A 57,671-nucleotide genomic window follows, 5' to 3' on the forward strand; every position below is an offset into this window, starting at 1 on the left:
GCCTCCGTGGCCTCCGTGGCCTCCGTGGCCTCCGTGGCCTCCGTGGCCTCCGTGGCCTCCGTGGCCTCCGTGGCCTCCGTGGCCTCCGTGGCGGCTTCGGCCGGTCAGCCGACGGCGGCGCCGAACCACCGAGGCAGCCGGTCGAGCAGATCCCGCTGATCGTCACCGACCCACGCCACGTGGCCGTCCGGCCGCAACAGCACGGCGGGCACGTCCAGGTCCTCGCTGACATCGGCGACGTGGTCGACCCGATCCGCCCATCCCGCAACCGAAAGCCGGCCGGTCTGGTCGAGCAGCAGTCCTCGGCCGCCGTGCATCAGCTCGTAGAGGCGCCCCCGCTTCAGCCCCACGTCCCGTAGCCGCCGGCCGAGCAGTTCATGGCCCTCGCCGAAGTCGTAGCGGACCCCGACCGCGGTGAGCTTCTCGATCAGGTACCGGTTCACCTCCTCGAAGTCCATCAGTTCCGACAGCAGCCGGCGCACCGACCGAGGGCCCGGCTCGGGAGACAGCAGCTCCATCTGTGCCCGGGTGTTGTTCAGCACGTCGGCGGCCACCGGACGCCGTTCGGCGTGGTAGCTGTCCAGCAGCCCCTCCGGTGCCCAGCCGTTCACCTCGGCGGCCAGTTTCCAGCCGAGATTGAACGCGTCCTGGATACCGAGGTTGAGCCCCTGCCCGCCGGTCGGCGGATGGGTGTGCGCGGCGTCGCCGGCCAGCAGCACCCGGCCGGTACGGTAGCGCTCGGCCAGCCGGGTGGCGTCGCCGAAGCGGGACAGCCAGCGCGGCGAGTGCACGCCGAAGTCGGTGCCGGCGAACACCCGCAACTGTCGCTTGAACTCCTCGAGGGTCGGCGGGACCGAGCGGTCCTCGGCCAGCCCCTCGGCGGGCACGACGACGCGGTACACCCCGCCCCCGAAGGGCCCGAGGCCGAACCGCTTGTGGGTCTTGCGGACTTCGGCCACCACGGTGGCCACCGTCTCCGGTGGCACGGCCACCTCCATCTCGCCCAGCAACGTCTCGACCCTGGTGGGCTCGCCGGGGAAGCCGACGCCGAGCAGCTTCCGCACCGTGCTGCGGCCACCGTCGCAGCCGACGAGGTAGCGCGAGCGCAGCCGCGTGCCGTCGGCCAGCTCAGCGGTCACCCCGTGGTCGTCCTGGCTCAGCCCGACCAGTTCGCAGCCGCGCCGGATCTCGGCGCCGAGCTCGGTGGCGCGCTCGGCCAGCAGGCGATCGGTGGTGGTCTGCGGGATGCCGAGGACGTAGTAATGCGCGGTGTCCAGCCGGTCGGGCGCGGGCTTGTCGATGCCGGCGAAGAAACCGCCGACCGGGTGCTGCCGGCCGTGCTCCAGGAACCGCCCCAGCAGACCGCGCTGGTCCATCACCTCGATGCTGCGCACGTGCAGGCCGAGCGCACGGACATACCCGGTCGGCTCCGCCTCCTTCTCCAGCACGAGCACGTGCACGCCCTGCAGCCGCAACTCACTGGCCAGCATCAAGCCGGTCGGTCCGCCCCCGGCAACGATCACGTCGAACATGAACCGCCCATTCACTGAGGTCGCATTTCGTCCGGCCGCTCCATGCGGTCCGGCGGCGCACACCCGCGAGGACACGTACTGCACGCATCCCAGATTTCCGCAGGTTGTGGCTTCTGCCGGAGATTCTGCGGCACGACCTGGGTCTTGCCGCAAGGCCCCCTCCGCGCTATACGTTGAGAGTGGAGGGGGATTCTTCCTGCCTTTCGCGTCCCATGCGGACGAACAAGCTCCTCCAGAAACGGTGACCGCACGGCGATGCCGGCGGCCCAGGAGAGCCCCCGGGACCCTTTCGCGTGTCGCAACTGCCGCAGTAGAGGTCGTCCGAGGCGTCAGACCCGAACATCTACGTGTCGGATCGCTCAGTGCGGTGAAGCAAGAATGCCCTCAAGGGCCGACCCCTCCACCGGGCCGGAGTGTCACGGTGCCGACCGGCGTGGCACGCGGTGGGAACGCCATCCCACCGCGTGCCGCGCGCACGAGGGCAACTGTGCGTGGGTCAGAAGAGCTGCCGCTGGGCGATCTCTGTCTCGGAGACCACACCGTCATACAGGCGGACCTCGTCGATGTCGCCGGAGAAGTACCACCCCGGCTCCGAGCCCGTCTGCCCCCGGCCCACGTTGACCGGCCCGGTGGCGTCGATCATGTCCGGTGCATCGATCGGCGGGCACCCGGCGATCGGCCCGACCCCGGGGACGGCCTCCGAGCAGTTGCCATCCACATACAGGCGGGCAGTGTGACTTGCCGCGTCGTAGACCGCGGTCAGGTGTGCCCACGACCACGGGTCAACGGGGTCGGACGACCAGACCACGACTCTCTCGTCGGAATCGCCTCCGGACGTCACCAGGGCCCAGCGCGCGATCGGCGCCGGGTCGTCCGGACTCATCCGCTCTTCGATGCTGAAACCGGTGTTCGCCTCTCCGAACTGGCTCACCACGACCATCCGGTCGTCCGGTGTCTCCGGCACCACGGCGGGCTTGACCCAGGCCATGACCGAGTACGAGCCGCGGGTGGAGACGACGCCGCTCGGTGTGTCGGCGTACCCGCCGGACTGTGCGTCGACGAGCAGGTCGGATGCACCCATCCGGCCACCCAGGCCGCCGTCCGCGAACGACGGCTGCCAGGTCGCACCCGACCGCAGGGTCATGTCGGGAGCCCCCGGTACGGCGTTCGCCGCGATCGAGCCGCTTCCTCCGTCGAACGGCCAGTAGGAGCTCAGCATGGCCTCGCCACCGCCCGTCCCGCCGTCTACCGCCACGCTGAACCTGTAGGTGACCCGCGAGCTCCAACGACCGGCCGCGTTCCTGTTGCGCACCCCTAGTCTCTGGGTCCCATCGCTCGTGGGAGCCCATGCGATGGTCAGCGACTCGCCCGGCGCGACGCTCTCGGTCACCGGCGCCTGGCCCTCGAAGGTGTACTCGTAGGAGACCACGTCCGGGCTGCCCGCACTGAAGGTGAAGGCCCCCGGCTTGCCCACACCGCCGTGGGCCTGCCCGTCGGCCGGATAGTCGGCCGACGAGACCACCGGGGGCAGCGGCGCCCCCGAGCTGATCTTCAGGTAGCACCAGCCGGACCAGTCCGACGTCGCGTTCTCATCCGAAGAACGTGCCCGCCAGGCGATCGTCTGCCCGTCGGCGAACGCCCCGGAGGGAACCGTCGCGGAGAACGGCAGCCCGGAGGAGACCCCCGAATTGGTGATGGGCGCGATGTCCCGGCCGCCCTTGCGGGACTGGCCGTCCCACCATTCGATGGTCCCCCCGACCCGGTTGTCGGGGTCGCGCAGAACCGCGGTCAGCGTGGGCGTGGCCGTGGCCGACAGCGCGGGAGCGGAGGCGTCGGTCGCACAGGCTCCGCCCGGATCGGATGACAGGTCGGCGGCCGAAGGCGCCGCAGGCGGGTTCTGGTAGGTGACGATCAGCCGGGGTTCGCGGGCGTCCGCGCCCGAGTACTTGTTGGCCGAGTAGAACTTCGCCCACGAGTCGGGGTCGCTCTCATCGGCCGCCGCCAACCGGAGCCCGTTGTCGGGCGCGCCCGCCGCCCATGCGGAGACGATGGAGTCGATGTCCCAGCTCATGTAGTCGGCGGGGCAGGCCGCGGAGTGCCCGTGCCGTTCCCGGTTGGTCACCGCGTCCGCGGAGGTGACCGGGGGCTGGGTGGACCAGGTCAGCGTGGCCGGGTCCCACTCGCCGGTCACCCGGCTGACCTCCAGGCCCGCACCCTCGGTGCAACTGGACGCCCGCCAGGAGTACAGCCACAGGTCGGCGTCCAGGATCCGCGTGCCCACGAGCGATGAGGAGGCGAACTTCAGGTACGACCGTGCCGTGCACCCGTCCGGGCATCGGCGGGACTCGGCCTTGTGCCCGGCCTTGAGCACGTCCGACCCCTGCCGGGTCACGGAGGAGTCGCTGTCCGTCCAGACGTCGGTGGCCGCGTAGAGCGACGTCGTCGGGTCGATCGTCACGGGATAACGGCGATCCGGCGACGTCAGGAAGCCCATGTCCGGGCGCAGCACCAGCGCCTGTCCTCCGGCGGTGTCCTCCACCGCGGCGTCCACCCGCACGGTGTCGGAGTCGCCGTCCGCGTCGCTCGAGGAGTCCCACATCTGGGGAGCGGGCGCGGAGGCCACCAGCCTGCCCGCGGGGTCCCGCAGTTGGAGCGAGCCCGTGCGCGCGTCCAGCGTCAGCCGCACGCCGCCCTCGCTCACGATCGGCAGCCGGATCTCCACCGGCCGCGCCGGCCGGTCCCGAAGGACCACGGTGTGCGCGAACCCGGTCTTCAGCGCCGTCACGGCCAGGTCCGCCGGCTGGCCCGAAGGCAGGCGCACCCCGCGGTATGTCGCGGTGTCGCCGCGTACCACCGGTTCGGGCAGCGTCGCCGGCCACGACAGTCCGTACGCGCTCGCGCCGGATCGCAGGAGTGCGAACGGCGCGGAACCACCGGAGCCGAGCGTGAGGTCGGCGGCCGTGGCGCGGGGACGCAGGGCTCCGCCGGACTTCACCAGCGTGGTGTCGATGTCCACCCAGCCGCCGGGCCGTCGGACGCGCGTCGGTCCGCTGGTCACCTCCAGCCGGAACGAGCCGTCCGGCAACGCCACCGTCCGGGACGAGGACGTCGTCGCGCCGTCGACGGCGACCTCGGTGCCGGAGGAGCGCGCCAGCGTCGACGCGGACGCCTCGTCCATCGCGGACAGCGGGCGGCCCTTCGACGGCCCGCCGGACGTCGCGGAGGCGGGCACCGGAACGACCGCGACCGCCGCCGAGGTCATGACGAGGGTGAACGCCGCCAGAGTCGCGGCGGCCCTCCGGACGGCCGGGCGACGCCCGGAGAGCAGATGATCTCGATGTGATGCCGAATCGGGGGGACTAGGCCGTAGCCAGGATGAACGCACACAAACCCCGTTACAAGATCAGGAGCGACAAAACGCACCGATCGTATGGAACGTGACTAACGGCCGTAAAGCCACTTTTCATGACCTCACGAGTAAGCCTGTAACGGATCGAGCGGATCGGGCGATAGTCACGATCACTCGGTGGGTGAGCGTACGGTTAACGCCCTGCCCGGCATCAGGACGGCACCCGCTCTCGGCACCCGAGCAGCCCCTGCGACCGCCCCCCGGGGCGCGATGTGACGATGATCACACAGTGAACGGTCGGCGACCCTGGAGACATCCTCGGGTGTCGGCGCGATGGCCGGGCGGCCACGCGGGCGCGTCAGTCGTAGAAGCCCAGGCGGCGCAGCTGCTTGGGATCGCGCTGCCACTCCTTGGCGACCTTGATGCGCAGGTCGAGATAGACGCGGCTGCCGAGCAGCGCCTCGATCTGCTGCCGCGCGCGGGTGCCGACGTCCTTCAGCCGGGCGCCGCCCGGCCCGATCACGATCGCCTTCTGAGACGGCCGCTCCACGTACATGAACGCATAGATGTCCAGGAGGTCGTCGCGGCCCTCACGCGGCCCCATCTCCTCCACCACGACAGCGATGGAGTGCGGCAGCTCGTCGCGGACGCCCTCGAGCGCCGCCTCCCTGATGAGCTCGGCGACCAGGATCTGCTCCGGCTCGTCGGTCAGCTCGCCTCCGGCGTACAGCGGCGGCGACTCGGGCAGGCGGGCGACGAGCTGGTCGGCGAGCACGTCGAGCTGCTCTCCGCTCTCGGCCGACACCGGGACGATCTCCGCGAACTCGGCCAGCTCCGACACCGCGAGCAGCTGACGGGCGACCTGCTCCCGCGAGGCGAGGTCGCACTTGGTCACGACCGCGACCACCGGAGTCTTCTTCACGGCGGCCAGCTTCTCGGTGATGAACCTGTCACCCTTGCCGATCGGCTCGTTGGCGGGCACGCAGAAGCCGATCACGTCGACCTCGGTCAGCGTGGACAACACGAGGCTGTCCAGCCGCTCGCCGAGAAGCGTGCGGGGCCGGTGGAAACCGGGGGTGTCCACGATCACGAGCTGCGCCTCGGGGCGGTGCACGATGCCGCGGATGGCCCGCCGGGTCGTCTGCGGCTTCGACGAGGTGATGGCGACCTTCGTGCCCACGAGCGCGTTCATCAGGGTCGACTTGCCGACGTTCGGCCTGCCGACGAAGCAGGCGAACCCTGCGTGGAAGTCATTGCTCGCGTCAGACATGCCGGCCCTTCAGGGAGCCGTCGGGCGCGGCCAGGAGGAGCGTGCCGTTGCGGAGGTCCTGCATGACCGACAGGTCCTGCTCCCCCGGGCCGTCCGCCTCGGTGACCAGCGCTGTCGCCTCGAGGGCCTTCGCTCCGCTCGACACGGCCATCGCCACCGCGACCTGGACCGCCGTCAGCTGGAGCGAGGGCAAATCGACCCCGCTCGCGGCATATGTCCGCCCCGTCTCGTCGCGCACCGCGGCTCCCTCGGCGGAGCCGTTACGGGCGCGGATCGAACGCGCCAGTGTGATGATCTTTGCGTCCTCAGGGTCCAGCGTCTCTGTCACGGGTCAAGGCTACCGACCTCTCGGACCAGCGACCGGACCAGTTCTTCGGTACGGAGGGCGTCGGGCGGCGCCAGGCCCGCGTGGACGAGGGCGACGAGGGTGTGGTTGACGTTCGCGACGACCAGATGCATCTCGTACGGATATCCCCCGACGCGGCCGGTCAGCCGGCGGGCCTCGACGTCGTCGCCGACGTCCTCGATCGGGAACTCGGAGACCACCAGCCGGTCTCGCTGTCCCGCGCCGCCGCTCTGGGCGGTGACGCACTCGCCCATGGCCTCGCGCAACTCCTCGAGGTGGTCCGCGGCCTGATCTCCCAGGTAGACCGCCAGGCCGACTCCGGCCAGCTCCCCTATGCCGTCGCCCTGATAGGTGACCGCGGCCGTGCCGCCGAGGCCATCCTGGGGCGGCTTGCCCGCCACCGCGTCGAAGAGCACGCGGCACGCCCGCTTCTTGGGCCGGAAGGGCGGCTGCCACCGGTCTCTGGCCCGATCGGAGAAGCCGGCCGGCAGGTCGTCCATGGTGGCGAGCGCGGCGCGCATCCGGGCGGTCTCGGCTGTGGATCTCGCGCGTGCGTGGATCACGTCCTCGGTGCCGCACGCTCCCGTCATAGCGATCAGCCCGCATACGAGGGCCGTGTGGATGATCCGCATACCGTCGTCTCCTCCGCCGACCCGTTCCTTCCCTTGGACGGAAATCGACAACCACAAGGAGTGACGAGCGACGACGAGCAGTGGTGAATGGGGCGCTCCCACCCGTTCCGGCCGGGTGAGAGCCCCCACGACCCCCGAGTGAGGGTGCCGGTGCGCCGCGAACCCCTTCCGGCGCGCCGGGCCCCCCCTTCGGCGTCCCGAACCCCTCCCGGACGCCTTGCAAGCACTGTGGCCCAGTCGGCTTGCAGAACGCTTAACGGACGCTTGCCGCCGATGCCACATGCGGCACGAATCCGACAGCCGGTCGCTATTCCCGCTCGGCCGAGGCCCTGACGACGTCGTCGTTCTCGGGGGCGGGCTTGACCGGCCGGACGACGACGGTGCTGATGCGGTTGCGGCGCCCGGCCAGGGTCTCCGCCGTCAGCCGGAGACCGCCGACCGTGGCCTCGGAGCCCGCGATGGGCACGCGTCCCAGCGCGTGCGCCAGCAGGCCGCCCACGGTGTCGACGTCCTCGACCTCGATCTCGGTGTCGAACAGCTCGGCCAGCTCGTCGATCGGCAGCCGCGCCGTCACCCGTACGGCGCCGCCGTCGAGCCATTCGACCCGGGGCGCCTCCTGGTCGTACTCGTCGGCGATCTCACCCACGATCTCCTCGAGCACGTCCTCGATCGTGACCAGGCCGGCGGTGCCGCCGTACTCGTCGATCACGATCGCCAGGTGGATCTGGCGCGCCTGCATCTCGCGCAGCAGTTCGTCGATCGGCTTGCTGTCGGGGACGTAGGTGGCCGGGCGCATGAACCCGTCGACCCGGGCGCCCGTGTCGCCGTTGTCCTGTATCCGCCTGACGATGTCCTTGAGATACGCGATGCCGACGACGTCGTCCTCGTTCTCCCCGACCACGGGGATGCGGGAGAAGCCGCTGCGCAGGGCCAGCGACAGCGCCTGGCTCAGCGTCTTGCCGCGCTCGATGAAGATGATGTCGGTGCGCGGCACCATGACCTCGCGGACGAGCGTGTCGCCCAGCTCGAACACCGAGTGGATCATTTCCCGCTCGTCGGGCTCGATCACCCTGCGCTGTTCGGCGAGGTCGACGAGATCACGCAGTTCGGCCTCGGAGGTGAACGGGCCCTCCCGGAACCCCCGGCCCGGCGTGAGGGCGTTGCCCAGCAGGATCAGCAGCTTCGGCAGCGGCCCGAAGATCCGTGTCAGCCCGTACACGATCGGGGCGCCGGCCAGCGCGACCGGCTCGGCGTGCTGCCGGCCGAGGGTACGCGGGGAGACGCCGACGATGACGTAGCTCACCACGATCATGATGGCGGCCGCCACCGCGTACGCCTGTCCCTGGTCGCCGAGCCAGTCGACGGTCAGCAGGGTGGCGATGACGGTGGCCACCAGCTCGCAGCTCAGCCGCAGCAGGAGCAGCAGGTTGAGGTAGCGCGGCGGGTCGGCGACGATCGCCTGGAGGCGCACGGCGCCCCGGCGGCCGTCCTTGACGAACTCCTCGGCGCGCACCCTGGAGATGCGCGTGAGGGCCGTCTCCGCACTCGCCAGCAGGCCGCCGACCACGATCAGGATGACGGCCGAGATCAGCCAGCCGTTGTTCACGGCTTCCGCCGCACCTCCCGCCACGCCTCGAGCAGTTCGCCCTGCAGGCCGAACATCTCGGCGTGCTCCTCTGGTTCCGCATGGTCATAGCCCAGCAGGTGGAGGATGCCGTGGGTGCAGAGCAGCTCCAGCTCGTCCTGGGCGCCGTGCCCGGCCTCGGCGGCCTGCTTGGCGGCAACCTGGGGGCAGAGCACCACGTCGCCGAGCAGCGCCGGGTCGGTGGCGGCGTCGTCCTCGCGGCCGCCGCCGGAGTTGGGCCGCAGCTCGTCCATGGGGAAGGCCAGGACGTCGGTCGGCCCCGGCTCCCCCATCCACTGCTCGTGCAGGACGGCCATCGCCGCCTCGTCGATGATCAGGATCGACAGCTCGGCGAGGGGGTGGATGCCCATGCGCCCGAGCACGTGCCCGGCCAACTCGACGAGCGCCGACTCGTCGACCTCGACGCCGGACTCGTTGGCCACCTCGATGCTCACCGGATCTCCTTCACGCGCGCGCTCGTCACCGTCTGCCTCTGGATCGCTTGGCGATCTCGCGGGGCTCGGACGCGATCGCCGCGTCATAACGCCCGTAGGCGTCCACGATGTCGCTGACCAGCCGGTGGCGTACCACGTCGGCGCTGGTCAACCTGCTGAAATGAATGTCCTCGATGCCCTCGAGGATGCTCTGCACGACCTTGAGGCCGCTCTCCTGGCCACCGGGCAGGTCGATCTGGGTCACGTCACCCGTGACGACGATCTTCGAGTTGAAGCCCAGCCGGGTCAGGAACATCTTCATCTGCTCGGGCGAGGTGTTCTGCGCCTCGTCGAGGATGATGAAGGCGTCGTTGAGGGTGCGCCCGCGCATGTAGGCCAGCGGCGCGACCTCGATCGTGCCCGCGGCCATCAGGCGCGGGATCGAGTCGGGGTCGAGCATGTCGTGCAGGGCGTCGTAGAGCGGCCTCAGGTACGGGTCGATCTTCTCGTAAAGCGTGCCCGGCAGGAATCCCAGCCGCTCCCCCGCCTCCACGGCGGGCCGGGTCAGGATGATCCGGTTGACGTGCTTGTTCTGCAGGGCTTTGACGGCCTTGGCCATCGCCAGGTAGGTCTTGCCGGTGCCGGCGGGACCGATGCCGAAGACGACCGTGTGCTTGTCGATCGCGTCGACGTACCGCTTCTGGTTGACCGTCTTGGGGCGGATGGTCCGGCCCCGCGACGAGAGGATGTCCAGGGAGAGCACCTCGGCGGGGCGGTCGGTGGTCATCCGCAGCATGGCGATGCTGCGCTCCACCGAGTCGGTAGTCAGCACCGCGCCCGAGGTGACCAGCTCGACCAGCTCCTCGAACAGGCGCACGACGACGCCGCTCTCCTCGGGGCTGCCCGTGACTGTGATCTCGTTGCCGCGCACGTGGATGTCGGCGCGGAAGGCCTTCTCAATGACCCGCAGCAGCTCGTCGCGCGAGCCGAGGAGGCTGACCATCGGCTGCCCATCGGGGATGACCACCTTGGCCTGGGTTTTATGGAATTCCTGTGATTCGGACATGGGCGGCCCTACGGCCTGCTCGCCTCCCTCGTTTCCTACCGTCATGCTAGCCGCTCACCCCGGTGGCCATTGGAGACTCCTGCCCCCGAGAACGTGCGCGTGGACGTGGAAGACGGTCTGCCCGGCGCCCGGGCCGGTGTTGAGGACCACGCGATAGCCGGATTCGGCCACGCCTTCCTGCACGGCCACGGCGTGACATGCCTTGAGGAGATCGTCGGCCAAGCCGTCGTCGGCCTCCGCCAGCGCCGCCGCGTTCTCGTGGTGGGCCTTGGAGATCACCAGGACGTGGGTGGGCGCCTGGGGGTTGATGTCGCGGAACGCGAGCGCCCGCTCGGTTTCCAGGACGATTTCCGCGGGAATCTCCTTGGCCGCTATGTTGCAGAACAGGCAGTCGGTCACGAGCGACAGAGTAGCCGTTGCCAATCAGTGATGCCGTGGAAAGATCCCCGTAGATAGTCTGTGTGTGCGACACTGCACCGAAAAAACACCCCTAGTGTCGGGCGAGGACACCACTGGGTCATGCCCCCTAATGATTCGGAAGAACGTAAACTTCCCGGGAGTGACGAGCGTCCTACTGACGTGACCACCGAAACCCTCGTGGCCGACAGGTCCCTGGGGGCGGTGCCCGTCGGGTGGGATGCCGACATGGCCGTGACGGCGCTTTACAGCGCTCACTATCGGTCATTGGTGCGTCTCGCGGTGTTGCTGGTCCGTGATGTGGCCAGCGCGGAAGAAGTCGTGCAGGACGCCTTCGTCGCCATTCACGGCGCGTGGCGACGGCTTCGCGACACCGACAAGGCACTCGCCTACCTCCGCCAGTCGGTCGTCAACCGCTCACGGTCCGTGCTGCGCCATCGCGCCGTCGTCGAGAGATACGCTCCCAAGGGCCTTCCCGACGCGCCGAGCGCGGAGAACGGCGCGATCGGCGAGCTGGAGCGCACGGCGGTGATCGAGGCACTCCGCGGCCTGCCCACCCGGCAGCGGGAGGCTCTCGTCCTGCGCTATTACGGCGACCTGTCCGAGGCTGAGATCGCCAACGCGATGGGGATCAGCAAGGGCGCGGTGAAAAGTCACACGGCCCGCGGCATGGCCGCACTACGGATGGCACTGGAGCAGTTCTCATGACCTTCCCCGACGACGACTTCGAGGAGTTGCTCCGCGCTTCCATGCGCGCGGAGGCGGACTCCGTCGTGCCGTCTCCCGAGGGGCTGAACATCATCCGCGGCCGGATCGAGAAGCGCGGCCTGCGGGGGACGTTTTGGTGGCGGGCAGGAGTCACCGTAGCCGGAGCCGTCCTGGTGGCCGGCACGGTCGTCATGCTGGTCCCCGACCTGCGGACCCAGGTGAGCCAGAGCACGGGCATCTCGGTCGCGGGAGCGGACGGTACCGAGCTTCCCGACACCTCCTCGACGGGACGGCCCCCCGCGGGAACGGTTCCCACCCCCGTGATCACCCCCAGCGTGACGCCGCACTCTCAGCTGTCGCCGACGCCCTCGCACAAGCCGAGCACGAGCGTGCGACCGACCCCGCCCAGGACGACACCCTGCGCCACTCGCGGAGCGGGCCAGACCCCGGCCTCCCCCTCGTGCCCCCCGGAGCAGAAGACCCCCTCGCCCCCGGTGACCACGCCCGCGACGACGTCTCCGTCCCCGACTCCCACGCCTACGCCCACGCCCACGCCTACTCCCACGCCCACGGAGACGGCCACGACCAACTCGGTGGCCGACGACACCGCGCCGGCCTCCTGACCTCAGCGGCCTGAGGGCGTCACCAGCGCCCGCAACGCGACAGCAGCACCGCCGCGGCGGCCACCCCTGCCGTCGAGGTCCGCAACACCGTCGGCCCCAGCAGGGCCGGTACGGCTCCCGCCTGCGTGAACCGGGCGAGTTCCTCGCCGGTGACGCCGCCCTCGGGTCCCACCACGATCACAACATCGCCCTCGGTGGGGAGCGTGAGGCCGGACAGCGGGGTCTCGGCCTCCTCGTGCAGGACGATCCCGAGCGCCGCCTGTGAGATCAGTTCCGCGACCTGGCCGGTGGTGGCCTGCTCCGTCACCTCGGGGAGATGGAACCGGCGGGCCTGCTTGCCGGCCTCGCGTGCGGTGTTACGCCAGCGGGCCGTCCCCTTGGCGGCGCGGTCGCCCTTCCACTGGGTCACGCACCGGGCCGCCGACCAGGGCACGACGACGTCCACGCCGACCTCGGTCATCATCTCGACGGCCAGCTCGCCCCGGTCGCCCTTCGGCAGGCCCTGGACCACGACCAGCCGGGGCGCGGGCGCCTCGACGCGATGGCGCCCGACCACCTCGGCGGCGAGCGAGTCCTTGCCCGCGTCGAGCACCACGCACTCGGCGACGAACCCGGCGCCGTCGGTGAGGTCGATCCGCTCGCCCGCGCGCATCCGGCGGACGGCGGCCGCGTGCCGTCCCTCCGGGCCGCCGAGCACGACGCGGTCCGCCTCGAGGTCGGCCCGGTCGGCCAGGAACACGGGAACGCTCATGCGCCGCTCACCACAGGGCTCAGCGGCCGTTGAAGGCGTCTCGCAGCCGCGAGAAGAAGCCCTGCTGCCCGGGCGTGAACTTGCCCGGGGGCCGCTCCTCGCCCCGCAGCTTCGACAGCTCCCTGAGCAACTCCTCCTGCTGGGGGTCGAGCTTGGTCGGGGTCTCCACCGTGACGTGGATCAGCAGGTCGCCGCGCCCCGTCTCGTTGAGCCGCTGGACGCCTCTGCCGTACAGGGGGATGACCTGGCCCGCCTGCGTGCCGGGGCGCACGTCGATCTCCTGGGCACCGTCGAGGGTCTCGACGGTGAGGGACGTTCCGAGCGCAGCGGCCGTCATGGGGATCTGGACGGTGCAGTGGAGGTCGTCGCCGCGCCGCTCGAAGATCTGGTGCGGGCGCTCGACGATCTCCAGGAAGAGGTCGCCGGCGGGGCCGCCTCCGGGGCCGACCTCGCCCTCGCCCGCGAGCTGGATGTGGGTGCCGTCCTCGACACCGGCGGGGATGCGCACCTTGATGGTCCGTCGGGTGCGTACGCGGCCCTCGCCGGAGCACTCCATGCACGGGTGGCGGATCACGCTTCCGAAGCCGCCGCACTGCGGGCAGGGACGCGAGGTCATGACCTGGCCGAGGAACGACCGGGTGACCTGGGAGACCTCACCGCGTCCGTGACACATGTCGCAGGTGTCCGGGTGGGTGCCCGCCGCCGCGCCGGAACCCTGGCAGACCTCGCACAACACGGCCGTGTCGACGACCAGCTCACGCGTGGTGCCGAACCCCGACTCCGCGAGGTCGAGCTCGACCCGGATCGTCGCGTTGCGCCCCCTTCTGGCCCGGGATCGCGGCCCTCGCGAGCCTCCCGAGCCCCCGAAGAAGGCGTCCATGATGTCGCTGAACGGGAACCCCGCGCCGAAGCCGCCCGCCCCTGCGCCGGCGCCGCTGCTGAACGGGTCGCCGCCCAGGTCGTACATCTGGCGCTTGCTCGCGTCGGAGAGCACCTCGTACGCCTGGGTGACCTCCTTGAAGCGTTCCTGGGTCTCGGGGTCGGGGTTCACATCAGGGTGCAGCGCCCGGGCGAGACGGCGGTACGCCTTCTTGATCTCTTCCTGGCTGGCGTCACGGCGTACCCCGAGGGTCGCGTAGTAGTCCTGGGCCACTTATGACCCCGCCAGGATCTGGCCCACGTAGCGCGCCACGGCGCGTACCGCACCCATCGTCACGGGATAGTCCATTCGAGTCGGGCCCAGCACTCCGAGCCGGGCCAGTTCCTTGTCGCCCGAACCGTATCCCGCGGCCACGATAGAGGTGCCGCGAAGTCCGGTGTACGGGTTCTCCGAGCCGATCCGCACGGTCAGCTCGGACAGTCCGCCTGTCTCGCCGAGGAGGCGCATCAGGACGACCTGCTCCTCCAGCGCCTCCAGCACGTCGCGAAGGCCGACGCTGAAGTCGGCCGCCGCGAGGTTGGCGGTACCGGCGAAGACGAGTTTCTCCTCGTGCCGCTCGACGAGCGTCTCGAGGAGCACGGACAGGATGGTCGCCGCCACCGGCCTGTCCTCCTGCGGGAGCCGTTCCGGCAGCTCCGCGACGGTCTCCGGGACGTTGGACAGGCCACAGCCGTCGAGGCACGTGTTGAGCACGGCCCGCAGGTTCGCGATCCGGTCCTCCGCCACGTCCTCGATCAAATCGATCACGCGCTGCTCGACCCTGCCAGTGTTGGTGATCAGCACGAGCATGACCCGTCGCTCACCGACGGGCACGATCTCCACGTGCCGGACCGTCGACCTGGTCAGCGACGGATACTGCACCACCGCGACCTGGCGGGTGAGCTGGGCGAGCAGGCGCACGGTCCGCATGACGATCTCGTCGAGGTCGACCGCTCCCGCGAGGAACGTCTCGATCGCGCGGCGTTCGGCTCCCGAGAGCGGTTTCACCTGGGAGAGACGGTCGACGAACAGGCGGTACCCCTTGTCCGTCGGCACCCTGCCCGCGCTCGTGTGGGGCTGGTGGATGTACCCCTGCTCCTCGAGCGCGGCCATGTCGTTGCGGATCGTCGCAGGTGAGACACCGAGATTGTGCCTGTCGGCAAGGGCCTTCGAGCCCACCGGCTCGTTGGTGGACACGTAGTCCTCGACGATGGCACGCAGCACGGCCAGCTTGCGGTCGTCGAGCAATGTGTCACCTCCCTGTGCAGGGAACACAGGCTCTGGCACTCTGTGTTCCCGAGTGCCAAGTGTACGGCTACGGCTCCCGGGGTGCGATAACACAGACGATGCGATGGACAAACCGCCAGGTGATCGTCCCTATGCCATATAAGAGGAATACCCCCTTCCGGGCGGGTCCGAGCCCGATCTCCGAATCCCGACCCGGGCACCGCGCTCCGGTGGCCGGCGACGTCACGCCGCGCGCGCCCGCCGTTTGCTAGCGTTCCCGGCATGTACGGGCAGGACGTGCTTTCCGGAGACTGGCGGCGCCCCCGGCGGGGGCAGATCCCCAAGGTTCCGGCCGAACCGGACCTCGTCGTCGAGGACGCGGAAGGCCGCTTCTGCGGCGCCGTCGTGGCCTGCGACAAGGAGGCCGTGACCCTGGAGGACCGATTCGGGCGGCGGCGCGTCTTCCCCCTCGTTCCCGCCGGGTTCCTCCTGGACGGCAAGCCGGTGACGCTGGTGCGGCCCACCGCCGCACCTCAGGGCGCCAGGCGGAGCGCCTCCGGCTCCATCGCGGTGGAGGGCCTGCGTGCCCGGGTGGCCAGGGAGAGCAGGATCTACGTCGAGGGCGTGCACGACGCCTCCCTTGTGGAGAAGATCTGGGGCCACGACCTTCGCGTGGAAGGCGTGGTGGTCGAGTTCCTCGAAGGCGTCGACGATCTGCCGGCCATCGTGGCGGAGTTCGCCCCCGAGCCGGGCAGGCGCCTGGGGGTGCTGGTCGACCATCTCGTGCCCGGCTCCAAGGAGAGCAGGATCGCGGCCCAGGTGACCGGTGACCACGTGCTCATCGTGGGACACCCGTACGTGGACATCTGGCAGGCGGTCAAGCCGACGGCCCTCGGCATCAAGGAGTGGCCGGACGTGCCTCGCGGGATCCCGTGGAAGGAAGGCGTGATCGCCGCCCTGGGCTGGCGGATGGACCCGCAGGAGGCCTGGCGGCACATCCTCGGACGGGTCGAGACCTTCACCGACCTCGAGCCCCAACTCCTCGGACGCGTCGAAGAGCTGATCGACTTCGTCACCGCCCCCGCCTGACCCGCACAGACCTTCGGCGTGATCATGCACGAAATGGCTACGGCGTCAGGTCCCGGACCAGGGCGTCGGCGAGCAGCCGTCCACGCAGGGTGAGCACGGCCCGCCCCCGCTTGAACGGCTCCACCTCGAGCAGGCCGTCTCCCAGAGCCCTGGCGCACGCCGTACGGGCCTGCGGGGGCAGATCGGACAGCGGGAACCCGGACACGAGGCGGAGCTCCAGCATGATCCGCTCGACGGCCCGGTCTTCCGCGGTCAGCTCCTCCCTGGCGTGTCCGGGAGAGGCCCCCGAGACCAGGCGGGACGCGTACGCCGCCGGATGTTTGACGTTCCACCAGCGGGTGCCCCCGACGTGGCTGTGCGCTCCAGGGCCGACGCCCCACCAGTCACCGCCGGTCCAGTAGAGCAGGTTGTGGCGGCAGCGAGCCTCTTCATCGGCCGCCCAGTTGGAGACCTCGTACCACTCCAGGCCCGCGGCCGAGAGCATCTCCTCCGCGATGAGGTAGCGGTCGGCGGCCACGTCGTCGTCCGGCATCGGCAGCTCGCCGCGGCGGATGCGGGCGGCCAGGCGGGTGCCGTCCTCGACGATCAGCGAGTAGGCCGAGACGTGGTCGGGCTCGGCCGCCAGGGCGGCGGCCAGCGAGTCACGCCAGTCGTCGTCGGTCTCCCCCGGCGTGCTGTAGATCAGGTCCAGGTTGACGTGGTCGAACCCGGCCTTCCTCGCCTCCCGTACGGCCTGCTCGGGCCGGCCCCGGGTGTGCCTGCGGTCGAGCACCCTGAGCACGTGCTCGCTGGCGCTCTGCATGCCGAAGCTCATCCGGGTGAAGCCGCCCGCCCGGAGCTCCTCCAGGTAGGCCTGGTCGACCGACTCGGGGTTGGCCTCGGTGGTCACCTCGGCGCCGGGCGCCAGGCCGAACTCGTCGTCGATCGCCGAGAGCAACCGTACGAGATCGGCCGCGGGCAGCAGGGTCGGCGTGCCCCCGCCGAAGAACACGGTCTCCACCGGCAGGTCGGCGTCCCCGAGCACGCGCCGGGCGAGCCGTACCTCTTCGATCGCCGTAGCGGCGTAGTCGCGCTGCGACGCCCCCTGGCCCAGCTCGGCGGCGGTGTAGGTGTTGAAGTCGCAGTAGCCGCACCGCGTGGCACAGAACGGGACATGCACGTAGAAGCCGAACGGGCGTGAACCGAGCCCGTCGAGGGCCGACTGCGGCAGGTCGCCGGACGCGGGAACGGGATCGCCGTCGGGAAGAGCGGAAGGCACACCCCCAGTCTGCCGCCAGTCTCACCGTGCCGACGACGCCGCACGACCGAGTACGACGATGCCGCACCACGGTGCGGGTGACGCCGTCCCGTCGACAAGGCCGCCGCGAAGCCATTGACGGCCCGATCACCCCGGTCTACGATCGCGGCAATTTACAAGAAAGTTTCCTAATAGTTGTGCCTAACGACAGCAGGAGACACAACGTGCGCCGATTCCTGAAGCACCTCCTCGTCGCGACGGTCGCCGTCGGCCTCACGGCCGTCGCCGTGCCGCCCGCGGCCCAGGCCCAGACGGGCAAGAACGACCGCTTCAAGCGGGTCGCCTACTTCATCCAGTGGGGCATCTACGGGCGGAACTACCACGTCAAGGACCTCGAGACCAGCGGCGCCGCCGCCAAGCTCACCCACATCAACTACGCCTTCGGGTTCGTGGGGCCCGAGGGCACGTGCTACTCCGCCGACCCCTGGGCCGACTGGCAGCGTCCGGTGCCCGCCGAGCAGAGCGTGGACGGCGTCGCCGACACGGACGCCCAGCCGCTCAAGGGCAACCTCAACCAGCTCAGGAAGCTCAAGTCCGAGCACCCGGGCCTGAAGGTCCTGATCTCGCTCGGCGGCTGGACCGGATCGAAGTACTTCTCCGACGCCGTCCTCACTCCCGCGTCGCGGGCCAAGCTGGCCGCCTCCTGCGTCGACCTGTGGATGAAGGGCAACCTCCCCGACCTGCCGGCCGGCGCGGGCGCCGGCGTGTTCGACGGCATCGACCTCGACTGGGAGTGGCCCGGCTCCTCCGGCAACGACGGCAACATCATCCGCCCGGAGGACAAGCAGAACTTCACGCTCTTCCTCGCCGAACTGCGGCGTCAGATGAAGGCGGCCGACCGGAAGTCGGAGCTCACCGCCTTCCTCCCCGCGGCGGCCACCAAGATCGACGCCGGCTTCGAGGTCAAGAAGGTCTTCAGCCAGCTCGACTTCGCGACCGTTCAGGGGTACGACCTGCGCGGCTCGTGGGAGCTCCAGACCGGCCACAACGGCAACCTGTTCACCGACCGGCGTGACCCCAACCCCGTGCGGTACAGCGTCGACCAGACGGTCCGCGACTACATCAGCCGCGGAGCGCCCGCCAAGAAGATCGTCGTGGGAGTGCCCGCGTACGGCCAGGGCTGGACCGGCGTGACGTCCAAGGGCGACGGCCTCTACGCTCCGGCGACCGGGCCCGCTCCCGGCACCTGGGCACCCGGCAGCGACGACTACAAGAACCTCGTGAACAAGCCGGGCAAGCGCTACCGCGACCTGCTGACCGGCACGCTCTGGCTCTACGACGGCAACGAGTTCTGGTCCTACGACGACCCGGCCGTCATGGTCCAGAAGGCCGCCTACATCAGGCTCAAGGGTCTCGGCGGCTCGATGTTGTGGTCCATCGACCAGGACGACGCCAAGGCGTCACTCACCTCGGCGCTGTACTCCGTGCTGCGCTGATCCCCCGAACCCACCTGCGGGGGTGGGCCCGCCCGCCGCAGCACGGGCGGGCGACGGGAGGGGGCCGGAGCTCCTGGGTCGAGCTCCGGCCCCCTTTCCGTGTCACTTCAGCACTCTCTCCGCGATCCCGTCCCACTTCTCACTGTGGCCGGGATGGGCGAGGATCTTGCGCATCAGGTCCCTGTCTCCGTGATACGCGGCGAACGCCTCGCGGATCGTCACCCCGTCCCGCGGACGGTCCAGCACCTCGATCTCGTCGCCCGCGCCCAACTCTCCCTGTTCGACGACCCGGCAGTACGCGCCCGGACGGGCGGCCAGGGTGAAGCGCCTGACCCAGCCGGGCTCCCCCATCCAGCCGCGGAACGTCACGCAGGGGATCCGGGGGGCCGTCACCTCGAGGACAGCGGTCCCGATCCGCCACCGTTCCCCGATGAGCGCCTCCGTCACATCGGCTCCCGACGTGGTGAGGTTCTCCCCGAACGAGCCGTCGCGCCGATCCCGGCCCAGCTCGGCCTGCCACCAGTCGTGGTCCTCCCGCGCGTACGCGTAGACCGCCTGGTCGGGGTGCCCGTGGTTGACGAGGTCGGCCCGCTCGTCCCCTGCCAGGCCGTTCGCGTGGACGGCGACGCGGCCCTCGGCCGGCCTCTTGTCGATGGCGGTCCGGCGGAGCCTCCCGGCCCACTCGGCGGCTACGGCACGGCCCAAGTTCACCGAGAGAATGCGCATGGACCTGACGCTAGTGAATCCGCACCGCCGCGACCATCGGGTTTCCGGCGGGCGAGGTGCCGATCCCCACCCACGGGTGGAGCCTGGGATCTCCACCCGTGCTCCGATCCGCCGGGACCCCGGCCCTCCCTAACGTCGGGTCCCATGAACGAACTGCTCGCCGCCGTACTGGCTCTCGCCGTCCTCGCCCTCGCCGTCTACCGCCAGATGCGCGTCCGTCCCGTCAACGAGGGGCGCGCGCTCACCCTGCCGCTCGTGCTCATCGTCGTCGGCGTGCTCCAGGGACATCTGATCGACTCCGCCCACGCGTCGCTGAGCATCGCATTGCTCGCCGCGGAGCTGCTCGTCGGCGCCGCGCTCGGCATCGTCCGGGCCTACACGATGCGGGTCTGGCGTGACGCCCAGGGCACGCTGTGGCGCAAGGGGACGACGTGGACGATCGTCGCCTGGCTGGTCGCGATCGCGGCGCGCTTCGGCTTCGTGGCCGTCGGAAGCGCCGCCGGAGTGGCCCTCGAAACGGGTTCGATCCTGATCTTCCTTGGGCTCTCCCTCGTCGTCCAGGCCGTCGTGGTCGCCCACCGCGCACGATCGATGGACTCCGCGCCCGCGGTTACCGTCGAGGGGTGAAAAGGGCCCGCGACATCATGTTCTTATTGCGGCTCGCGGCCGTTGCGGCGTTTGCGGTCGCCGTCGTGCGCGCCCGGCCGCAGCCCGCGCTCACGTGGCCGCACGTGATCGACGGGCTCCTCGCGGCCGGCTTCGTCATACTGGCGTTCCTGGCCCTCCAGCGGCGCGACCGCCCGCGGCCCGTCGTGCTCCTGACGGCGTACGCGATGGTCACCGTGGCCGTCGCACTCCAGATCATCGCGCCCCACAGCCCCGCCCTCACCGCGGTGTTCGTCTCCATCGGCGTCATCGCCGTACGGCTCCCGCCGGCCCACTCCCTGCCGATGACCACCGCCGCCCTGGCCGTGCTCACCCTGAGCGCCCAGTCGCAGGACCGGTCGGTCTCGTGGGACGTGATCGCCTTCACCGTGGTGGTCTACCTGATCGCGTACGTGCGGCGGACGACCGTCGCGGCGCGCGCGGCTGAGGAGCGGGAGGCCGTCCTCGCGGAGCGTGCGCGCATCGCCAGGGACATCCACGACATCCTCGCGCACTCCCTGTCGGCCCAGCTCCTCCACCTCGAAGGGGCCCGGCTCCTTCTGCGCGCCGACCGGTCCGGCGAGGCGCTCGAGCGGGTGGATCTGGCCAGGGACATGGCCAAGCAGGGGCTGGAGGAGGCGCGCCGGGCCATCACGGCACTGCGCGGGGACGTCCCACCGCTGGCGGAGGCGGTCTCCGCCCTGACCGGAGAGTTCCAGGCCGCGACGGGGGTGGGCTGCGAGCTCACGTTGACGGGCGAGACCCGCCGGCTCGATCCGGAGACCGAGCTGACGATCATCCGTACCGCCCAGGAGGCGCTCACCAACGTGCGGCGGCACGCCCCCGGCGTCGCACCGGACGTCCGGCTGACCTTCGGCCCGGCGTCGTGCTCGCTCGAGGTGACCAACGAGCTGGCCGCCTCGCCGGGGACGCCCGGCAGCGGTTACGGAGTCGTGGGCATGCGCGAGCGGGCCAAGCTGCTCGGAGGCAGCCTGGAGGCGGGCGAGCACGACGGCGTGTTCCGCGTCCGTCTGGAGGTGCCGGCGTGACCCTCCGGCCACGCCCTCACCGAGCCTTCCGACGGTCCCGGCCCCGCTGACGCGCTACTTCTTGGCCTTGTCCGCGGCGCCGCCGGAGTCGGTGGACAGCGCCGCGACGAAGGCCTCCTGAGGCACCTCGACCCGGCCGACCATCTTCATGCGCTTCTTGCCTTCCTTCTGCTTCTCCAGCAGCTTGCGCTTACGGCTGATGTCGCCGCCGTAGCACTTGGCGAGGACGTCCTTGCGCATGGCCCGGATGTTCTCCCGGGCGATCACCCGGGCGCCGATGGCGGCCTGGATGGGCACCTCGAACTGCTGCCTCGGGATGAGGTCCTTGAGCTTCTTGGCCATCTCGACCCCGTAGGCGTAGGACTTCTCCCGGTGGACGATGGCGCTGAAGGCGTCGACGGGCTCGCCCTGCAGCAGGATGTCGACCTTCACGAGATCGGCGTCCTGCTCGCCCGACGGCTCGTAGTCGAGGGAGGCGTAGCCACGCGTCTTGGACTTGAGCTGGTCGAAGAAGTCGAAGATGATCTCACCGAGCGGCAGGGTGTAGCGGATCTCGACCCGGTCCTCCGAGAGGTACTCCATGCCCATGAGGTTTCCCCGGCGGCCCTGGCACAGCTCCATGATCGCGCCGATGAACTCGGAGGGCGCCAGCACCGTGGCCTTCACCATCGGCTCGTAGATCTCGGCGATCTTGCCACCGGGGAACTCCGACGGGTTGGTGACCACGAGCTCCTTGCCGTCCTCCATGATCACGCGGTAGATGACGTTGGGCGAGGTGGAGATCAGCGAGAGATTGAACTCCCGCTCCAGCCGCTCCCGGACGATCTCCATGTGGAGCAGGCCGAGGAAGCCGCAGCGGAAGCCGAACCCCAGCGCCGCCGACGTCTCAGGCTCGTAGACCAGCGCGGCGTCGTTCAGCCGGAGCTTGTCGAGAGCCTCACGCAGCTCGGGGTAGTCGTCGCCGTCGATCGGATAAAGCCCGGAGTAGACCATCGGCTTCGGGTGGTCATAGCCGCCGAGCGGCTCGGTGGCGGGCTTCACCGCGCTGGTCACCGTGTCGCCGACACGCGACTGGCGCACGTCCTTCACGCCGGTGATGAGGTAGCCCACCTCGCCGACGCCGAGGCCCTTGTCGGACGGCACGGCCTCCGGCGAGATCACACCGATCTCCAGCAACTCGTGCTGCGCCGTGGTGGACATCATGAGCACCCGCTCGCGCTTGGACAGGTGCCCGTCGATGACGCGGACGTAGGTCACGACACCCCGGTAGGTGTCGTAGACCGAGTCGAAGATCAGCGCGCGAGAGGCCCGGTCGGCGTCGCCGACGGGGGCCGGGATGTGCTCGACGACGTGGTCGAGCAGCTCCTTGACCCCGACGCCCGTCTTTCCCGACACCCGCAGGACGTCGCCGGGGTCGCAGCCGATGAGTCCGGCGATCTCCTCGGCGTACTTGTCCGGCTGCGCGGCGGGCAGGTCGATCTTGTTGAGCACCGGGATGATGTGCAGGTCGGCGTTCATGGCCAGGTAGAGGTTGGCCAGCGTCTGCGCCTCGATGCCCTGGGCCGCGTCGACCAGCAGGATCGCACCCTCACACGCCTCCAGCGACCGCGACACCTCATAGGTGAAGTCGACATGGCCGGGAGTGTCGATCATGTTGAGCACGTGGCCGTCCCACGGGAGCCGGACGGCCTGCGACTTGATCGTGATGCCGCGCTCGCGCTCGATGTCCATCCGGTCGAGGTACTGCGCGCGCATGGACCTGTCGTCGACCACGCCGGTGAGCTGGAGCATCCGGTCGGCGAGAGTCGACTTGCCATGGTCGATGTGCGCGATGATGCAGAAGTTGCGGATCAACGCGGGGTCGGTCTGGCCAGGCTGGGTGCGCACCGAAGTCCGTTTCAACAGAGTTCAACAAGGTGGGTGTGTGCCCGATCGGCCGAACCGCCTCGCCTCACGCTCAGCGCGCTCTCCGGTCGGGGCTGGCGAAGCAGCCACCCTCCATGGTGGCATGTCCGGATGCTTGCCTTGACCATCAGAGGGACCATCAGGCACGTTACCCGCTGGGCGGTGATCGTCCTGGCCGTTCTGCTGGCCCTGGGACTGACCGCCGCGGCCGCGCTGCGGATCGAGTTCACCGGCTCTCCAGCGGCCTGGGCGAGGACGACGGGGCACGACGCCCTGTGGATGGGGCACGCCTGGGTGGACGGGAGGAAGACCGCCGCCGACGTCGACGCGCTGGCCGTCCGATTACGGCAGAGCGGGATCCGGGACGTCTACGTCCACAGTGGCCCGTTCGAGGCCGACGGCACGCTCCGCGCCGACAGATATCCCGGCGCGGCGGACTTCCTGAAGTGGTGGCGGGAGAAGCTGCCCGGAATCCGGGTGTCGGCCTGGCTCGGCCAGGTCGTGGACGACGACGTCGAGGGCAGCCTGGACCTCGCCGACCAGCCGACCCGGGCGAGGATCGTCGCCGGGGCGAAGGCGCTGGCCGATCTCGGATTCGACGGCGTCCACTACGACTTCGAGCCCGTCCAGGACGGGGACCGGTCCTTCTTCGACGTGCTGACCCGGACCCGCCAGGCCATCGGCGCCAAGCTCCTGTCGACGGCCACGCAGCAGATCGAGCCCCTGCCCGGCATGCGGTTCCCCCTCCGCCTCGCCGTGGGCCACGACAAGTACTGGACGCCCGGCTACTTCCGGCAGGTCGCGGACCTCACCGACCAGGTCGCCATCATGACCTACGACTCCTGGACCCCCCTGCCGTCGCTCTACGGCGGCCATGTCGTACGGCAGACGAAACTGGCCATGGGCCTGGTACCCGAGAACAAGACCATCCTCATCGGCGCGCCCGCCTACCACGACCACATCGTCGCCCTGAGCGACTTCGCCGAGAGCGTCGCGTCCGCGGCCGACGGCGTCAGGCTCGCCCTCACCGAGGACGGCCCGCGATCCAACCTGGGCCTCGCCCTCTATGTGGACTTCGCGGCCACGGAGGAGGACTGGAAGGAGTACGAGACGGCCTGGGTCCGGCCCTGATCGACGGCCGCCGCGATCATGGCCGCTCCCGGAATCGCGGATCCGGCTTCAGCCCCTGTCAGGCCGGCGCACTGTAGGATTCAGACGCAGGCCGTGGCTCATGCGCGATTTGAGCGCCGAGCAGGGCTGTTGATACTCTGTTTCTCTGCGTGTGGCGCGCCCTCTCTCGAGCCCGCGCGCCCCATCCGACCAAGACTTCACCGAGGCTTCTTCGTGGCGAACATCAAGTCCCAGATCAAGCGCAACAGGCAGAACGAGAAGGCCCGGCTGCGCAACAAGGCCGTCAAGTCGTCCCTGAAGACGGCTGTCCGCAAGTTCCGTGAGACCGCGGACCAGGGCGACGTCGAGGCGACCGTGGCAGCCCTCCAGGCCGCCTCCCGTCAGCTCGACAAGGCCGTCAGCAAGGGCGTCATCCACAAGAACCAGGCCGCCAACCGCAAGTCGGCGATCGCCAAGCGCGCCGCCGCTCTGCAGGCCGCCAAGTAGCGTTCTAACGGGCGTCCACGCCGCATCCCACCTTCGGGATGCGGCGTTTCGGCGTTCCCGCTCTGAGCCCACCGGTGCCCCATCCGGCCCCGGCCGTGGTTCCACCCGGCCCCGCCGGGCTCCGCACTGCCGGGGTCCACACCCCCGGGAAGGCCGCCGCTCCGCCGGGCTCCCAGAAGGCGGACACTAAATGTCCAAATTATGTCTCGATTTCGATATCACAACGGCATCCCCGCACCGTATCGGCTCGATTACTGATCATCCGCTGCCCCTCCCGAATGCCTAGAGTGACAAGCTCTGTATTCGGCGCGCACAGGGACGGTTCATGCGGGGGCGAACACCGATGGTCATCCGGCGCGCGCTGAGCGAGCCACTGCTGCTGGTCGCGGCACTCGGGTCGGTCCTGCTCGCCACGACCACCCTCGTCGCGCTCATGGTCTACGCGGTATCCGTCACCGAGGACGGCGTACGCCGGGCCATGGAGACCGCCCCGCTGTCCACTCGCGCGGTCACGGTCACCACCTCGGTCACGGCACGTGACTTCACCCGGATCGACGGGCTCGTCCGCAAGCAGGTCGCCGATCACTTCGGGGGCGTGCCCGCGCAGATGACGTCGAGCACGCTTTCGGACTCCTACGCCATGCCGGGCCAGGAGAAGGCCGAACGCCCAGAACTGACCAGATTCGCCACATACGAGGGCCTCGACCAGAATGCCACGCTGCTCAGCGGGAAGTGGCCGGCGGACGGCGGCGCATCGACGCGGATCGTCCAGGCGTCGATCTCCGAGGCCGCCGCCCGCGCGATGAGCCTGTCGGCGGGCGACCGGCTCAGCGTCGTAGGGCGGCTCGACGGCCGTCGGGTCACGGTGCAGATCACGGGGGTGTTCCGTCCCGGCGACCTGTACGGTTCCAGCGGCATCGGCGACGAGTTGCTCGTGTCGGGCGTCCAGAACGCCGACTACACCACCTACGGCCCGCTCGTCGTGTCCGCCGGCACCTTCCTCGACCGGTTCACCACGTCGGTCTCCGCGAGCTGGCACGCCGTACCCGATCTGGGCGGCCTTCCCCGGGAGCAGCTGGCGTCCTTCGCCGGATCGGTCGCCGCGATCGAGCCGGCGGTCAGGACCGACTGCCCGGACTGCACGTTCTCGAGCCTCCTGCCCGGCATGCTCACCCAGCTTGACCGGGCCGCCCTGGTGGCCCGCTCGACCATGCTCGTCCCGGTCCTGCAACTGCTGGTCCTCGCGGCCTACGCCCTGACGCTCACCGCCCGTCTCCTGTCCGACCACCGGACGATGGAGGTCGCGCTGCTCCGGTCGCGAGGCGGCGGCTCGGTCCGCCTCGCCGTACTGGCCGGGGGCGAGGCGCTGCTGGTCGCCCTGCCCTGTGCCGTCGCGGCGCCGTTCCTCGCGCCCGTCCTGCTCCAGCTGACCAGCGCGACCGACGTACGGCTCTCGCCGCCGTCGACGGCGGCCATGCTCGCGGTCTCGGCAGCGGTGGCGCTGGCCTGCGCCGTCCTCCTGGCGCTGCCCGCCATCAGGAGCACCCGCCGCACCTACATCGAGGAACGCGGATCGCGCGGCCGCGGAGCACGTCAGGGGATCCTCCAGAGGGCCGGCGCCGACGTGGTGCTGCTCGTGCTGGCCGCGCTCGCGATCTGGCAAATGCGCCACTACGGCGCGCCGGTGACCTCGACGGCGGGTGGCGGCCTGGGGATCGACCCGCTGATCGTGGCGGGGCCGGCGCTCGCCCTGCTCTGCGGAGGAATGCTCGGCCTGCGCCTGCTCGGCCCGATCTCGGCCCTCGTCGAGCGGCTCACCGCACGCGGCACCGGGCTCGCGTCGGCCCTCGGGTCGCGCCAGGTGAGCCGGCGCCCGACCCGATACTCCGGCCCCACCCTGCTGCTGACCATGGCGGTCGCCATCGGGGTGCTCTCGCTCGCCACGGGCTCCACCTGGCGGGCGTCCCAGGACGACCAGGCGAGGCACCTGGCCGGCGCCGACCTCCGCGTGGCCGTCCCTCCGGGAGGCGACGGCAGGGAGTCGACCTACAAGACGTTGCCCGGAGTGACCGCCGTGACCGGCGTCCACCGGAGCGTGGCGTCCATGGGCGGCGGCGACGTCACGCTCCTCGGCGCCGACGCCGCGAAGCTCGGCACGATCATGCTGCTGCGGCCCGACCTGTCGGCGACCCCGCTGGCCGCGCTGACCTCACGGCTCGCACAGCCGGGCACGGCGCTTCCGGTCGTGGTCACCTCCGGCCTGGCCCAGCTCAGGACGATCACGATCGGCTCCCAGGCCGTCCCCGTCCACGTGGTGGGAACGACCGCCTCCATGCCCGGCACGGCCGCCGGGACCCCTGCCGTGCTCGCCGATCTGTCGGCGTTGCGGGCGGCGAAGGTCCCCCGGGAGGCCACGGAATGGTGGATCTCCGTCAAGGATCACGACACCTCGCGTGCGGTGGCCGCGCTGGGGACGAACCCCGAGGAGACCGTGACCGATCTGGCCGCGCTCGACCGGCAACTCGGCGGCGACCCGCTGGCGGCAGGGCTCCAGGGGGCGCTGACGCTCGGCTTCGCCGCCGCACTCGCCTTCGCACTGCTGGGCTTCCTCGTCAACGCGGCGGTGTCCGCCAGAGAACGCCGGGCGGAGTTCGCCCTGCTCAGAGCACTCGGCGTGACCTTCAAACAGATGATCGCCCTGCTGGCGGTCGAGCAGTCGTTCGTCATCGCGCTTTCACTGGCGGGCGGAGTCCTCCTCGCGGGGATCGTCGCCGCGGTCGTGGTGCCGGCCATCGTGCTGACCGGGCAGGCGACCGCCGTCACGCCCCCGGTGCTGCTGGACGTCCCGTGGCCGACCGTGGCCGCTCTCATCCTGATCATCATGGTGAGCCTCCTGGTGGTGGTCGGCGGGCTGGCGCGGTCGCTGCACCGGCGGGGACCAGGCGGCGTGCTGCGATCCGGGGAGGACCGATGATCAGGCTGCTGAACGCCCACAAGGGCGTGGCGGCGCTGCTCGCCGTGCTGGTGCTGAGCGTCTCGCTGCTCGTCGCGGCCCTTCCCCGGGCGCTGGAGGCGTCATATGACGAGGGCGCCCAGCGGCTTCTGTCGAACTCGCCCCCGCAGCTCACGTCGCTCGGCGTGGTCCTGTCCACGAGCTACTGGGCCGAGCCGCTGGCGACCGTCCAGCAGACCGTCGCGAAGGACGACGACTGGCGCGCGGAACTCCCTCCCGCTCTGCGGCAGGTGACGACCGACGAGAAGCTGATCAGCATCGAGTCCGAGCGCATGCGGATCTCGAACAAGCGCAATCACCACCTGACTCTCATGTGGGTCTCCACCGCCGACTCCGCCGTCCGCTACGTCGAGGGCAGGCCGCCGGGCCCCAGGAAGGGGACCAGGTTCGACGTCGCCTTCGCCTCGTCCGTGGCCGCGGAAGTCGGCATCAAGGTGGGCGACGTCCTCCGACTCGACGGTCTCACCGCGAGGGTCACCGGGCTGTATGAACCGGTGACCGCCGCCAAGGCGTTCTGGGCCCACTACGACGCGCTCGGCCGGGTGATCAGGGCGCTCCCCGTCGGGGCTCAGGAAGAGCAGATGTATCTCGCGGGCCTCACCGACGGCGGCAGCGTGGCGTCCCAGCAGACCAAGCGGGTCTACCACTGGTACATGACCGTGAAGCCCGACGCGGTCACGGCCCGCAACGCGGAAGCCGTACGCGCCGGGGTCACCGATTTCAGAAACCGCGTCTCCGACAGCGGCTCCGGCATCTCCCTGTCCACCAACCTCGACCGGCTCCTGACGCAGTTCCTGGACAGGCTCGCACTGACGCGGACGCTGATGGCGGTGCTCCTCGGCGGCCTCATCGTGGTCTGCGCCGCCACGATCGCGCTCGCCGTACGTCTGCTCGCCGAACGCGTACGCGGCGACCTCGCCCTGATGCGCGCCCGCGGCGCCTCGCTCCGCCAGGTCACCCTCGCGGGCACCGGAGTGGCCGCCCTCATGGCCGTGCCCGCGGCCGTCATCGGGTACCTGATCTCCTTCGCCGTACCGGGGCCGGTCACGCCGATCGTCCACATCGGGCCCGCGCTCCTCGCCCTGGCGGCCGTCGCCTTCTGCGCCGCCTGGGTGGCGGGCGCGCACCGCAAGCCTCTGGACCAGCGCAGGGACGACATCGCGACGGCGCGGCCCTCCCCGCGGCGGATCGCCATGGAGGTGCTCGTGGTCGCGCTGGGCGTGGGAGGCGTGCAACTGCTGCGCACCCGCGGGCTCGGCACCGGCGACCCGCTCCTCTCGCTGGCTCCGCTTCTGCTCGCCCTCGCCGCCGCGATCGTGACGCTGCGGGTCTATCCCCTGCCGCTCAGGCTGTTGGTCCGGCTGACCGCGCGCGGCCGCAACGCCTCGTCGTACCTGGGCCTCACCATGGCGGCGCGCGCTGCGGCGGGCGTGGCGCTGCCCGTGCTGGCGCTGCTTCCCGCCCTGTCCATCGGCGCGTACGGCGCGGCCACCGTGCAGAGCATCGACACCGCCCAGCGGCAGGCCGCCTGGCAGATGATCGGCGCGGAGATCCGGGTGGAAGTGGATCGGGACATCCCCACCACCCTGGTGGAAGAACTCCGGCGGACACCTGGCGTGGACGCGGTGGTGCCGGCCTCCGTAGGCCCGATCACCGCCGAGGTGGGCTTCCACGGGACTCCGGCGACCGTGGTCGCGGTCGACCTGGAGGCCTACCGGCGACTGGTCGCCGGCAGCCCGCTGACCGTGCCCCGTGTACCGGGCTCCGGAGCGCTCGTCACCCGCGGCCTGTCCGCCATGGCGAGCTTCGACATCAGCTGGCCGACGCACATCACCGTGGTGCCCAAGGGAACCGTCGCGTCGTTCCCCGGCGTGGACATCGCGGGGCAGGAGCTCATCGTGGTTCCCGCCATGGCAGGAAAGGCCAACACCCTGCTCGTCCGCGGGGACGCCGATGCGGTCAGAGCAGCGGTCAAGACCGGGATACCGTCCGGCGCCGTGGTCAGGACCGTGAACGGGGCGCTCGACGACGTCGCGGCTGAGCCGCTCGCGTCCGCGCTCGTCACCGGCCTGTGGGTGGTCAGCCTCGCACTCGCCGTGTACGCGCTGGTCGGCGTGGCCATCGCCTTCGTGTCCCGCGCACCGGAGCGTGCCCGGGCTCACGCGCTGCTCGCCGTGCTCGGCCTGACCGGACGGCAGGCGAGGATCCTCACCGTCCTGGAGGTGACCCCGCTGCTCCTGCTGACGACCTGCGCGGGGTTCGCCCTGGGCATCGGCCTGCCCGCACTGCTCGGAGCGGGGGTCGACCTGGCGGCCTACGCGGGCCTGCCGGCCGGCACCCCGTCGCTCACCTCGGCAACGCCCGCGCTGGTGTTCGCGGCCGGCGTCGCCCTCATCGCCCTCGTAGGCTCCTACCTTGGAGGTGGTCATGCCAAGTCTGGCCGATCTTGAGGCCCAGGCGGGAGCGACACGTCCCGCCTTCGGCGAGAACGCGCACATCCTGTGCGACAACCTGGTCCGCATCTACAAGACCGAAGGCTCGTCTCGTGGCTCCGATCGGAGCGCCGCCGTCGAGGTGGTCGCTCTGCAGGGCCTCGACCTGCTGATCGACAAGGGTGAGCTGGTCGCCATCGTGGGCGCGTCCGGCTCGGGCAAGTCGACTCTCCTCAACGTGCTCTCGGGGCTCGACATCCCGACCGCGGGCCTGGCCCGCGTCGCCGGCATGGACCTGCTGTCGATGACCTCCCGCGACCGGCTGCGTTTCCGCCGCTCCATCGTGGGATTCATCTGGCAGCAGACGGCGCGCAACCTCCTGCCGTACCTGACCGCGCGGGAGAACGTCACGCTCCCGATGAAGCTGGCCGGCCGCCGGGCCGACAAGTCACGGGCCGGCGACCTGCTGGAGCTTCTCGGCGTCGCCGACTGCGCGGGCCGGCGGCCCGGCGAGTTGTCCGGCGGCCAGCAGCAGCGGGTCGCCATCGCCGTGGCCCTGGCCAACTCCCCCGAGGTGATCCTCGCCGACGAGCCGACGGGAGAACTCGACAGCGACACCTCCGAGGAGGTCTTCGCCGCCCTGCGCGGCGCCAACCGGGAGCTTGGCGTCACCTGCGTCATCGTGACCCACGACCCGACGGTGTCGGAGCAGGTGGACCGGACCATCGGCATCCGCGACGGGCGCACGTCGAGCGAGACCCTGCGCCGCACGTCACAGGACGGCGGGGTGATCGCGGAGGAGTACGCCGTGCTCGACCGCGCCGGCCGCCTTCAACTGCCCCGGGACTTCATGAACGAGCTGGAGATGGAGCGCCGGGTGCGCCTGGAGCTCGAACGGGACCACATCGGAGTGTGGCCGGCCGATCGCGAGGATGAGCCGAATGACTGAGCCGCTGGTCGTCGTAGAGGGCCTGCGCAAGACCTACCAGAAAGGCCCCAAGGAGGTCGCCGCGCTGAAGGACGTCTCGTTCGAGGCGTTTCCCGGCGAGCTGATCGCCATCAGGGGACGCTCCGGCTCGGGCAAGACCACCCTTCTCAACCTCGTGGGCGGGCTGGACCGGCCGGACGCGGGGCGGGTCTCCATCGCGGGCCGTTCCGTCACGGACATGGCGGAGTCGGGGCTGGTGCAGCTGCGCCGGGACGTGATCGGGTTCGTCTTCCAGAGCTTCGGCCTGGTGCCGGTGCTCTCGGCGGCCGAGAACGTGGGCGTGCCGCTCCGGCTGGCGAAGGCGGCTCCGCGGGAGCGCGACGAGCGGGTTCAGGTGCTGCTTTCTCTGGTCGGCCTGGCCGATCACGTCAACCAGCGGCCCTACGAGCTGTCCGGCGGCCAGCAGCAGCGGGTGGCGATCGCCCGTGCCCTGGCCAACCGGCCGCGCGTCCTGATCGCCGACGAGCCGACCGGGCAGCTGGACTCCCACACGGCTCGTCAGATCATGGAGCTGATTCGCGCCCTCGTGCGGAGCGAGGGGGTCACCGCGATCGTCGCGACGCACGACCTCGGCCTGATCGCGCTGGCCGACCGGGTGCTCGAACTGCGTGACGGCGTGCTCGTGGAGGCCGTCCCCCAGGCCGCCTCATAGGTCCGCGGTTCGCGACCGGCTCGCGGCCGTGCCGGGTGCGGGTGTGCCGGGTGCGGCCGCGTCCGGCTTGGCGGCGACGTCCGCGGGCCCGCCGTCGTGATCCGTACGTGCGCGGACCTCGGGCAGGGCGACGACGGCCAGGTTGACCGCGGCGACGAGCACCGCGGCGGTGAGCAGCGGAATCGCGGTCCCCGTCCAGGCTGCGAGCGGAGCCGCGACGGCGAGCCCGAGTGGCCGAGCGACGAACGAGATCAGCGCGTCGAACGACCCGACCCGGCCGAGCGCCTCCTGCGGGATCCGCCGCTGCATGACGGTGTCCCACAGCGGGATCAGCAGGCCGAGGCCGAACATCGCGACGAAGTAGGCGCACGCGACCACGACGAGCGGCGCCGGGATCGACAGGGCCACCAAAGGGACCGCGTAGAGAGCGGCTGAGCAGTTCGTCACTGCGAGCGGGCGCGCGATCGGAAGCCTCGGCGCGAGGAGGACGCCCACGACCGTCGCCACGGTGCCGGCCTGGGCGATGACGATCCACGCGGACTCTCCGCCCAGGCTGCGCACGGCGATGACGGGGCCGAGAGTGAGCAGGAATCCCGCGCAGAGGTGCCACACGCCGTGACCGAGCACGCTGGTGAGGAACCACCGGTGGCGCCTGGCCTCACGCCAGCCCTCATGCAGGTCGGCCAGGAAGCGCCCTCGCGGACTGCTGGGCGCGGTCGTGACGATCCCACCCAAGGTGAGAGCCGAGCCGGCGAACAGCACCCCCGTGATCACGAACGACCAGCCCGCACCGGCCCAGAGGGTGAGCCCTCCGGCGAGGGCGGGTCCGCCGATCTGGGCGAATCCGTTGACCATCCCCAGCCGCGCATTGAGCCTGAGCCTCCCCTCGGGCGGGGCCACCGCCACGACCAGTGGTGAAACCGCCGGAATTCCGAACGCCACGGCCACACCGGTCAGCGCGGCGAGCCCGGCGATCTCGCCGACCGAGGGATCACCGAGAAGGAGCCTCGCGCCGATCACCGTCTGGGTCGCGCATCGCGCCAGGTCCGCGACGAGGATGACGCGTCTCGGCGGCAGCCGGTCCGCCACCACCCCGCCGATCGGCAACAGCAGCACCATCGGAATCGTCTCCGCGGCGAGCACGATGCCGAGATCGACAGCCGAGCCCGTGGCCCGGATGACGGCGAGCGTCAGCCCGGTGGGGATGAGCGCGGTGGCCAGGGCGGCGACCGCCCGTCCGATGAGGAGTCGAGCAATCATGCCGGCAAAACTAATTCGTCAACGAATAATTCGTCAACAAAATATACCCTGGCGTATGATCGGAAAGGTGGACGACTCGGTGGACCGGCACATCGCCCGCTGGCGGGGCAAGACGCCCTTCGACGAACGGGTGGAGGCGATCGTCACCAGGCTGCAGTTCCTGGTGAGGCATCTGTCGCGGAGCAAGGACACCGCGCTCGCCATGGTCGGCCTCCAGGATTTCGAGTTCGAGACGCTCCATCGGCTGGCCTCGCGGGGTGAGCACGGGCGAGCCACCCCGTCAGAGCTCTCGGCCGACCTCAAGCTTTCGCCGGCCGGCATGACGGGCCGGCTCGACACCCTGGAGAAGGCCGGTCTCGTGCGGCGCGTCCGCAGCGAGGAGGATCGCCGGCGGGTGGACGTCGAGCTCACCGAAGAGGGCCGTGCTACTTGGCTGAGGGCCATGGACGTGCGAGGTGAGGCCGAGGAGGACATGGTCGGCGTTCTCACCACCGCCGATCAGGATGTGCTCGCCGCTCTGCTCAAGCGGATGCTGCTCCAGGTCGAGGAGCCCGGCCCTCATGAGGCCCCGGAGGAGTGAGCCCGGCCGCCGGTCGGCGGCGGACGCCGGACGGCGAGGGAGGCGACACGGCGAGGGAGGCGACAGGGCCACCAGCGCAGGCGGCTCGGCCGTTCGTGGCCCTCGGCGATATGTCCGGCAGGTCCAGTGACTCAGCGATTCAGCAGCTCAGCGACTCAGTGGCCCAGCAGCTCAGCGGCCCAGCAGCTCAGCGACTCAGCGGCCCAGCAGCTCAGCGACTCAGCGGCCCAGCGGCCCAGCGGGCCAGTGACTCAGCGGCTCAAGGGCCCAGTAGCCCAGCGACTCAGTGGCTCAGCGACCGGTACGGCTGGCGACGATGACCTGGACGGCGCGCTCCAGCGCGTACCCCGGATCCGTGCCGGCACCCTTGACCTGCTCGTCGGCCGAGGCGACCGCCTGCATGGCGATGGAGATGCCCTCCGGCCCCCATCCGCTCAGCTGGCGCTTGACCCGGTCGATCTTCCATGGGGGCATCCCCACATGGCCGGCGAGCTGGGCTCCGCGCAGGTTGCGTGGCGCGCCCCCCACCTTCGCCAGTGAGCGGAGGCCGCCCGCGAGGGCGCTGACGATCAGGACCGGCGCCACCCCGGTGGCCACGGCCCAGCGGAGCTGCTCAAGCGCCTCGCCGAGTCGCCCTTCGATCGCGAGATCGGAGATGGCGAAGCCGGTGACCTCGGCCCGGCCCCGGTGGTAACGGGCGACCGCGGCCTCGTCGATGGTCTTCCCCGAGGTGTCGAATGCCAGCTGGCCACAGGCGGCGGCCAGCTCGCGCAGGTCGCTGCCCACGGCGTCGAGCAGAGCCTGGGCGGCGGCGGGGGCGATCGAGCGGCCGTGCCTCCTGACCTCGGCCTTGATGAAGTCGAGCCGCTCCCCCGGTTTCGTCGGCTTGGCCACCGTGACGACCTCGGCGCCCGCCTTCTTGACGCCGTCGACGAGGGCCTTCCCCTTGACCCCGCCGGGGTGGGCGAGGATCAGCACGGTGTCGTCCGCCGGGTGCGCGGTGTACTTCACGATCTCGGCGATGACGTCCTTCTGGAGGTCCTGCGCCGACCGGATCACGACGACTGACCGGTCATCGAAGAGGGACGGCGAGGCGAGCTGGGCCAGCTCCCCGGTCTCGACCTTCCCTCCCACGAGGTCGTGCACCTCCGCCTCCGGATCGGCGTCGCGCACCGCCGAAACGACGGCCCCGACGGCTCGGTCCACGAGGAACTCCTCATCGCCGACGACGAGGGTCACGGGAGCTGGATTCGCCATGTCTGGCAGCATGCCACGCCGCGCCGGGTGTGGCACATCCCGCGGTACACGGACCTCATCCCTTCCTCGGCACGATCCCGAGCCGGCCCTCCTGGGCGGTCACGGCGAGATCGCCGGACAGGTCGGTGCGGTAGACCCGCATGCCGAGCAGACCGAGCCGCTGCGTCGTCAGCGGGGCCGGATGGCCGTAGTCGTTGACCGCTCCGACGCTGATCAACGCGGCACGCGCCCGGGTGGCGCCCAGAAACCCCGGATCCTGCCGCCGGGAACCGTGGTGGGGAACCTTGAGGACGTCGACGGACGGGACTCCGGCACGCGCCAGGAGGGCCTGCGACTCGGTCTCGAGATCTCCGGCGAGCAACGCGGATCCGATGAGCCCTCCCGCCGGCGCGAACCAGCGGACGAGCAGCACGATGCTGGCGTTGTTGGCGACGGCCCCCTCCCCCGGGCCCTGGCGAGGGGCGTCGGACGACGGAGCGATGACGGTGATCTCCGCGCCGCCGAACCGCCACCGCGTCCCCGGCGGCATCACCCACTCGGGGACTCCCCTCGCCCGCAACCGCCAGGAGACGCGGGCGCTCTCCCTCTCGGGGACGCGACCCGGGCTCACCAGCGCTGCGCCCACGGCTCTGCCGCGCATCGCGCCTTCGAGGCCGCCGACATGGTCGAGATGGGGATGCGTGAGCACCATCAACGGCACCTGCCGGACGTCGAGATCGCGCAGGCAGCGGTCGACCGGTCCGGGCTCGGGACCTGTATCGATCACTATGGCCCTGCCGGGGCCGGCGGATACGGCCAGCGCGTCTCCCTGGCCCACGTCGCAGGCGACCAGCAACCATCCGGGCGGGGGCCACGGGGAGCTCACGGGCCCCGCGACCAGGACGGCGACCAGAGCGCCGGCGAGCAGGGCAAGCGCCGCCCGCCTGTACGCCCGTCGCCTCATCACCGCCCACACCGTCACCGCGGCGGCCGCCAGCAGAACGAGACCGGCGAGTCCCCCCGGCCAGCCGATCGTCGCCATGGGAACCGCGGCGGCGTGCTCGGCGACGACGATGATCCAGCCGGCGGCCCAGCCCGCGGGATGCACCAGGATCTGAGCCGCTCCCATGCTCAGCGGGGCGACGACCGCCGCGGCGAAGCCGAGCACGGTGGCCGGCGCGACCGCCGGCCCCGCGAGCAGATTCGCCGGGACGGCCACGAGGTCGAGCCGGCCGGACATGAGCACCAGCACCGGCGTCACGGCCGCCTGCGCCGCGGCGGGCACCGCGACCGCCTCCGCCGCGAGCATCGGCATCCGCTCCGCCAGCCGTTCGCGCCAGCGCGGAGCGAGCACCAGGATGCCGCCGGTCGCGAAGACGGAGAGGGCGAAGCCGTACTGCCTGGCGAGTCCCGGATCGAAGAGGATCAGGCCGAGCACGGTGGCGGACAGGACGGCCACCCCGTCCTTCGGCCGGCCGGCGCCGAGCGCGACCGCGGCGATCGATCCCATGACGAGCGCCCGCAGCACGCTGGGCGACGGCCTCGCGACCACGGCGAACCCGAGCATCGCGACGATCATGAGGAGCGCGCGCAGGGGCAGCGGCAGCCCGGCGATCCTCGCGAGGGCGAGGACGGCTCCCGCGATCAAGGCGAGGTTCGCTCCGGAGACGGCGGTCAGGTGGCTGAGCCCGGCCGTGGTGAAGTCCTGCCTGATCTGGTCGTCCATCCGCGACACGTCGCCGACCACCAGGCCGGGGAGCAGCCCCCGCTGGCCGGGAGGCAGAACGTCGCTCGCCTCGCGGAGGCCGGCGCGCACCTCCCCCGCCACGGTCTGCGCGGCCGACGGATCGCCGAGGAGCTCCGGACCGCCTCGCACGAGCAGGACGGCGGCGGTCAGCTCGCCCGCCTCCGCGGGCCCCAGGCGTCCCCGGACCCTCACCTTCTGGCTGGGCAGCAGCGTGCTCCACCCCTCCCCCGAGCCGAAGAGCACGATCGGCACGTCCACGGCGAAACGCTCCGTGGCGGAGGTCACGGACACCATGCGCGCCTCGACCACGGCGCTGTCCCGCTGAACGACTCCGCCGCGATGGGGCCGCACGCGGGGGTCGTCGGTGATCACGACGTCCGCCGTCACCGAGGCGCTCCGCGCCGCCAGTCCGGGCACCGGGCCGCTGGTGACGGCGTGCACCTTGAAGGCCACGATGGCGGCGGTGGCCGACAGGCACGCGAGGGTCCCCACGACGACGTTCCGGGCGCCGGGCGACCTCATGTTCCGGGCCCGATGCCGTATCCCGGGCGTTCGCGCGCGGGGCGATGTGCGAAGGCGTGCACCAGGTGGCCTGGACATGAGCGCGGCCCAGCACGTCGCCGCAGCGACGGCGGCGACGACGGCCGTCACCGCACCTGCGGCGGCCGAGCATCCCAGCAGGACGATCGCCGCCGCCCAGGACGCCAGGGCGGGTGCGACCAGCGGCAGCGCGTGCGTCGCCCCTGTCTCCGGCCTCGGTCCGGCTCCGCGATCCGCGGCTCCCGCCGTCACAGGGCGACCTTGTCCTTGATCTCGGAGAATCGTTTCTCCCCGACCCCGGAGACCTCACGGAGCTGATCGACGCTCTGGAAGCCGCCATGCGCCTCGCGGAACTCGATGATGCGCTCGGCGAGCACGTCACCGACACCCGGCAGGCCGTTGAGCTGCTCCGCTGTCGCCGAGTTGAGGCTGATGAGACCACCCGCGGCCGCACCGGCCGGCGTGACGTCTCCGGGAGACGTCGGCGTGGGAGCACCCACCACGATCTGCTCGCCGTCCACGAGACGCCGGGCGAGATTCAGCGCGCCCGGTTTCGCACCCGGCCGGATCCCGCCTGCGGCGTCGATGGCGTCGGCGACCCGGGACCCCGTCGCCAGCGACAGCACCCCCGGTCGCCGCACCTTGCCCGTCACGTACACGACGACGCTCGCCGTCGGCGACGGGGACGCCGCCACAATCGAGGAGACGCTCATCGGAACGGGCGGAGTCAGCGGCTCGGCCACCGGTCGCGAACGCCATGCGAAGACGCCCGCCACGATCGCCGCGAGCGTGCCCAGGACGACGAGCACCCGCAGGCACGGCACACCGGGATCGAGCAGCGGAACCGCGCCCGCCAGACGCCCGCGCATCCGCGCCCCAAGTGAGTCCACTGAGTCCACGGCAGACGACTCCTCCTCCGTCAGGACCGGTTCGTACGGCTCACGCCCCGCGACAGCCGTACGAACCACGTGGGGGGCCTCGTGGGGCGAACCGAACGACGGCGGCGGACCGGGCAGGGGACGCTCACGGGCAACCGGCGGCCCTGACTCCACCGGCGCCGTCAGACGGCGCAGACGAGCCTCTACCGCGACGCGTTGAGCCGCCTGCTGCGTGGTTCGCACCCGGGAGACGCTAGGTGGGCGCGAGGCGTCCGCCCCCACCGGAACGGCGCTCTGTGGATGACGCGATGCCTGTGGAAACGCAGGCCGCTCACTTGCTCGCCGGTGAAAGCGCCACCGCTCACGCAGACGCCCGCCGAACGACCGGGCGCTCTGGACTCTGGCTGAACCGCCGGGCGCTCACTCGGTCGCCGTGGAGACCGTCACGCCGAGCAGGCCGGGGCCGACATGGGCGCCCAGCGCCGGCCCGACCTCGACGACCATCATGCGGACGAGTCCGGGCAGCCGGGCGCTCAGACTCTCCGCGAGCGCGCCGGCCCGGGCCGAGGCCATGAGATGTTGCACCGCCACGTTCACCGGCTCGTCCGCGGCCACCTCGACCGCCAGGTCCTCGAGGCGGGCGATCGCGCGGCCCGCCGTACGGACCTTCTCCACGACGGTGATCGGGCCGTCGCCGAGTCGCATCAGCGGCTTGATCGCCAGAGCGGAGCCCACGAGGTTGGCGGCGGCGCCGATGCGGCCGCTCCGCCGGAGGTGCTCGAGCGTGTCGACGTAGAAGAACGTGCGGGTGACGTCGGCACACCGCCTCGCCGCGGACACGACGTCGGCGAGAGCCGCTCCCCGCCGGGCCGCCTGCGCCGCGGCCAGCACGGGGAAGCCGAGCCCCATGGCGATGGACCGGCTGTCGATCACCTCGACGGGGATCGGCGCCTCCCGCGCGGAGACGAGAGCGGAGTCCACCGTGCCCGACAACTCGCCGGAAAGGTGGACGGAGACGATGCCCGTCGCTCCCTGCGCGGCCGCCTCCCCGTAGACGTCGGTGAACAGTTGCGGCGACGGCCGCGACGTGGTGGCGCCGCCGCGCAGGGCATCGGCGACGGCGGAGGTGTCGATGGGCGTCCGGTCCTCGATGATCTGGCCGTCATAGGCGACCCGTAACGTGACGACGGCGATCCCCTGCCTGGCCGCCTCGGCCTCGCCCAGATACGCGGTGGAATCCGTGACGACGGCGATCATCGGGGGCATATCGAGAGAGTAACCGCTCGCGATCTCCGGGACACGTGGATGATCGCGCGAGTGGGCGGCGGGTTACTGGACGGGGGTTCCGCCGCGCCAGACCCGGCGGGGCTTGAGGCCGTACGACCAGGCGAACGCGCCCTCGTGGTCGGCGTCCCACTGCACGATGTCCGCCAGCCGGCCGGGAGCGAGGATGCCGCGGTCGGGGGCGCCGAGCACCTGGGCTCCGCCCAGCGTCGCCGCGCGGAGCGCGTCCCCCACGCTCATGCCGAACGCCGACACGGCCAGGCTGATCACCAGGGACATCGAGGTGATGCCGCAGTGGCCCGGGTTGTGGTCGCTGCCGAGCGCGATCGGGACGCCCTGGGCGATCATGCGGCGCACCGGCGGAAGGCTGCCGCCCTGCAGAGCGGTGGCCGGGCAGACGACGGCGGGCACGCCGTACCTGCCCATCAGCGCGATGTCCTCGTCGGTGGTGTGGTGGAGCAGGTCGGCGGACGAGCATCCCATCTCGGCGGCCAACTGGACCGCGCCGCGGCGGTTGAAGGCGCCCGCGTGAACGCGCGGAAGGAGGCCGACGTTGCGGCCGGAGGCGAGCACCCAGCGGGCCTCGTCGACGCTGAAGTGGCCGTCGTCGCAGTAGACGTCCACGCTGTCGGCCCCGGCGGCGGCCGCGTCGGCGCACCAGGTGGCGACGGCCTCGACGTAGTCGCGCTGACGGCCGAAGTACTCCGGCGGGACCACGTGCGCGGCCAGGAACGTGACGTGCACGCGCGGCATCATCGGCTCTTTCTCGAGCTCGCGCAGCAGCCGGACGTCCGCCAGTTCTCCGTCGCGGGTCAGGTGGTAGCCCGTCTTGGCCTCGACGGTCGTCGTGCCGGCCAGCAGCCACTCGCGCAACCGTTCGCGTACGCCGTTGCACAACGTCCACGGGTCGGTGCCGCGGGTCACCGTGACGGTCGAGCCGATGCCGCCGCCGGCCGCGTTGATCGCGGAGGCCGTCGAGCCGCCCGACCGCATCGCCATCTCGGCGTAGCGGTTCCCGGCGTAGACGGGGTGGGTGTGGGCGTCGATGAGACCGGGCGTGACGAGCGCGCCGCCGAGGTTCTCCACGTGATCGACGTCGACGATGTCGTTGACGACCCCCGGCACGCTCTGCGGCAGGTCGGCCGCCCGCCCGACCCAGGCGATGCGGTCGTTGTGGACCAGGATGGCCGCGTTGCTGCATACGTCGTGACCGGTCCAGAGCCGGCCGATGTTGGTGAGCAGCCGAACGGTCATCCGACCACCTGCCCATCGTCCCGGAACACGACAAAGTCCCAGGTCATGGGCGCCGCGCCCACTGGGTCCGCTCCGTGTCCGGACGTCATTGGGGGGTCTCCTGCCTCATCGCGCACCGGTGTTGTGCGATGACCCTACCGCCAGGATCTTGAACCCGGGCGATTTCAGTTCAGTTACGTTATTTCACAGGTCGACTGGATGTACAGGGCTATTGAGAAAGAACGCCAATACGCCACAGCCGTATAGATACGTCACTTCTGTCCCCGACTTCGCACCGGCAGCCGTTCCCCGCGACTTGAAACCGATGCCCTCGCACTCGCCAACGCGCAACAACACGTTCTGGTGTCATCTTGTTACCCGCGCCATAAGGTCTCGTTAGGCTGGCGTTATCGTACCAAGGTCACCCCCGGAGAGCCACTAACGAACCGTGACCCTCGCAGGGGCGTGTCGGGGAGAACGGTAACGGCCGCTCAGACGGTCTCGACGGGCTTGGCGACCCGGTCCAGCTCGGCGAACAGCGCCCCCAGAACCCTGGCGTGCAGGATGGTCCCGTCGCCGGTGTGCTGCAGGGACAGCACCTCGCCCTCCTTGTGGGCCCGCGCGACCAGGTCCGTCCTGTCGTACGGCACGAGCATGCGGACCTCGTGGTCCAGGCGCGGCAGCTCGGTCTCGATCATCGCCATCAGCTCACCCATGCCGGAGCCGGTGCGCGCGGAGACCACCACGCTGTGCCGTTCCTTCATGGTCAGCCGGGCGAGCGTCACCGGGTCGGCGGCGTCGGCCTTGTTGATCACGACGATCTCGGGGATCTCGCTCGCGCCCTCGATCTCGGCGAACACCTCGCGGACGGCCGCGAGCTGCGACTCGGGATCGGGATGCGACCCGTCGACCACGTGCAGGATCAGGTCGGCGTCCCCGACCTCCTCCAGGGTCGAGCGGAACGCCTCGACCAGCTGGTGGGGCAGGTGCCGGACGAACCCGACGGTGTCGGCGAGCGTGAACAGGCGGCCCTCCGGCGTGCGCGCCCGGCGCACCGTGGGGTCGAGGGTCGCGAACAGCGCGTCCTCGACCAGCACGCCCGCACCGGTCAGCCGGTTGAGCAGCGACGACTTGCCCGCGTTGGTGTAGCCGGCGATCGCCACGGCCGGCACCTCGCGGGCCTGCCGGTGGTGCCGCATGGTCTCGCGGGCCGTCGACATGTTCTTGATCTGGCGGCGGAGCTTCGCCATCCGCTCACGGATGCGGCGCCGGTCCAGCTCGATCTTCGTCTCACCGGGACCACGGCCGCCGATGCCGACGCCGCCGGCGGCGCGGCCGCCGACCTGCCGGGAGAGGTTGCCACCCCAGCCTCGCAGGCGGGGCAGCAGGTACTGGAGCTGGGCCAGCTCGACCTGGGCCTTGCCCTCCCGGCTCTTGGCGTGCTGGGCGAAGATGTCGAGGATCAGCGCGGTCCGGTCGATGACCTTGACCTTGACGATCTCCTCCAGCTGGCGCAGCTGGCCGGGCGTGAGCTCACCGTCGCAGATGACGGTGTCGGCGCCGGAGGCGGCCACGATGTCGCGCAGCTCGATCGCCTTCCCCGATCCGATGTACGTCGCGGGGTCGGGCTTGTCACGGCGCTGGATCAGTCCCTCCAGGACGTCCGATCCGGCGGTCTCCGCGAGGAGCCTCAGCTCCTGCAGTGAGTTCTCCGCGTCGAAGACGGAGCCGCTGGTCCAGACGCCCACGAGGACGACCCGCTCCAGCCGCAGCTGGCGGTATTCGACCTCGGTGATGTCCTCGAGCTCCGTCGAAAGACCGGCCACACGGCGGAGCGCCTGGCGCTCTTCGAGTTCGTAATCGCCTACGGCAAGGTCTTCGGGCTCGTCATGCATATATGTCATCTCTTCTAGAGGAACACTCCGACACCCCTGGTGTCTTCCCATCGATGGTGGCACGACGTCCCGATGTCCGCATCTGGTTATGGCCTGCGGTGTTCCGCCGGGGACCGTCAGCCCTTGAGGACCCGGGCGTCGCCGGAACCGGTCTTGACGACGACGGTGCGGGGAGACGAGGGATCCTGTGTCACGGCGACCTCCTCGTCGCCGGCACCCGTGCTCGCGGTCACGTTGTAGGACCCGGACGGCACCCAGACGGTGCCGTCTCCCGAGCCGGTCTCGACGCGTACCTTCTCGGGGGTCGCGGCGAAGCGGAGCTTGACCTCGCCCGATCCGGTCGTGGCGGTCACCTGACGGCCGGAGAGCCCTCTCGCGTCGATGTCGCCGGATCCGGCCGCCGCGCTCACCTGGCCGCTCAGCTCACGGAGGGTGATCGTGCCCGATCCCGCGTCGATGTTCACGTTCAGGCCCTTCGGGACCTCCACGCGGTAGTCGACGGAGCAGTCGTGGCACTGGTAGCGCAACGTGAGCGTGCCGGCGTCGACCTGGTGGCCGTTCTGCGGCTTCTCGCCCCGCCAGTGCAGGGTCTCGGTGACGTGGACGCCGGTCCTGCCGGACTCGTTGACGACGATCTCACCGGCCCCCGTGTAGGCGCGCAGGGCCGTGATCTCGTCGGTCACGTCGTAGGACTCGACGGCCTGCTCGCCGCCGAGGCCGACCTTGCCGAGGTCGATCTCCGCGCCGCACGCGGTGAGAGCGAGGGCGGCGCCCAGTGCCACTCCCGCGACGATCATGCTCTGCCTTCTCATGACACCGATTCTTCTGGTGCGTACGGCACCGCCCCATCGGGGAGATCCCCCGGTCCGCCCTGACGCGTCCCCCACGTTGACCCTCGGATCAGCGGTGGAGTAGCGTCGATTCCACCATTTAGAACTAAATTTCCGGATCGTGGAAAGAGTGCCGATGGAAGGCGTTGAGATCACAGGTCCCCTGCTCGATCGGTTCGACGAGATCCTCACTCCCGAGGCGGTCGCCTTCGTAGCTACCCTCCATCGCGAGTTCGACACGAGGCGTAGGGAGCTGCTGGCCGTACGCGACGAACGGCAGGCACGGCTCTCCGCGGGCGGAACGCTCGACTTCCTCCCCGAGACCAGGCAGGTGCGCGAGTCCGAGTGGCAGGTGGCGCCGCCGGCCCCGGGGCTCGAGGACCGCCGCGTGGAGATCACCGGCCCGGTCGACCGCAAGATGACCATCAACGCGCTGAACTCGGGCGCCAAGGTGTGGCTGGCCGACTTCGAGGACGCCAACGCGCCCACGTGGGAGAACACGATCAGCGGGCATCTCAACCTCCGGGACGCCCTCGACCGGACGATCGACTTCTCCTCGGGCGGCAAGGACTACGCGCTCAAGCCCGACGACGAGCTGGCCACCGTGGTGGTCAGGCCGCGCGGCTGGCACCTGCCGGACAAGCACGTCCTCGTCGACGGCATGGAGATCTCGGGCGCGCTGCTCGACTTCGGGCTCTACTTCTTCCACTGCGCCCGGCGCCAGCTCGACAAGGGACGCGGGCCGTACTTCTACCTGCCGAAGATGGAGTCGCACCTCGAGGCGCGGCTCTGGAACGACGTGTTCGTCCGCGCCCAGGACCTGCTCGGCATCCCGCAGGGGACCATCAGGGCGACCGTGCTGATCGAGACGTACCCGGCCGCGTTCGAGATGGAGGAGATCCTCTACGAGCTGCGCGAGCACTCCGCGGGCCTCAACGCCGGCCGCTGGGACTACCTGTTCAGCGTCATCAAGAAGTTCCGCACCCGCGGGCGGGAGTTCCTGCTGCCCGAGCGGAACTCGGTGACGATGACCGCCCCCTTCATGCGCGCCTACACGGAACTCCTGGTGCGCAGCTGCCACAGGCGCGGGGCGCACGCGATCGGCGGCATGGCCGCGTTCATCCCCTCCCGGCGCGACCCCGAGGTGAACAAGGTCGCCCTGGAGAAGGTCCGGGCCGACAAGACGCGCGAGTCGGGCGACGGGTTCGACGGCTCGTGGGTGGCCCACCCCGACCTGGTGCCGATCTGCCGCGAGGTCTTCGACGGCGTGCTGGGCGAGCGTCCCAACCAGCTCGACCGCCTGCGCGAGGACGTCCACGTCACCGCCGAGGACCTGCTGTCCGTGTCCAAGACCCCCGGCCAGATCACCGAGACCGGGCTGCGGAACAATGTCGACGTGGCCCTGCGGTACCTGGCGGCGTGGATGGGCGGGCTGGGCGCGGTCGCCATCCACAACCTCATGGAGGACGCCGCGACGGCCGAGATATCGCGGTCGCAGGTCTGGCAGTGGATCCACAACGACATCGAGCTCGCCGACACGGGCGCCGTCGTGACCCGCGACCTCGTCGAGCGGATCATCTCCGAGGAGCTCGCCGCGATCGCCGAGGAGCCCGGCTACGACGAGGGCCTGTACGCGCAGGCGACGGCGTTGTTCAAAGAAGTCGCGCTCGACGACGATTTCGCGGAGTTCCTTACCCTCCCCGCGTATGCCCGTATGCGATGACATGACCGACTCGGGGGTCAGGAATCTTCCCGCCCGGTGGAAGGTTCCTGATCCCCATCGGTGTACGACTAGACGAGCGCATCCATCCAGATGTCGCTACATCTGGTCCATGAGCGAATTCAGAGAGGCCGGCGACCACGCCGGCGCCGCCGCCGGACCGCCCCGGGCGATCACGCGTGAGATCACCAGGAGCCACTACCGGTCGGCGCTCACGGCCAACGCCGAACTGATCCACCAGTACTGGCGCATCGGCCGCCACATCCTCGGCCGCCGACTGGGCGACACCCGGTACGACGAGGTCCTCGCCCGCCTGGCGGCCGAACTCAGGGCCGAGTACCCCCGGGCCAGGGCGTACTCCCGGGCCAACCTGCATCGCATGACGACCTTCGCCGCCGCCTGGCCGGAGTTCGTCCCGCAGTCCCTGGAGTTGATCCCGTGGGGCCACGTCGTCGTCCTGCTGGACCTGCTCGACGACCGCCCGACCCGCGAGTTCTACGCGATGAAGGCGGCCCACGAGGGCTGGACCCGGAGCACGCTGACGATGATGATCCGGAGCGGGCTGCACCTGCGGCCGGACCACCCCCTGTACGACACCGGCAGGACGGTGCCGCTGGAGGACCGCGACTGCGTCAGGGACATGCTCACCGACCCCTTCGTGACGGAACTGCTCGACGGAGGCGAACGGCGCGGGCGCGACCTCGAGGCTCGGATGATCGACACCGTCGTCACCTTCCTCCAGGAACTCCGGGTGGGTTTCGCGTTCGCCGCCAGGCGGCGCCGTCTGTCAGCCCGGGGCGAGGAGTTCGTCGCCGACCTGCTCTTCTACCACCTCGCGCTGCACCGCTACGTCGTCGTCGATCTCCGGACCGACGGCTTCGCCCCGGAGCACGCCGACCGGCTGGACCTCTGCGTCGCCGCCGTGGACGACCAGGTCCGCGACCGGATGCGGGACGAGCCGACGCTGGGCATCCTCCTGGTCGCCTCACGCGATCAGATCATGGTCGAGTACCGGCTCGGCGCGATGATCTCGCCGCTCTCGGTGGGCCCGCACACACTGCCCGCCGACCTCCAGGCGGCCCTCCCGACGCCCGCGGAGCTGGCAGGTGCCATCGCTCCTGCTCTGCGAGATGATTCAAGGGAAGACGACATTCAGGAGCGAATCATCACAGAAGGCCCGGCCGGCCTGTGAAGGACCAGGGCCGGGGGCCGCGGACGCACGAGGAGGAACCGTAGCGATGTCCACCCTCCAGCGGCTCACCGAGCGGCTCGGCGACATCCTGGACGAGGGCTCGGTGATCACCGATCCCGTACGGCTGCGGACCTACGACTGCGACGGGCTCACCTATCACCGGGCCACCCCCGGCGTGGTCGTGCTGCCGGAGTCGGCCGAGCAGATCGCGGCCGTGGTGCGGCTGTGCGACGAGTACGGCGTGCCGTTCGTGGCGAGGGGGTCGGGAACCGGGTTGTCCGGCGGCGCCCTTCCCCGGACCGACGGTGTGCTGATCGTCACCTCCCGCATGCGCCGCATCCTGGAGATCGACATCCCCAACCGGCGTGCGGTGGTCGAGCCGGGCGTGACCAACCTGGCCATCTCCGAAGCCGTCCGCGAGCGGGGCTACTACTACGCGCCCGACCCCTCCAGCCAGCAGATCTGCTCGATCGGCGGCAACGTCGCGGAGAACTCGGGCGGCGCCCACTGCCTGAAGTACGGCTTCACCGTCAACCACGTCGTCGGGATCGAGCTGGTCACCCCGCAGGGGGAGATCGTGGAGTTGTCGGACCGCGATCCCGGCTACGACCTCCTCGGGGCGTTCATCGGCTCGGAGGGCACGCTGGGCATCGCCACCAAGATCACCGTACGGCTGTCGCGGACGCCCGAGGCGGTCACGACCCTGCTCGCGGCCTTCACCGGGATCGAGGGCGGCGGCCGGGCCGTGTCGGCGATCATCGGCGCGGGGATCGTCCCGGCGGCCATCGAGATGATGGACGCCCTGGCGATCGAGGCGGCCGAGGCCGCGGTGCACTGCGGCTACCCCGAGGGAGCCGGGGCCGTGCTCGTGGTGGAGCTCGACGGGCCGCACGCCGAGGTGGACCACCAGTTCGCCGCCGTCGAGCGGATCTGCCGCGAGACGGGCGCCTTCGAGATCCGGGTCGCCGCCTCGGCCGAGGAGCGGGCCGCGATCTGGAAGGGCCGCAAGTCGGCCTTCGCCGCCGTGGGGCGGATCAGCCCCGCCTACATCGTCCAGGACGGGGTGGTCCCGCGGACGGCGCTGCCCGAGGTGCTCGCCGCGATCGACCGGCTCCAGGAGGAGTTCGGCATCCGGGTGGCGAACGTGTTCCACGCGGGCGACGGGAACCTCCACCCTCTCGTCCTTTTCGACGACACCGTGCCCGGCCAGGGCGAGCATGCCGAGGCCGCCAGCGGCCGGATCCTCGACCTGTGCATCGAACACGGCGGTTCGATCACAGGCGAACACGGCGTCGGTGTTGATAAATCTCGTTATATGCCGCGAATGTTCAGTGAGGAGGACCTCGACACCATGCAACTCGTGCGGTGCGCCTTCGATCCGAAGGGCCTGTCCAATCCCGGCAAGGTCTTCCCCACCCCGCGGCTGTGCGGGGAGGTCCCCGGGGTGCGCAAGGGCGTGCATCCGCTGGTGGAGTCCGGCATGGCCGAGCAGTTCTGATGAGCACCTTCCCGCAGCCCCCGGCCGACTCTCACAGGAGGTTGCTGCCATGAGCGCCGAGGCCGATCTCGCCGCCTGCGGCACGACCGTGCGCCCGGCGGGCGAGGACGACACGGTGGCGGGCGTCCGGCCGCGCTGGGTGGCACTGCCGGAGACGACCGAGGACGTCGCCGCCGTGCTCCGCGTGGCCGCCGCGCACGGCCTCGCCGTCGTGCCCACCGGCGCGGGGACCATGTTGCACTGGGGCCCGCCGCCCGAGCGCTGCGACCTGCTGGTCGACACCTGCTGCCTGAACGAGATCCTCGAACACGCCTCCGGCGACCTGGTGACCCGCGTCCAGGCGGGGGTGACGCTCGGCTCGCTCGGCGAGGCGCTCGCCTCGCAGGGCCAGCGCCTCGTCGCGCGGCCGCCGGTCTCGGGCTCCACCGTGGGCGGGATGCTCGCGACCGGAGTCGCGGGGCCGCTCGGATTCCGCTACGGCACCAGCCGCGACCTGCTCATCGGCGTCACCGTCGTGCTGGCCGACGGCACGATCGCCAAGTCGGGCGGCAAGGTCGTGAAGAACGTCGCGGGATACGACCTCGGCAAGCTGTTCACCGGCTCGTACGGCACGCTCGGCGTCATCACGGAGGCGGCGTTCCGCCTGCATCCGCTGCCCGCCGACAGCCGCTGGGTCACCGCTCCCCTTCCCGAGGCCGAGCGCGAGCAGGAACTCGCCGGGACGCTCGCCGCGTCCGTCCTCGAACCCGCCGCGATCGAGCTCGATCGGCCCGGTGCCGGCGAGGGCGTGCTCTCGGTCCTGGTCGAAGGCGTGGCGGCGGCCGAGCGGGCGAAAGCCGTACAGGACCTCATGGGGGTGGACGCCGGGATCGGCGAGGAGCCGCCCTCCTGGTGGGGCCGTCTACCCGGCGACGACCTCCTGCTGTCGCTGCGCGTGCCGCCGGCGGCGCTGGCCGCCACGCTTCGCGCGGTCGACGAGCTGGCGGCCCCCGTGGCCCTCGCCCCGCACGTGCGCGGTTGCGCCGCCACGGCCGACCTGTACGTCGCGCTGCCCGGGTCGCCCGATCCGGACCGGGTCGCCGCCTTCGTCACCGCCGTGCGCGAGGAGATCCGGCCGTTCGGGGGCCGGCTGACCGGCGTGGCGCTGCCGCCCGGCGTCGCGGTGGACTTCTGGGGGCCGACCGGAGCGCTCGGCCTGATGCGCCGGGTGAAGGACCGCTTCGACCCGGACCGCCGGCTGTCTCCGGGCCGCTTCGTCGGAGGCATCTGATGAACCCCCGCAGCCGCAGGCCGCCGGGCCGTCACATGGAGGACGCCGCATGGACCCCGAGCTGATCAAGGATTGTGTGCACTGCGGGTTCTGCCTGCCCACCTGTCCCACGTACGTGTTGTGGGGCGAGGAGATGGACTCGCCCCGGGGCCGGATCCAGCTCATGGACCAGCACGTGCACGGCACGCCGGTCACCGACGAGATGGCCGGGCATCTGGACGCGTGCCTCGGCTGCATGGCCTGCGTGACCGCCTGCCCTTCGGGCGTGCGCTACGACCGCCTGATCGAGCAGACGCGCGCCGTGGTCGAGCAGGAGCACAGGCGGACGCCCGACGAGCGGGCCGTCAGGGCCATGGTCTTCGCGCTCTTCCCGTACCGGCGAAGGCTGCGGGCGATGCGTCTGCCGATGGCCATGAGCAAGCGGCTCCGGCCGCTGCTCGAGCGGGTGAACCCCACGCTCGGGGCGATGGCCGAGCTCGCGCCGCCGGCCCCCAGGCACGTACGGCTTCCGCCCGTGGTCAGGTCGCGCAGGCGGCGCAGAGCCACCGTCGGACTGCTCACCGGCTGCGTTCAGGGTGAGTTCTTTCCGCAGGTCAACGCGGCCACCGTCCGAGTTCTGGCGCTCGAGGGCTGTGACGTGGTCATCCCGCCGCGGCAGGGATGTTGCGGCGCCCTGTCGCTGCATTCGGGCCGCGAGGCGGAGGCGAAGAGATTCGCCAGGCGCACGATCGCGACCTTCGAGCGGGCCGGGGTCGACACCGTCGTGGTCAACGCGGCCGGGTGCGGATCGAGCATGAAGGACTACGCCGAGGTGCTGAAGGACGATCCCGGCTGGTCCGGACGCGCTGAGGCGCTGCGGTTCCGCGACCTCGCCGAGTTCCTCGTGGAGCTGGGGCCGGTCGCGGAGCGCCACCCCCTGCCGGTCTCGGTCGCCTATCACGACGCCTGCCACCTGGCCCACGCCCAGGGCGTGCGGGCGCAGCCGAGGCAGCTGCTGGGCGCCATCCCGGAACTCGACCTGAGGGAGATCGCGGAGTCCGCCATCTGCTGCGGATCGGCGGGGACCTACAACCTGTTCCAGCCTCAGGCGGCACGCGAACTGGGCGACCGCAAGGCCGAACGGGTGCTGGCCACCGGCGCCGACCTGCTGGTGTCCGCGAACCCGGGCTGCACGATGCAGATCGCGGCCGCGACCCGGCGCGCGGGCAAGGGCGAGCTCCGCGTCGCGCACACCGCGGAGGTGCTCGACGCCTCACTGCGCGGGCTGTCCCCGCAGTCCCTCGGGTGGGTCTCGGAGGTCGCCAGGTGAGCGTGCAGAGCGTCGACCGGGCGCTCGACGTCCTGGAGGCCCTCGCGGAGCAGGGCGGGCAGGCCGGGCTGTCGGAGATCGCGGCTCGGACGGGCCTGCCGTACGGGACGATCCACCGGCTCCTTCAGACGCTTCTCGCGCGCGGGTACGTCCGGCAGGAGTCCGATCGCCGGTACGCCCTCGGCGGGGCGCTGCTGCGCATCGGCGGCACGGCCGAGCGCATGGTCGCCTCGCGGGCCGAGCCGTACCTCGCGCGGCTGGTGGAGCAGTCGGGTGAGACGGCGAACCTGGCGATGCTGGAGGGCGACTTCGTCGTCTATGTGGCGCAGGTGCCGTCGCCGCGGAGATTGCGCATGTTCGCCGAGGTCGGCCGCAGGGTCCTGCCGCACAGCACGGCGGTCGGGAAGGTGCTGCTCGCCGAGCGCCCGGACGCCGCGGCGGTGTTCCGGCGGACCGGCCTGCCGCGCCGTACGGACCGGACCATCACGACCGTCGACGGCCTGCTCGGCGAGCTGGACGAGGTGCGGGCCCGCGGATACGCGCTGGACCTCGGCGAGGAGGAAGGCGGCGTGCACTGCATGGCGGTCCCCGTCGTGGACGGCGGCCGGACGTTCGCGGCGATGTCGGTGTCGGGTCCGGCCGAGCGGATCGACGCCATCGACCGCGACGAGCTGGCCTCGATGTTGCGGAAGGCGGCCGGCGATTTCGGCTCGGCGGTCTTCGGTCTCTGATTCGGGCGCTGATCCCCCACACGTTTCCGGCGTTTCCATGGAGGATGAACGTATGTGTCGAAGCATCAAGACCCTGCGTCCGCCGTTCACCGACGAGGTGACGGAGAAGGACATCCACGCGGCGGCCCTGCAGTACGTGCGGAAGATCTCGGGATTCCGGGCGCCCGCCTCGCACAACGCGGAGGCCTTCGAGCGCGCCGTCGAGGCGATCACCGAGGCCAGTGCGGCGCTCCTCGCCTCCCTCGAGGTGCGCGGTCAGCATCCTTCCGGCGGAGCCGCCGCATCGTGAATCCGGGCCGCGGAACGTAGGGAACAGCCCGGGCTGGTCCGGCGGAGTAGGGGTGAAAGGCGCGAAGCCGCCAACGGAAGGATTCCCCCTATGAACGGACAGAACGGGTGGTGAGTACCGCGGCCACCGAGCAGGGCACCCGCCCCTGGGGTCGCCGTGCCGCCATACGAGGCCCCCAGGCCGGTCCGGGAGAGACGGCGACCGACGCCGGGCTGATCCAGGCGTCGCTGACCGACCCCGACGAGTTCGCAGGCCTGTTCGACCGGCATTCCGACGAGATCCACGCCTACGCGAGCAGGCGGCTGGGCCTCGACCACGGGCACGCGGACGACGTGACGGCGGAGACGTTCCTCGTCGCGTTCCGCAAGCGGCACCGCTACGACCTGGACAGGCCGGACGCCCGGCCATGGCTGTACGGCATCGCCGGCAACCTCATCTCCGGCCACCGCAGGTCGGAGGTCCGGCGCCTCAAGGCCCTCGCCCGAACGGCGGGCGGCGCGGAGACGCACGAGCTCCACGAAGAGGAGCGAAACGCCGAGCGGGCCAGCGCCGCGGCGCTCCGACCCGCCCTCGCGGCCGCGCTCGCGCGGCTGTCGGCGGCCGAGCGGGAGTTGCTCCTGCTCGTCGCCTGGGCCGACCTCAGCTATGAGGAGACCGCCCAGGCGATGAAGATCCCGGCAGGGACGGTCCGATCCCGGTTGCACCGGATCCGCGCGAAACTCCGCCGCCACCTTGACCTTCCCAAGGAGACCACGCCATGACCGACGAATTCGACATGATCACCCAGGCACGGCCCGAGGCGCCGGCCTACTCCCCCGCCGCCAAGGCGTCCGCGCGCCGCCGGCTGACCGCCCTGACCGCGGAGGCCCCCTCACGGCGCAGGCCGTTCGGCATCGTGATCGCGGGTGTGGCGGTGGTCGCCGGCGCGAGCGTGGTCGTGGTCAACGGCCTCCAGCCGGTTCCCCCGCAGGCACCGGGTCAGGTCGCGGAGTCCACCCCCGGATCGAAGCCCGGCTCCGGTGCGGTGGCGCTGCCGGACGTCACGAACATGTCGGCGACCGAGGTCCTCGGCAGGGCCGCCCAAGCGGCGACCGACCTCAACCCGCGGAACGACCAGTTCATCAAGGTCACCTCGCAGACGATGTATCCCACCCTCTCCCCCCCTGCCCACATGGAGAACGGGAAGACGACAAAGGAGTCGCGCTACCTCTACCGGACGAACCGCACCATCTGGCTATCGGCCGACGGCAGCAAGGACGGCGTGCTCAAGATCGAGTACCTCAAGCCGCGTGCTTATCCGGGTTGGCCCATCCCCAAGGAGGCCTACGCGGAGGTGGGCACGACCGACTCGACGAAACTGCCGACGTGCGGTCAGGTGCCGGACACCGTATACACACGGCTCAAGAGGCTTCCCACGAGCGAGAAGGGGATGCGTGACTACCTGTACTCGGGCCCCCACACCAAGAATCCCGCCGAGATCGACGCCTGGACGAGGGTGGGCGACCTGCTGCGGGAGACCTACATGCCGGCGGCCCAGCGCTCCGCGCTGTTCAAGGCGGCGGCCACGATCTCCGGGGTCAAGGTCACAGGCGGCGTGACGGACGCCGCCGGCCGCGCGGGCGTCGGCGTCGGCCTGGTGCGCTTCGGCGTCCGAGAGGACCTCGTCTTCGACGCGAAGACCTTCGAGTTGCTCGGCGAGCGGGGAACCGTCGTGAACCATAAGGAGGCGAAGTCGCCCCTCGACAGCGTGGTCTCCTCCACCGCGCGGCTCCAGGTCTCGGTCACCGACACGGCGCCCAAGGCGCCGGACCCGATCAGCGAGAAGAAGGGCAAGAGCTGCGGCTGATCGAGGCCTGTTCCACGGCGCGACCGACCTCCTGAGTTCGCTGACCGGCCGACCGAGTTCCGCTGACCGGCCGCCCGTGAACGCGCCGCGGCGCCCGCCCCTCGAACATGAGGAGCGGGCGCCGTACCTGCTTCTAGGACTGGAGGGCGGGTGCCTCATGGTCCTGCGGCGGCGCGGGGGCGTCGTCGTCGAGCAGCGTGGTCTCGTCGAACGGATCATGTCCCGCGAGCACCGCCTCGGCCCGCTCCCGGTCGAACTCGCCCGTCCACGTGGCGACGAGCACGGTGGCGACGGCGTTGCCGGCGAAGTTGGTCAGCGCGCGGGCCTCGGACATGAAGCGGTCGATCCCGACGATGAGGCCGACCCCGTCCACCAGCTCGGGCCGGTGCGACTGCAGGCCGCTCGCGAGTGTCGCGAGGCCCGCGCCGGTCACCCCCGCCGCGCCCTTCGACGCGATCATCATGAACGCCAGCAGGGCGAACTGCTCGCCGATGGCCAGTGGAGAGCCGGTCGCCCTGGCGACGAACAGGGTGGCCATCGTGAGGTAGATGGCGGTGCCGTCGAGGTTGAACGAGTAGCCGGTCGGCACGGTGATGCCGGCGACCGGGCGGCTCACGCCGAGGTGCTCCATCTTGGCGATCAGACGGGGCAGGGCGGACTCGGAGGACGACGTCGACAGGATGAGCAGGAACTCCCGCCGCAGGTAGTTCAGCAGCGCGAGCATGTTGATCCGCGCGACCGACCACAACATCGGCCCGAGGACGACGAAGACGAACACCAGGCAGGTCGCGTAGAAGCTGACCATGATGAGGCCGAGGCTCTTGAGCGCGTCCATGCCCGTCGCGCCCACGACCGCGGCCATCGCGCCGAAGGCGCCGACGGGCGCGGCCCACATGATCATGGCGAGGATCCGGAAGACGAGCCGCTGGATGTGCTCGATGCCGGCCAGGATCGGCGCCGCCTTCGGGCCCATGGCCTGGAGGGCGAACCCGGTGAGGAGGGCGACGAGCAGCGTCTGCAGGACCTGCCCCTCGGTGAACGCCGACACGAGCGTGGTGGGGATGATGCCGAGCAGGAACTCGGTGGTATCGCTCTCCCCGCCGGTGGCCGCCTGGGCCTCCGCCGCCTTGCGGAGCTCGTCGGTGAGCTGCAGCCCCTGCCCCGGATCGATGAGGTTACCGACCAGCAGTCCGATCGCGAGCGCTACCGTCGACATCACGAGGAAGTAGACGAGCGCGAGCCCGCCGACCTTGCCGACGCTCGCCGCCTTCGCGACCGAGCCCACTCCCAGCACGATCGTGCAGAAGATGATCGGGCTGATCATCATCTTGATCAGCGCGACGAAGGCGGTGCCCAGCGGCTTGAGCGCCGTCCCCAGGTCGGGGGCGACGAAGCCCACGGCGATGCCAGCCAGCACCGCCACGATGACGGCGAGGTACAAATAGCGAGTCCGGTCTGAGCGTTGGGGGGTGGCGGCCTGGGGTTCATCCGGGGACGCGGACATGGACACTCACTTTCCTGGGGGAAGGAAACTTCAGTGGAGCGACTATGCGGCCCGATATGAGCTGGGTCACCATTGCGTACATTTCGTTCATCACCGAAGTGCGCTCGGGAAAGTGAGACAGGGGATGGCGATTCCTGGCCGGCTGCGGCGCTGGAGTCTCGCCCGGCAGATCCTCGTGCTGCAGATCGTCGTCGTGGGCGTGACGGTGACGGTGAGCACCACCATCGGCTTCCTTCAGGCCCGGGACCTGCTCACCGATGAGGCCACGGGGGTGTCCACGGCGGTGGCGATCAGCGTGGCCGACTCCCCCGCGGTGCTCGACGCGCTGGACGAACCCGACCCCACGACGGCGCTGCAGCCGTACGCGGACCGGGTCACCGCGGAGACGAAGGTCGACTTCATCACCATCATGAGCCCGGCCGGCATCCGGTACACCCACCCCAACCGCAGCCAGATCGGCGGGCACTACCTGGGCAGCATCACCGAGGCCCTCGCAGGAGGGACCTACAGCGAGACCTACACGGGCACGCTCGGCCCCTCGGTGCGTACGATCACCCCCGTGAAGGACCAGGCGGGCAGGGTCAGAGCCCTGGTCAGCGCGGGAATCACGGTCGAGAGGATCAGCAGCAGGCTCCACGCGCAGATCGGCGCGGCAGGGCTCGCCGGGCTGATCGGCCTGTCGGCCGGGGTCGCCGGCTCCTACCTGGTCGGATCACGGCTGCGACGGCACACGCACAGCCTCGGCCCCTCGGAACTGAGCCGCATGTACGACTACCACGAGGCGATCCTGCACGCCGTACGCGAAGGGCTGCTCCTGGTGGACTCCCAGGGCACGCTCACGCTGTGCAACGACGGCGCCCGCGAACTGCTCCGTCTCGGCGCCGACGCCGAGGGCCGTCAGGTCACGGACCTGGGGCTGCCGCCGTCCCTCACCGAACTGCTCGCGTCCGGGGAGAACCGCACCGACGAGATCCACCTCACCGGCGAGCGGGTGCTGCTGGTCAACGTCGCCGTCGTGCGGTCGGGGTCGCGCTCGCTCGGCACCGTGGTGACCCTGCGCGACCACACCGAACTGCAGGGGCTGGCGGGTCAGCTCGACGCCGAACGTGGTTTCGCCGACTCGCTGAGGAGCGCGGCGCACGAGGCGGCCAACCGGCTGCACACCGTGATCACCCTGGTCGAGCTGGGCCGTCCGGAGCAGGCGGTGGCCTTCGCCACCGCGGAGCTCAAGGCGGCCCAGGAGCTCACCGACCGCGTGGTCGCGGCCGTGCGCGAGCCCGTGCTCGCCGCGTTGCTGCTCGGCAAGTCGGCCGAGGCGGGCGAACGCGGCGTGGAGCTGTCGATCAGCGAGGACACCGAACTCGACGACGTCGGCCTCGACGAGCGCGACCTGGTCACGGTCCTCGGCAACCTCATCGACAACGCGATGGAGGCCGCGATGTCCGGCAGCCCGCCCGCCCGTGTGGGCGTCCGCATCACGACCGACGGGACGTCCTGCCTGATCCAGGTGAGCGACAACGGCCCCGGCCTCGACCCGGCCGCGGCGCAGGAGGCGTTCCAGCGCGGATGGACCACCAAGGGAAGCGGCCGCGGCATCGGCCTCGCCATGGTCGCCCAGGCCGTCCGGCGGCTGGACGGCACGATAGAGGTGTCCGGCGGCGAAGGCGCCGTGTTCACGGTACGGCTTCCGCTGCCCGTGGAGAGCCGGCCATGATCTCCGTACTGGTCGTGGAGGACGAGGAGATCACCGCCGAGGCCAACCGGGTCTACGTCGAACGTGTGCCGGGCTTCGAGGTCGCGGGCGTGGTCCGCTCGGGCGGGGAGGCGCTGCGCTTCCTCGGGCGGCAGCCGGTCGACCTGATCCTGCTCGACCTCTATCTGCCCGACATGCACGGGCTCGACCTGTGCAAGGCCGTACGGGGCGCGGGCATCCTCTGCGACGTCATCGTGATCACCTCGGCGCGGGACCTGTCGATCGTGCGGTCGGCGGTTTCCGTGGGGGTGGCGCACTACCTGCTCAAGCCGTTCACGTTCACCGCGTTCAGCGACAAACTCCGGCACTACGCGCGGTTCCGCGACTCCGTCGACGCGTCGGGAGAGGCGAGCGGCCAGGAGGAGGTCGACCAGGCCCTCGCCGCGTTGCACGGGCCCCCTCAGCCCCGCCTGCCGAAGGGGATGTCCCCGATGACGATGGCGGCGATCCTGCAGGTGCTGACCGACACTCCGGGCGGCGCCTCCGCCTACACGGTGGGGGTCGCGATCGGCGTCGCGCGCGTCACCGCCCGGCGTTACCTCGAGCACCTGGCCGAGTCCGGGATCGCCCAGCGGGTCCCCCAGTACGGGTCGGTCGGGCGGCCGGAACTGCTCTACCGGCTCGTCTGACGATCAGGCGCACTGGTCGAGCATCACGTCCTTGTCCGCGGCCGTGACCGGCAGGTCGTACTTGATGGAGACCTGAGCGAACCGCACGGCGTAGGAGCACCGGATGCCCTTGGCCGGCGGCAACCACGACGCCGGGCCCGAATCGCCCTTGGCGGAGTTGGCCGAGCCGTCCACCGGCATCAGGTTGAGCGGGTCGTTGGCGATGCGCTTGCGTTCGGTGTCGCTCCAGCGGGAGGCGCCCATCTGCCAGTCGTAGGACAGCGGCATGACGTGGTCGATCTGGACCTCCGACGCGTCCTCCTTGCGCCATTCGATGGTGTCGCCCGTGTAGGGGTCGTTCAACGTCATCGAGACGACGACGCAGTCGGAGCCGCTGCGGTACTTGACCTTCTCACCGTCGCGCTTGAGGAGGTCGTTGCGGGTGTCGCACCCGTTGTGCGCCAGGGGGACGTCGTCGGCGTTGTCCGCCCACGCGTAGCCGAACTCCTCGCGGTCGTAGCCGGTCTTGGGCCCGCGTCCCTTGGTCTTCACCTGGTCGATCAGGTTACGGGCGTCGGTCCGGTCCTTGTCCGAGGTGATCTGGGCCAGGCCCGGCTCGGTGCCGTCCGGGTTGTCCAGGGGGTTCGTGCCGTGCGACTTCGCGGTGTCGTCGCCCTTGTTGTCGCCCTGGGAGTCCGAACGCCCCGGCGGGTCCAGGCTG

Annotated in this window: 49 protein-coding genes (1 of these 49 running past the window's edge); 24 read left to right on the forward strand and 25 right to left on the reverse strand. The window is 70.8% G+C overall.

From position 1 onward, the window contains the following. Positions 1 to 104: 104 nt before the first annotated feature. The 9 genes from rox to Pph01_RS18780 all read right to left on the reverse strand — a co-directional run bounded on the left by rox (position 105) and on the right by Pph01_RS18780 (position 10,652). On the reverse strand, positions 105 to 1,532 hold the full coding sequence (rox, locus tag Pph01_RS18740) for a rifampin monooxygenase (RefSeq protein WP_204074411.1): 1,428 nt from the start codon (positions 1,530 to 1,532) through the stop codon (positions 105 to 107). A 496-nt stretch (positions 1,533 to 2,028) separates the two neighbouring features. After that, entirely contained in the window at positions 2,029 to 4,794 is a 2,766-nt protein-coding gene (locus tag Pph01_RS18745; protein ID WP_204074412.1) for a DNRLRE domain-containing protein, read from the reverse strand. 445 nt (positions 4,795 to 5,239) lie between these two features. Beyond that, positions 5,240 to 6,151, reverse strand: coding sequence for a GTPase Era (era, locus tag Pph01_RS18750; protein ID WP_204074413.1), 912 nt, complete (start codon positions 6,149 to 6,151; stop codon positions 5,240 to 5,242). Next, positions 6,144 to 6,479: a cytidine deaminase-like protein gene (locus tag Pph01_RS18755; RefSeq protein WP_204074414.1), complete on the reverse strand. Its 336-nt coding sequence runs from the start codon at positions 6,477 to 6,479 to the stop codon at positions 6,144 to 6,146. The genes era and Pph01_RS18755 overlap by 8 nt, the downstream gene beginning before the upstream one ends. Then, positions 6,476 to 7,129 carry a hypothetical protein gene (locus tag Pph01_RS18760; protein ID WP_204074415.1) on the reverse strand — a complete coding sequence of 218 codons (654 nt, stop codon included), beginning with the start codon at positions 7,127 to 7,129 and terminating at the stop codon, positions 6,476 to 6,478. The genes Pph01_RS18755 and Pph01_RS18760 overlap by 4 nt, the downstream gene beginning before the upstream one ends. A gap of 307 nt (positions 7,130 to 7,436) precedes the next feature. Next, positions 7,437 to 8,735: a hemolysin family protein gene (locus tag Pph01_RS18765; protein WP_204074416.1), complete on the reverse strand. Its 1,299-nt coding sequence runs from the start codon at positions 8,733 to 8,735 to the stop codon at positions 7,437 to 7,439. Further along, the gene (ybeY, locus tag Pph01_RS18770) at positions 8,732 to 9,208 is read right to left on the reverse strand and encodes an rRNA maturation RNase YbeY (RefSeq protein ID WP_204074417.1); all 477 of its coding nucleotides are present in this window, start codon (positions 9,206 to 9,208) and stop codon (positions 8,732 to 8,734) included. Before ybeY ends, Pph01_RS18765 begins: the two co-directional genes overlap by 4 nt. A 25-nt stretch (positions 9,209 to 9,233) precedes the next feature. After that, complete coding sequence (locus tag Pph01_RS18775; RefSeq protein ID WP_204074418.1) at positions 9,234 to 10,253, reverse strand: PhoH family protein; 1,020 nt, start codon at positions 10,251 to 10,253, stop codon at positions 9,234 to 9,236. 54 nt (positions 10,254 to 10,307) lie between these two features. Continuing rightward, positions 10,308 to 10,652, reverse strand: a complete 345-nt coding sequence (locus tag Pph01_RS18780) for a histidine triad nucleotide-binding protein (protein WP_204074419.1) — start codon at positions 10,650 to 10,652, stop codon at positions 10,308 to 10,310. Positions 10,653 to 10,898: 246 nt separating this feature from the next. Here Pph01_RS18780 and Pph01_RS18785 point away from each other — a divergent pair, with 246 nt between their 5' ends. Both Pph01_RS18785 and Pph01_RS18790 read left to right on the forward strand, forming a co-directional pair. Next, the gene (locus Pph01_RS18785) at positions 10,899 to 11,378 is read left to right on the forward strand and encodes a SigE family RNA polymerase sigma factor (RefSeq protein WP_203882703.1); all 480 of its coding nucleotides are present in this window, start codon (positions 10,899 to 10,901) and stop codon (positions 11,376 to 11,378) included. Further along, on the forward strand, positions 11,375 to 12,001 hold the full coding sequence (locus Pph01_RS18790; RefSeq protein WP_204074420.1) for a hypothetical protein: 627 nt from the start codon (positions 11,375 to 11,377) through the stop codon (positions 11,999 to 12,001). Before Pph01_RS18785 ends, Pph01_RS18790 begins: the two co-directional genes overlap by 4 nt. A gap of 19 nt (positions 12,002 to 12,020) precedes the next feature. Here the strand turns inward: Pph01_RS18790 and Pph01_RS18795 are convergent, their stop codons facing one another. The 3 genes from Pph01_RS18795 to hrcA are packed head-to-tail and all read right to left on the reverse strand — an operon-like array spanning position 12,021 to position 14,919. Then, the gene (locus tag Pph01_RS18795; RefSeq protein WP_204074421.1) at positions 12,021 to 12,752 is read right to left on the reverse strand and encodes a 16S rRNA (uracil(1498)-N(3))-methyltransferase; all 732 of its coding nucleotides are present in this window, start codon (positions 12,750 to 12,752) and stop codon (positions 12,021 to 12,023) included. 19 nt (positions 12,753 to 12,771) lie between these two features. Then, on the reverse strand, positions 12,772 to 13,905 hold the full coding sequence (gene dnaJ / locus Pph01_RS18800) for a molecular chaperone DnaJ (protein WP_204074422.1): 1,134 nt from the start codon (positions 13,903 to 13,905) through the stop codon (positions 12,772 to 12,774). Then, positions 13,906 to 14,919 (reverse strand): heat-inducible transcriptional repressor HrcA, encoded by a 1,014-nt coding sequence (gene hrcA / locus Pph01_RS18805; RefSeq protein WP_204074423.1) that lies wholly within the window; start codon positions 14,917 to 14,919, stop codon positions 13,906 to 13,908. A gap of 261 nt (positions 14,920 to 15,180) precedes the next feature. Between hrcA and Pph01_RS18810 the strand changes: the two genes are divergently transcribed. Beyond that, entirely contained in the window at positions 15,181 to 15,987 is an 807-nt protein-coding gene (locus tag Pph01_RS18810; protein WP_204074424.1) for a DUF3097 domain-containing protein, read from the forward strand. A gap of 37 nt (positions 15,988 to 16,024) precedes the next feature. Here the strand turns inward: Pph01_RS18810 and hemW are convergent, their stop codons facing one another. Continuing rightward, on the reverse strand, positions 16,025 to 17,245 hold the full coding sequence (gene hemW / locus Pph01_RS18815; protein WP_204074425.1) for a radical SAM family heme chaperone HemW: 1,221 nt from the start codon (positions 17,243 to 17,245) through the stop codon (positions 16,025 to 16,027). Positions 17,246 to 17,448: 203 nt separating this feature from the next. Between hemW and Pph01_RS18820 the strand changes: the two genes are divergently transcribed. Further along, positions 17,449 to 18,720, forward strand: a complete 1,272-nt coding sequence (locus Pph01_RS18820; protein ID WP_204074426.1) for a glycoside hydrolase family 18 protein — start codon at positions 17,449 to 17,451, stop codon at positions 18,718 to 18,720. Between the two features lie 102 nt (positions 18,721 to 18,822). Here the strand turns inward: Pph01_RS18820 and Pph01_RS18825 are convergent, their stop codons facing one another. Beyond that, positions 18,823 to 19,446, reverse strand: a complete 624-nt coding sequence (locus Pph01_RS18825) for an MOSC domain-containing protein (RefSeq protein ID WP_204074427.1) — start codon at positions 19,444 to 19,446, stop codon at positions 18,823 to 18,825. A gap of 144 nt (positions 19,447 to 19,590) precedes the next feature. Between Pph01_RS18825 and Pph01_RS18830 the strand changes: the two genes are divergently transcribed. Together Pph01_RS18830 and Pph01_RS18835 are read left to right on the forward strand one after the other, a co-directional pair. Beyond that, entirely contained in the window at positions 19,591 to 20,073 is a 483-nt protein-coding gene (locus Pph01_RS18830) for a hypothetical protein (protein ID WP_204074428.1), read from the forward strand. Next, positions 20,070 to 21,140, forward strand: a complete 1,071-nt coding sequence (locus Pph01_RS18835; protein ID WP_204074429.1) for a sensor histidine kinase — start codon at positions 20,070 to 20,072, stop codon at positions 21,138 to 21,140. The genes Pph01_RS18830 and Pph01_RS18835 overlap by 4 nt, the downstream gene beginning before the upstream one ends. Before the next feature lie 54 nt (positions 21,141 to 21,194). Here Pph01_RS18835 and lepA read toward each other — a convergent pair whose 3' ends face one another. Then, positions 21,195 to 23,027 (reverse strand): translation elongation factor 4, encoded by a 1,833-nt coding sequence (lepA, locus tag Pph01_RS18840; protein ID WP_204074430.1) that lies wholly within the window; start codon positions 23,025 to 23,027, stop codon positions 21,195 to 21,197. A gap of 129 nt (positions 23,028 to 23,156) precedes the next feature. Here lepA and Pph01_RS18845 point away from each other — a divergent pair, with 129 nt between their 5' ends. The 6 genes from Pph01_RS18845 to Pph01_RS18870 all read left to right on the forward strand — a co-directional run bounded on the left by Pph01_RS18845 (position 23,157) and on the right by Pph01_RS18870 (position 31,747). Further along, positions 23,157 to 24,176 carry a glycoside hydrolase family 18 protein gene (locus tag Pph01_RS18845; RefSeq protein WP_204074431.1) on the forward strand — a complete coding sequence of 340 codons (1,020 nt, stop codon included), beginning with the start codon at positions 23,157 to 23,159 and terminating at the stop codon, positions 24,174 to 24,176. 213 nt (positions 24,177 to 24,389) lie between these two features. Next, on the forward strand, positions 24,390 to 24,662 hold the full coding sequence (rpsT, locus tag Pph01_RS18850; RefSeq protein ID WP_204074432.1) for a 30S ribosomal protein S20: 273 nt from the start codon (positions 24,390 to 24,392) through the stop codon (positions 24,660 to 24,662). A gap of 325 nt (positions 24,663 to 24,987) precedes the next feature. Continuing rightward, positions 24,988 to 27,636: an FtsX-like permease family protein gene (locus tag Pph01_RS18855; RefSeq protein ID WP_204074433.1), complete on the forward strand. Its 2,649-nt coding sequence runs from the start codon at positions 24,988 to 24,990 to the stop codon at positions 27,634 to 27,636. Beyond that, positions 27,633 to 30,125: an ABC transporter permease family protein gene (locus Pph01_RS18860; protein ID WP_204074434.1), complete on the forward strand. Its 2,493-nt coding sequence runs from the start codon at positions 27,633 to 27,635 to the stop codon at positions 30,123 to 30,125. The genes Pph01_RS18855 and Pph01_RS18860 overlap by 4 nt, the downstream gene beginning before the upstream one ends. Continuing rightward, on the forward strand, positions 30,103 to 31,056 hold the full coding sequence (locus tag Pph01_RS18865; protein ID WP_204074435.1) for an ABC transporter ATP-binding protein: 954 nt from the start codon (positions 30,103 to 30,105) through the stop codon (positions 31,054 to 31,056). The genes Pph01_RS18860 and Pph01_RS18865 overlap by 23 nt, the downstream gene beginning before the upstream one ends. Further along, positions 31,049 to 31,747 carry an ABC transporter ATP-binding protein gene (locus Pph01_RS18870; RefSeq protein ID WP_239116830.1) on the forward strand — a complete coding sequence of 233 codons (699 nt, stop codon included), beginning with the start codon at positions 31,049 to 31,051 and terminating at the stop codon, positions 31,745 to 31,747. Before Pph01_RS18865 ends, Pph01_RS18870 begins: the two co-directional genes overlap by 8 nt. Here Pph01_RS18870 and Pph01_RS18875 read toward each other — a convergent pair. Next, positions 31,742 to 33,007 carry an MFS transporter gene (locus tag Pph01_RS18875; RefSeq protein ID WP_204074436.1) on the reverse strand — a complete coding sequence of 422 codons (1,266 nt, stop codon included), beginning with the start codon at positions 33,005 to 33,007 and terminating at the stop codon, positions 31,742 to 31,744. The two genes, Pph01_RS18870 and Pph01_RS18875, sit on opposite strands and share 6 nt — an antisense overlap. Positions 33,008 to 33,074: 67 nt before the next feature. Between Pph01_RS18875 and Pph01_RS18880 the strand changes: the two genes are divergently transcribed. Beyond that, complete coding sequence (locus Pph01_RS18880) at positions 33,075 to 33,587, forward strand: MarR family winged helix-turn-helix transcriptional regulator (protein WP_204074437.1); 513 nt, start codon at positions 33,075 to 33,077, stop codon at positions 33,585 to 33,587. A gap of 291 nt (positions 33,588 to 33,878) precedes the next feature. On the opposite strand, the gene holA is transcribed toward Pph01_RS18880, so the two are convergent. The 7 genes from holA to Pph01_RS18915 all read right to left on the reverse strand — a co-directional run bounded on the left by holA (position 33,879) and on the right by Pph01_RS18915 (position 43,212). Next, on the reverse strand, positions 33,879 to 34,844 hold the full coding sequence (gene holA / locus Pph01_RS18885; protein WP_204074438.1) for a DNA polymerase III subunit delta: 966 nt from the start codon (positions 34,842 to 34,844) through the stop codon (positions 33,879 to 33,881). A gap of 55 nt (positions 34,845 to 34,899) precedes the next feature. Next, a complete protein-coding gene (locus tag Pph01_RS18890) occupies positions 34,900 to 37,362 on the reverse strand; it encodes a ComEC/Rec2 family competence protein (protein WP_204074439.1) in 2,463 nt (820 codons plus the stop codon). Further along, positions 37,359 to 38,009: a ComEA family DNA-binding protein gene (locus Pph01_RS18895; protein WP_239116831.1), complete on the reverse strand. Its 651-nt coding sequence runs from the start codon at positions 38,007 to 38,009 to the stop codon at positions 37,359 to 37,361. The genes Pph01_RS18890 and Pph01_RS18895 overlap by 4 nt, the downstream gene beginning before the upstream one ends. A 399-nt stretch (positions 38,010 to 38,408) precedes the next feature. Beyond that, the gene (locus Pph01_RS18900; RefSeq protein ID WP_204074440.1) at positions 38,409 to 39,254 is read right to left on the reverse strand and encodes a DegV family protein; all 846 of its coding nucleotides are present in this window, start codon (positions 39,252 to 39,254) and stop codon (positions 38,409 to 38,411) included. A 63-nt stretch (positions 39,255 to 39,317) separates the two neighbouring features. Further along, entirely contained in the window at positions 39,318 to 40,526 is a 1,209-nt protein-coding gene (gene hutI / locus Pph01_RS18905) for an imidazolonepropionase (protein WP_204074441.1), read from the reverse strand. A 470-nt stretch (positions 40,527 to 40,996) separates the two neighbouring features. Beyond that, positions 40,997 to 42,400, reverse strand: coding sequence for a GTPase HflX (hflX, locus tag Pph01_RS18910; RefSeq protein WP_239116832.1), 1,404 nt, complete (start codon positions 42,398 to 42,400; stop codon positions 40,997 to 40,999). A 116-nt stretch (positions 42,401 to 42,516) separates the two neighbouring features. Further along, the gene (locus tag Pph01_RS18915) at positions 42,517 to 43,212 is read right to left on the reverse strand and encodes a DUF4097 family beta strand repeat-containing protein (RefSeq protein ID WP_204074443.1); all 696 of its coding nucleotides are present in this window, start codon (positions 43,210 to 43,212) and stop codon (positions 42,517 to 42,519) included. A gap of 154 nt (positions 43,213 to 43,366) precedes the next feature. Here Pph01_RS18915 and aceB point away from each other — a divergent pair, with 154 nt between their 5' ends. From aceB to Pph01_RS18960, 9 genes are all read left to right on the forward strand, one after another. Next, positions 43,367 to 44,953, forward strand: coding sequence for a malate synthase A (aceB, locus tag Pph01_RS18920; RefSeq protein ID WP_204074444.1), 1,587 nt, complete (start codon positions 43,367 to 43,369; stop codon positions 44,951 to 44,953). Positions 44,954 to 45,062: 109 nt separating this feature from the next. Further along, entirely contained in the window at positions 45,063 to 46,142 is a 1,080-nt protein-coding gene (locus Pph01_RS18925; protein ID WP_204074445.1) for a PDDEXK nuclease domain-containing protein, read from the forward strand. Between the two features lie 46 nt (positions 46,143 to 46,188). Next, positions 46,189 to 47,640, forward strand: coding sequence for an FAD-binding oxidoreductase (locus Pph01_RS18930; RefSeq protein WP_204074446.1), 1,452 nt, complete (start codon positions 46,189 to 46,191; stop codon positions 47,638 to 47,640). A gap of 49 nt (positions 47,641 to 47,689) precedes the next feature. Then, positions 47,690 to 48,910, forward strand: a complete 1,221-nt coding sequence (locus Pph01_RS18935) for an FAD-binding oxidoreductase (RefSeq protein WP_204074447.1) — start codon at positions 47,690 to 47,692, stop codon at positions 48,908 to 48,910. Between the two features lie 49 nt (positions 48,911 to 48,959). Continuing rightward, on the forward strand, positions 48,960 to 50,219 hold the full coding sequence (locus Pph01_RS18940) for a (Fe-S)-binding protein (RefSeq protein ID WP_204074448.1): 1,260 nt from the start codon (positions 48,960 to 48,962) through the stop codon (positions 50,217 to 50,219). Further along, positions 50,216 to 50,950 (forward strand): IclR family transcriptional regulator, encoded by a 735-nt coding sequence (locus Pph01_RS18945; protein ID WP_239116833.1) that lies wholly within the window; start codon positions 50,216 to 50,218, stop codon positions 50,948 to 50,950. The genes Pph01_RS18940 and Pph01_RS18945 overlap by 4 nt, the downstream gene beginning before the upstream one ends. Positions 50,951 to 51,002: 52 nt before the next feature. Continuing rightward, positions 51,003 to 51,239, forward strand: coding sequence for a DUF2277 domain-containing protein (locus Pph01_RS18950; RefSeq protein ID WP_204074449.1), 237 nt, complete (start codon positions 51,003 to 51,005; stop codon positions 51,237 to 51,239). 107 nt (positions 51,240 to 51,346) lie between these two features. Then, positions 51,347 to 52,000, forward strand: a complete 654-nt coding sequence (locus Pph01_RS18955) for an RNA polymerase sigma factor (protein ID WP_308441903.1) — start codon at positions 51,347 to 51,349, stop codon at positions 51,998 to 52,000. Next, positions 51,997 to 53,085: a CU044_5270 family protein gene (locus Pph01_RS18960; protein ID WP_204074450.1), complete on the forward strand. Its 1,089-nt coding sequence runs from the start codon at positions 51,997 to 51,999 to the stop codon at positions 53,083 to 53,085. The genes Pph01_RS18955 and Pph01_RS18960 overlap by 4 nt, the downstream gene beginning before the upstream one ends. Positions 53,086 to 53,218: 133 nt before the next feature. On the opposite strand, the gene Pph01_RS18965 is transcribed toward Pph01_RS18960, so the two are convergent. Further along, positions 53,219 to 54,589: a cation:dicarboxylate symporter family transporter gene (locus Pph01_RS18965; protein ID WP_204074451.1), complete on the reverse strand. Its 1,371-nt coding sequence runs from the start codon at positions 54,587 to 54,589 to the stop codon at positions 53,219 to 53,221. A 124-nt stretch (positions 54,590 to 54,713) separates the two neighbouring features. On the opposite strand from Pph01_RS18965, the gene Pph01_RS18970 reads away from it, so the two are divergent. Further along, the gene (locus Pph01_RS18970; RefSeq protein ID WP_204074452.1) at positions 54,714 to 56,303 is read left to right on the forward strand and encodes a sensor histidine kinase; all 1,590 of its coding nucleotides are present in this window, start codon (positions 54,714 to 54,716) and stop codon (positions 56,301 to 56,303) included. Next, positions 56,300 to 56,971 carry a response regulator gene (locus tag Pph01_RS18975; protein WP_204074453.1) on the forward strand — a complete coding sequence of 224 codons (672 nt, stop codon included), beginning with the start codon at positions 56,300 to 56,302 and terminating at the stop codon, positions 56,969 to 56,971. Before Pph01_RS18970 ends, Pph01_RS18975 begins: the two co-directional genes overlap by 4 nt. A 3-nt stretch (positions 56,972 to 56,974) precedes the next feature. Here the strand turns inward: Pph01_RS18975 and Pph01_RS18980 are convergent, their stop codons facing one another. Then, positions 56,975 to 57,671 carry the 3' portion of an HNH endonuclease family protein gene (locus Pph01_RS18980; protein WP_204074454.1) on the reverse strand. The gene runs 50 nt beyond the window's last position, so only the last 697 of its 747 coding nucleotides appear in the window; the start codon falls outside the window, past its right edge; its stop codon occupies positions 56,975 to 56,977.

Source organism: Planotetraspora phitsanulokensis (assembly GCF_016863295.1).
Classification (GTDB): Bacteria; Actinomycetota; Actinomycetes; order Streptosporangiales; family Streptosporangiaceae; genus Planotetraspora; species Planotetraspora phitsanulokensis.

Bases quoted from the DNA above. Each gene is read 5' to 3' on its own strand.
- Pph01_RS18865 (WP_204074435.1), top strand. From the start codon at position 30,103: ATGCCAAGTCTGGCCGATCTTGAGGCCCAGGCGGGAGCGACACGTCCC.
- Pph01_RS18760 (WP_204074415.1), bottom strand. From the start codon at position 7,129: ATGCGGATCATCCACACGGCCCTCGTATGCGGGCTGATCGCTATGACG.
- Pph01_RS18860 (WP_204074434.1), top strand. From the start codon at position 27,633: ATGATCAGGCTGCTGAACGCCCACAAGGGCGTGGCGGCGCTGCTCGCC.
- Pph01_RS18875 (WP_204074436.1), bottom strand. From the start codon at position 33,007: ATGATTGCTCGACTCCTCATCGGACGGGCGGTCGCCGCCCTGGCCACC.
- hutI (WP_204074441.1), bottom strand. From the start codon at position 40,526: ATGACCGTTCGGCTGCTCACCAACATCGGCCGGCTCTGGACCGGTCAC.
- Pph01_RS18930 (WP_204074446.1), top strand. From the start codon at position 46,189: ATGTCCACCCTCCAGCGGCTCACCGAGCGGCTCGGCGACATCCTGGAC.
- Pph01_RS18785 (WP_203882703.1), top strand. From the start codon at position 10,899: ATGGCCGTGACGGCGCTTTACAGCGCTCACTATCGGTCATTGGTGCGT.
- Pph01_RS18975 (WP_204074453.1), top strand. From the start codon at position 56,300: ATGATCTCCGTACTGGTCGTGGAGGACGAGGAGATCACCGCCGAGGCC.
- hflX (WP_239116832.1), bottom strand. From the start codon at position 42,400: ATGCATGACGAGCCCGAAGACCTTGCCGTAGGCGATTACGAACTCGAA.
- rox (WP_204074411.1), bottom strand. From the start codon at position 1,532: ATGTTCGACGTGATCGTTGCCGGGGGCGGACCGACCGGCTTGATGCTG.
- holA (WP_204074438.1), bottom strand. From the start codon at position 34,844: ATGGCGAATCCAGCTCCCGTGACCCTCGTCGTCGGCGATGAGGAGTTC.
- Pph01_RS18915 (WP_204074443.1), bottom strand. From the start codon at position 43,212: ATGAGAAGGCAGAGCATGATCGTCGCGGGAGTGGCACTGGGCGCCGCC.
- era (WP_204074413.1), bottom strand. From the start codon at position 6,151: ATGTCTGACGCGAGCAATGACTTCCACGCAGGGTTCGCCTGCTTCGTC.
- Pph01_RS18935 (WP_204074447.1), top strand. From the start codon at position 47,690: ATGAGCGCCGAGGCCGATCTCGCCGCCTGCGGCACGACCGTGCGCCCG.
- Pph01_RS18745 (WP_204074412.1), bottom strand. From the start codon at position 4,794: ATGACCTCGGCGGCGGTCGCGGTCGTTCCGGTGCCCGCCTCCGCGACG.
- Pph01_RS18950 (WP_204074449.1), top strand. From the start codon at position 51,003: ATGTGTCGAAGCATCAAGACCCTGCGTCCGCCGTTCACCGACGAGGTG.
- Pph01_RS18845 (WP_204074431.1), top strand. From the start codon at position 23,157: ATGCTTGCCTTGACCATCAGAGGGACCATCAGGCACGTTACCCGCTGG.
- Pph01_RS18855 (WP_204074433.1), top strand. From the start codon at position 24,988: ATGCGGGGGCGAACACCGATGGTCATCCGGCGCGCGCTGAGCGAGCCA.
- Pph01_RS18795 (WP_204074421.1), bottom strand. From the start codon at position 12,752: ATGAGCGTTCCCGTGTTCCTGGCCGACCGGGCCGACCTCGAGGCGGAC.
- Pph01_RS18830 (WP_204074428.1), top strand. From the start codon at position 19,591: ATGAACGAACTGCTCGCCGCCGTACTGGCTCTCGCCGTCCTCGCCCTC.
- Pph01_RS18870 (WP_239116830.1), top strand. From the start codon at position 31,049: ATGACTGAGCCGCTGGTCGTCGTAGAGGGCCTGCGCAAGACCTACCAG.
- Pph01_RS18965 (WP_204074451.1), bottom strand. From the start codon at position 54,589: ATGTCCGCGTCCCCGGATGAACCCCAGGCCGCCACCCCCCAACGCTCA.
- Pph01_RS18940 (WP_204074448.1), top strand. From the start codon at position 48,960: ATGGACCCCGAGCTGATCAAGGATTGTGTGCACTGCGGGTTCTGCCTG.
- Pph01_RS18810 (WP_204074424.1), top strand. From the start codon at position 15,181: ATGTACGGGCAGGACGTGCTTTCCGGAGACTGGCGGCGCCCCCGGCGG.
- Pph01_RS18960 (WP_204074450.1), top strand. From the start codon at position 51,997: ATGACCGACGAATTCGACATGATCACCCAGGCACGGCCCGAGGCGCCG.
- Pph01_RS18970 (WP_204074452.1), top strand. From the start codon at position 54,714: ATGGCGATTCCTGGCCGGCTGCGGCGCTGGAGTCTCGCCCGGCAGATC.
- Pph01_RS18775 (WP_204074418.1), bottom strand. From the start codon at position 10,253: ATGTCCGAATCACAGGAATTCCATAAAACCCAGGCCAAGGTGGTCATC.
- Pph01_RS18925 (WP_204074445.1), top strand. From the start codon at position 45,063: ATGAGCGAATTCAGAGAGGCCGGCGACCACGCCGGCGCCGCCGCCGGA.
- Pph01_RS18790 (WP_204074420.1), top strand. From the start codon at position 11,375: ATGACCTTCCCCGACGACGACTTCGAGGAGTTGCTCCGCGCTTCCATG.
- Pph01_RS18825 (WP_204074427.1), bottom strand. From the start codon at position 19,446: ATGCGCATTCTCTCGGTGAACTTGGGCCGTGCCGTAGCCGCCGAGTGG.
- aceB (WP_204074444.1), top strand. From the start codon at position 43,367: ATGGAAGGCGTTGAGATCACAGGTCCCCTGCTCGATCGGTTCGACGAG.
- Pph01_RS18900 (WP_204074440.1), bottom strand. From the start codon at position 39,254: ATGCCCCCGATGATCGCCGTCGTCACGGATTCCACCGCGTATCTGGGC.